Here is a 57671-nt window from a genome sequence, read left to right on the forward strand (position 1 = left end):
GGCGACCGCGGACTTGGGCAGATACGCGTTGTTCCAAGTGGCGCCGTTGTAGGTCAGGCTCTGCACGTAGGGCGATCCGTCGGCCGCGGCAGGCGCGTTGATCGTGATCTGGTTCGCCGCTCCCGGGTTCACGATCGCCTGCGTGAACAGCGGGCTGCCGAGCGCGAGGTCCGCGGTTCCCGGGGTCTCCGGGTACATGCCGAGCGCGGACCAGACGTACCAGGCGCTCATCGCGCCGAGGTCGTCGTTCCCGGCGAGGCCGCCGGCGGCGTTCGTCCAGAGCTGGTCCTGGATCTGGCGCACGTCGCGCTGCGTCTTGTAGGCCTGCGCGACGTAGTCGTACTCCCACGGCAGCTCGAAGCTCGGCTCGTTGCCCATGTTGGCTTGGAAGCCGGCCAGGCTGAGCAGTCCCGAGTAGCCGGACAGGACGTGGTCGAGGTAGCCGGCCAGCGCCGAGTTCCCGCCTTCGGCCGAGGCGAGCCCGGCCACGTTGAACGGGATCATGCCGGTGTAGATGAGCGAGTCGCCCTCGGCGAAGTCGTTGGTGTTGGTGCCGCCGGTGATCGGGTCGGCCACGAAGCCGTCCATCCAGCGTCCGTTGGAGTGCCGGGGCTGGATGTAGCCGCTGGAGGGGTTGTAGATGTTGCGCCAGTTCTGGGCGCGGTTCTGGAACTTGGTCTGATCGGCGGTGTCGCCCAGCGCTCCGGCGAACGCGGAGAGCGCGAAGTCCGCCGAGTCGTACTCCAGCTGTGTGGAGACGGTGGCGTATTCGTGGCAGCAGCCGTAGATGCTGTCGGTCGGCAGGTAGCCGAAGGTGTCGAGGTAGCCGACGCCGGGCCGGTCGTTGTTCGTCGTCGTGGCCTGGTTCACCATCGCCGAGAGCGCGCCGGCCGTGTCGAAGTTCCTGGCGCCGAAGGCGTAGTAGTCGGCGAGCACGATCGCGCCGGGGTCGCCGACCATGATGTAGGTCTCGCCGTTGTTCATGGCCCACTTGGGCAGGGTGCCGCCCTGCTTGTAGTCGTTGACCATGGACTGCGCCATGTCGCTCGCGACGGCCGGGTTGATCAGGGCCGTGAGTTGGGCCTGGTCGCGGTAGATGTCCCAGCCGGAGTAGTTCGCGTACTGCGCGTGGCCGGCCGCGACCGTGTGCACGGCTTGGTCGAAGCCCAGGTACGAGCCGTCCGCGTCGCTGAAGATGTTCGGGTGCAGCGACGCGTGGTAGAGCGCGCTGTAGAACACGGTCTGCTGGTCCGAGGCTCCGCCGGCGATCTCGATCTTGCCCAGCTGCGTGTCCCACGCCGCGTGTGCGGTCGCCTGCACCGTGGCGAAGCTGGTCGAGGCGGGGATTTCGGCGTCCCGGTTGGCCTGCGCCTCGCTGATCGAGGTGTAGGAGACCCCGACGCGCGCGAGCACGGCCTGGTTCGAGGTCGTATCGAAGGTGACGTATTCACCGGCCGGGCCGGTCGAGCTGGAGCCGTACGCTCCGCTGCCGGTGATCGCGTGGTCGAAGCTGATCGCGAAGTACAGCGTGAACGGGTTCGTCGCCTCGCAGAATCCGTCGCTGGTCACGGATCCGACGAGCTCGGTGCTGCTCAGGACGCTGACACTGGTGGCGCTCGACGGGGTCTGGCTGTCGGCGACCTTCAGGATCAGGTTCGCCTGCGTCGCGGCGGGGAAAGTGAACCGGCCGAGGCCGGCGCGCGCCGTGGTGGTCAGTTCGGTTTTCACGCCGTTGCCGAGCGTCACACCGTAATAGCCGGGGCTGGCGCTCTCGTCGGAGTGCGAGAAGGACTGGGAATCAGAGCCCGGAGAGCTGTCGATGGCGCCGACGGTGGGCAGGATCGGGACGTCTCCGGCGGCGTCGCATCCGGGTCCTGATATGTGCGTCAGGCTGAAGCCGGTGATGCTGGAATCGCCGTAGTCGTATCCGCCTCCCTTGGGCCGGGAGGAGGTGTCCGGGCTCCACTGGAGCATGCCGTAGGGCACGTCCGCGCCCGGGAAGTCGTGGCCGTCGCCGGTCGTGCCGATGAACGGGTTCACCAGCGCGGCCGGGTCACTGACCAGGTTCGCTGAGGTTAGGGCCGCCGTGGTCGCCGCACGCGCGGCCGCGCCCGCCCCGCCCACCGAAGTGAGGGCGGTGGCGAGCGCGGTGGCGAGAGCCGTGACGGCGACCTTGCGGGGCCGCGCGAGGACGCGGCGGGCAGAGGTCGTCATCGCGGTCAGCCTCGCGGAAGAACGTCGGGCAGGACGCTGTCGGCGGGAGCCGTGGTCCAGTCGGTGGACACGAACGAGACGCTGTCCGAGGCGAGCAGCGCCACGCGGGCCTGCGCGTCGGCGAGCGCGGGGTCGGTGCTGGAGAGCGCCGGGGCGACGTCGTAGGCGTCGGTCGCGACGACGAGGTAGTGGTTCGCGTTGTACCACTCGGTGTTGCCGTCGCTGACGTACGTGTTCGCGTCACCGTCGAAGACCACGAACCAGGGGCGGATCGTGGTGTCCGAGTAGCGGGTGCGCGGGTCGCCGCTCTGCGCCCCGAGGACGCTCGGGAAGATCTCCGCGTTGGAGATGGTGCCGGACGCCGCGAGGCCTTCGAGGTAGTCCGCGTACTCGACGTCGGTCCACAGGTGGTCGAAGGGGTTGCTCTGCTCGAAGGTGCCGGGGATCGCCTCGATGATCGCCTTGCCCTGCAACGCGGAGCGGCTCGGCCAGTTGCCCGCCTTCGCCGCGGTGTCCAGGTCGGGGTACAGGCTGCCGTCGGGCTTGGTGAGCAGGTCCACCGGCCGGTAGACCAGGTCGCCGAGGTGTGCCTTGATGTAGGAGTCCATGGCGGCGGGACCCATGCCGATCGTCTGGTCGAAGCCGGCCTTCATCTCCAGCTTGATCATGATCGGGTTGGCGGTCGGGTGCGCCTGCAGCCAGACGCGGATGTCGTCGAGGCAGCTGTCCAGGTTCTGGTTGCGGTTGCCGGTGTAGGCGCCGGCCAGCGTGCTGGTCTGGACGCAGTTGTTGCTGCTGCCGATCGGGTTGCTGTGGCTCACGTTCCACTTGTGCGTGAACGGGTTCACCCAGACGTCGAGCTCGATGAGGGTTGATCCGGCGTCGAGCGCCTGGTCGAGGTACGTGTAAGCGCTCTGATCGTACGTGTTGTGCACGCCGACCGAGGTGGCTGCGGCGAGGGAGAGGGAGCCGTCGTCGAGGGCCGAAGCGCTGCCCGGCTGCAGGGCCAGCGCTGCGGTCAGTGCGGTGACGGCGCCCATGGCCGCGGCGGCGCGGCGGGAGTGGGTGGGCATGCCAAACTCCTGATGGGTGCGGAAAGTGCGCGGTGCAGAACGGAGCTTCGGCGGAGCAGGTGAATGCGCGTGGTATCGCGCGTGGCGACGGAAAGGCCACCGAATGTGAACTTTGGTTCAGCTCTGATGGCGACGCAAGGGCCTGAATCGTGCTCTTAGGTAAGAAGTCTGCAAAGCCGCCCGGTTGCGGGGCCGGTTACGGAATCGAGCCGCCGGCGTTGATCGGGATGTAGCACGCGTACCAGCCGGCACCGACCGCAAGCGCGGCGAGCGCGAGGTACACCGCCGGCCGACGCTGGACCTTCGCCAGTGCGGAGGCGATGGGCAGCAGCAGCGGGAAGAGCGCGAGGAATTCGCGCGGCACGACCGTGTACACGTGGATCGACGCGTAGACGATCGCCGCGACGATGATCGTGTAGCAGATCAGCGGCCACGGCACGCGCTGCAGGATCAGCAGCACGATCAGCACGGGAACGATGAGCAGCGCTGCCGTGGTGATCAGCGTCGGATAGTTCTGGTAGCCGGGCGCGGTGCCGAGCATGCCTTCGTGGATGCGGTGCAGTACGAACTGCACGTTGCTGAACCCGGTGCCCCACTGCTTCTGCGCCTTGAGATAGCCGGTCAGGCTACCCATGCGGTGCGCGACGTAAGCGAGGTAAGCGATCATGCCGAGCGGCGGGACCACCAGCGCGAACCAGGGGCGCCAGGCGGCGCCGCCGGAGGCGTCGTCACGCAGGTGGCCGCGGCGCTTGATCAGCTCGATGAGCGCGGCTAGGCACACCGTGGCGACGAGCGCGTTCGCGGTCGGCCTGGTCAGCCCGGCGAAGAAGGCGAGGATCCCGGCGGCGATCCACCAGCGGCGCAGCAACGCGTAGAGCGCCCAGGCCGACAGGCCGATGGCGAGGGTGTCGGCGTAGGAGGCGCCCTCGATGACCGCGGAGGGCAGTAGCGCCCAGAGCGCGGCGAAGATCACGCCGGTACGCGCGTCGCGGACCAGCCGGCCGATCTCGAAAAGCGCCCAGGCGCAGGCAGCGGCGGCGATCCAGGTGATGATGACGCCCACGACGTCCACGCTCAGACCGGTGACGTCGTGGCCCAGCCGCATCAGCCCCGGATACAGCGGGAAGAAGGGGAACGGCGAGCCGAACTTGGCGATGTGCGTGTCGTAACCGTGCTCGGCGATCAGCCGGTACCAGCCGGAGTCGACGAACACGAACAGGCCGCGCTGAGCGTATCCGTGCCCTGCGGAAAGGATCGCGAAGACCGCGGTGCTGACCAGCCGGATGGCGAGGTAGAGACCGACCGCGGGCCACGCGCGGGTCGCGGACCTGCGGGCCCGCCGCGCCGCGGAGCGCGGCCAGGACGCGTTGGCCGGCGCGGGGCCGCCGGGCGAAGCTTGGTCGTCCGTCGCCACCACGGTGCCGCTCACGCTCAGCCGTCCCTTCGCCCTGCCCCCTGGCGCTTCCGCCTCGTCAACCGGCGGATCATAGCAGCGTACCCCGCTCGACCCGCGAGCCGGTCAGCGCTCGGGGCCGGTCGCGGAGGCGGCCTCGGGCGCCCGGCGGCGACCGACGGTCAGGCTCAGCACGGTCGTGACGGCGAGGGTGAAGACGATGACGCCGAGCGAGAACGGGATGGACACGGTCGGCAGCGCGATCGGGCCCAGGTGCTCGATCCCGGAGCCGTGCAGCGCCTCGACGATCATCTTCAAGCCGATGAAGCCGAGCACTACGGACAGGCCGGTGGACAGGTACACCAGCCGGTCGAGCAGGCCGCCGATCAGGAAGTACAGCTGCCGCAGGCCGAGCAGCGCGAAGGCGTTGGCCGTGAACACGATGTAAGGCTGCTGAGTCAATCCGAAGACCGCGGGGATCGAGTCGAGCGCGAACAGCACGTCGGTCGCGCCGATCGCGAGGATCACCAGGGCCATCGGGGTCAGCGCGCGGCGGGAGCGGGTGGCGGCGGCGGCGTTCTTGCGGCCGTCTGCGGCGATGCGCGTGGTCAGCGCGGTGCCGTGGTAGTCCTCGACCGTCGGGTAGAAGCGGCGCACGAGTCGCACCAGGCGGCTTTCCCGTGGCGCGGCGGGCTTTCCGGCGTCAGTGGACGTTCCCACGGCGGCGCCCTTCGCGGCGCCTTCCTGCGCCGGGCCGCTCTCGTGCCCGGCGGCCAGCTTGACCGCGGTGTAGATGAGGAATGCGCCGAAGACGTAGAACACCCAGTCGAAGGTCGAGACGATCGCTGAGCCGAGTCCGATGAAGACGCCGCGCAGTCCCAGCGCGACCAGGACGCCGATCAGCAGCACCCGGTGCTGGAACTCCCGCGGCACCTTGAAGCGGGCCATGATGATCACGAAGACGAAGAGGTTGTCCACCGACAGGCTGTACTCGGTGATCCAGCCGGCGAGGAACTGGCCGCCGTAGGTCGGTCCGGCCAGGTGGCTCAGCCCGATCCCGAAGCTGACCGCGAGCGCGGCCATCAGGGCGACCCAGGTCCCCGCCTCGCGCAGCGATACGGCGTGTGGTTTGCGGCCGATGACGAACAGGTCCAGGGCGAGCACGGCCAGCAGGCCGATCAGGGTGGCTCCCCAGACCCACAGGGAAACGGACATTGCGCATACCTCCGGCGGACTTGGACGTCAGTCGTCACCGGAGGTCTCCTCCACCCCGCCGCTGCGGGGCCGGTGACACCGGATCGAGGCCGCGGCCGCCGCTTGCGACGCCCGCGACGCCGGTCGTGTTGACGGACGTCACCGCTGAGGTCAGGGAGTACTCCCCTCCTTGCAGATCCATTCTCGCACAGGTGCGCGAGGGGCGGCCCTTCATCCGCCCGGGTGAAGAAATCGGCCATTCGGCGTACGCGGAGCAACCGGCCGCCTACTCTTGGCTGCGGACGCGCGGCGGCGGACCGCAGGAGGACGCCGGATCGGATCGCGGCTGCGGCGTCCCGGGACTGTGCGATATGCGCGGGCCGGGAACTGTACCGGGCAAGCACGGCCGCGGGCCCGGAGCACGTCGGCGAACCCGTCCGGCGGCGCGACGAAGACCGGGCGGAGGCAGGTGGGCGTGAACGGCATGGAGAGCACGGTTCGGACGGCTTTGGCAGCCGGGCGGCTCGACCGCGCGACGCCGCCCGAGGTCGGCGCGACCAGGGCCGGACCGAGTGGCCGTGGCGGATCGAGGGCCACGGAGCGCGACGCGGCCGGGTCCGGCCGACGGGCCGGAAGCGCGGCGCGAGGACGCGGCGAAGGCCAGCAGTCCCACGACGTGGCCGCGCAGTCACCAGGCGATGCGGCTGGCGTGGGAAACGTTGCCATCGAGGACCGAGCCGGTATCGAGACGCCGGTGACGGCCAGTCAGACCGCGCTGAGCGACGCCGGAGGCGAATCCCCGGGCCCTCGCAGGACGCAGGCCGCGTTTCACCGCGACCGGTTCGCGCACGAGGCGGCCGAGCGGGACGATATCCCCGGTTCCTTGAGCGAGCGGGCCGGCCGGGGTCGCGGGGGCTGGGATCCGCTCGACGAACTCGCGGTGCGGGTGGGCTCGACGCTGGATCCGGCGATCACCGCCCAAGAGGTCGTGGACTTGGTCGTGCCCGGGTTCGCCGACCACGCCTCGATCCTGCTGCGCGAGAGCGTGCTGAGCGGCGCCGGGGCCGCCGAGCCGCGCGACGGGCCGGTCCGGCTGGTCCGGCTCGCGTTCAGCGCCTGGGACGCCGCACTGGCCGAGCGGCTGCGCACGGCCTGGCCGGTCGGACGGGTCACCGTGGTGCCGGAGCATTCGCCCTGCGTGAAGGCGATGCGGTCGCATGAAGTGATCATCGACACGATGCACTCCCTCCCGTCGAGCGCCGACGGCTCGGACGTCGACCAGCTGCTCGCCGGGCGTCCCGCGGTCTACGCCCCGCTTCTCGTCGGCGGCCGGGTGCTCGGGGTGATGCTGTTCTCCCGCAATCCGGCACGCGGCGGATTCTGCCCGGCGGAGATCGCCTCGATCGAGCGGGTGGCGGCGCGCGCGTCGATCTGGATGGACAACGCGCGGCTGCACGACCAACTGCGTCACACGGCGATCAGCATGCAGAAGGCGATGCTGCCGACGAAGCTGTCCGCCCCGGCCGGCCTTGAGATCGCGCACCGCTACCTTCCGGGCAGCGACATGGCAGTGGTCGGCGGCGACTGGTTCGACGTGATCGCCCTGTCCGGCGGCCGGGTCGCGCTGGTGGTCGGCGATGTGATGGGCCACGGCATCCAGGCGGCCAGCGCGATGGGCCAGCTGCGCACGGCGGTCCGGACCCTCGCGGCGGTGGACCTGCCGCCCGCCGAGGTGCTGGCGCACCTGGACGACCTGATGCCAGACATCGACGACTCGCTGTTCGCCACCTGTGTCTACGCGGTCTACGATCCGGCGACGCAGCAGTGTTCGATCTCCCGGGCCGGGCATGTGCCGCCGCTGGTGGTGCGCCCGGACGGCAAGACCGAGGTGCTCCACCAGGTCGCCCCCGGCCTGCCGCTCGGCCTCGGCGGCGCGATGGGCACCTTCGGCACGCTCGACATCGAGCTGCCGGACGACTCGCTGTTCGTGCTGTGCACGGACGGGCTGCTGGAGAACAAGGCCCGTGACATCGACTCCGGGCTCAACCTGCTGCGCGCGAATCTGGCCGACCCGGGCCGGCCGCTGCAGGAGATCTGCGACCAGGTGGTCAAGGAACTGGACCTGACCAAGGACCGGGACGACATCGCGCTGCTGATCAGCCGGGTGCATCCGCTGCCGCCCGACCGGTCGGCCGCGTGGCGGCTGCCCGGGGAGCCCAGGCAGGTCGCGCACTGCCGCCGCCTGGTGCGCGACACCCTGGCCTCCTGGTCGCTTACCGCCTTCACCGAGACGGTCGAGCTGCTGGTCAGCGAGCTGGTGACGAACGCGATCCAGCACGCGGGCGGCGAGATCAGGCTGCGCCTGCAGCGGGACGAGGACGCGCTGCTGTGCGAGGTCTGCGACCAGACCCGCAATCCGCCCGAGTTGCAGGAGCTGTCCGCGACGGCCGAACGCGGCCGGGGCATCCTGCTGGTCAACGAGCTGTCCGGCAGGTGGGGCCATCGGCGCACCGCGTCAGGCAAGATCGTCTGGTTCACGCTCCCGATCGGGTAATCGCGCGAACAGCCGAAGCGCGTTGGGAAACTCAGGCGCGTCGCAGGGCTGGTATTTCGTAGCCTGTCGCGATGGACAGACTGCTGAAGGTCATGGCGTACATCGTGCGCGAAGATCGACTGCTCGTGTTCACCCATGCCGACGACGCGACGCCGTTCGAGTCCGGACTTCAGGTCCCGGCGGGTTCCGTGCGGCCGGGTGAGCCGCCCGAAGCCGCCGTGCTGCGCGAGGCGCAGGAGGAGACCGGCCTGAGCGGCTTGCGCATCGAGCGCTTCCTCGGCGTGGCCGAGTACGACGCGCGGCCCTACGCCGATGCCGTGTACGTCAGGTTCTTCTTTCAGTTGTCGGTGGACGCCTCGGAACTGCCCGAGCGCTGGACCGGCTGGGAGCGGGGCGACGGCAAGGGAGAGCCGATCCGCTTCGAGCTGTTCTGGATTCCGCTGCGCAAGGCACATGTCCTGGCGGCCGGGCAGAGCGCGCTGCTCGGCCGCCTCTTCGACTAGGGCCGCGCCAGGGTCTTGTCCGGCACCGCCTATCCACTTCGTCGGACCAGCGCCGGACCGGGTCGGGATCCGGCGCCCACCTGAGTCCGCGTCAGACTCCCGCGGCGCGCATGCCGCGCAGCTCCTTCTTCAGTTCGCCGATCTCGTCGCGGAAGCGCGCGGCCAGCTCGAAGCGCAGCTCGGCCGCCGCCGCGTGCATCTGGGCGCTGAGGTCCTCGATCAGCGCCTCCAGCTCCTCGGCCGGCTTTCCGACGAAGTCCAGCGTCGACACCCCGCCCTTGGACCCGACGCCGGGGACCGGCGCCTTGCCGGAGCCCCCTCTTCCCATACCGCGCTGGCGTGCCGTGCCGCCGAGCAGTTCCCTGGTGTCGGCGTCCTCGCGGGCCAGCGAGTCGGTGATGTCCGCGATGCGCTTGCGCAGCGGGGTGGGGTCGATGCCGTGTTCCTCGTTGTACGCGATCTGCTTCGCTCGCCGCCGGTTCGTCTCGTCGATGGCTTTGGCCATGCCGGGGGTGATCTTGTCGGCGTACATGTGGACCTGGCCGGACACGTTTCGCGCGGCGCGGCCGATGGTCTGGATCAGCGAGGTGCCGCTGCGCAGGAAGCCCTCCTTGTCCGCGTCCAGGATCGCGACCAGCGAGACCTCCGGCAGGTCCAGGCCCTCGCGCAGCAGGTTGATGCCGATCAGCACGTCGAAGACGCCGAGGCGCAGCTCGCGCAGCAGCTCGACCCGGCGCAGCGTGTCGATGTCCGAGTGCAGATAGCGGACCTTGACGCCCAGCTCGAGCAGATAGTCCGTCAGGTCCTCGGCCATCTTCTTGGTCAGCGTGGTGACCAGCACCCGCTCGTCCCGATCGGCCCGGGTGCGGATCTCGTGTACCAGGTCGTCGATCTGACCCTGCGTCGGCTTGACGATGACCTCGGGGTCGATCAGGCCGGTCGGCCGGATGACCTGCTCGACCACGCCGCTGGCTTGGGACAGCTCGTAGGGTCCCGGGGTTGCGGACAGGTAGACGGTCTGTCCGATGCGCTCGACGAACTCTTCCCAGCGCAGGGGACGGTTGTCGACGGCGGAGGGGAGGCGGAACCCGTGGTCGACCAGCACCCGCTTGCGCGAGGCGTCGCCCTCGTACATCGCGCCGATCTGCGGGACCGTCTGGTGCGACTCGTCGATCACCAGCAGGAAGTCCTCGGGGAAGAAGTCCAGCAGGGTGTTGGGGGCGCTGCCTGGCTCGCGGCCGTCGATGTGCCGGGAGTAGTTCTCGATGCCGTTGCAGAACCCGACCTCGCGCATCATCTCCAGGTCGTAGGTGGTGCGCATGCGCAGCCGCTGCGCCTCGAGCAGCTTGCCCTGCCGCTCCAGCTCGGCCAGCCGGTCGGCCAGTTCGGCCTCGATGCCCTCGATCGCGCGGGCCATCCGCTCGGGGCCGGCCACGTAGTGCGTGGCCGGGAAGATGTAGAGCTCCGCGTCGTCGGTCAGCACCTCGCCGGTGACCGGGTGCAGGGTCATCAGCCGCTCGACCTCGTCGCCGAACAGCTCGATGCGCACGGGGTGCTCTTCGTAGACCGGGAACACCTCGACCGTGTCCCCGCGCACCCGGAAGGTGCCTCGGGTGAAGGCCAGGTCGTTGCGCGAGTACTGGATGGAGACCAGCTTGCGCAGCAGCCGGTCGAGCCCGTACTCCTCGCCGACCTTGAGCCGGATCATCCGGTCCACGTACTCCTGCGGCGTGCCCAGGCCGTAGATGCAGGACACCGAGGCGACCACGACCACGTCCCGCCGGGTGAGCAGCGAGCTGGTGGCCGAGTGCCGCAGCCGCTCGACCTCCTCGTTGACGGAGGAGTCCTTCTCGATGTACGTGTCCGTCTGCGCGATGTACGCCTCGGGCTGGTAGTAGTCGTAGTACGAGACGAAGTACTCGACGGCGTTGTTCGGCAGCAGCTCGCGGAACTCGTTGGCCAGCTGGGCGGCCAGCGTCTTGTTCGGCGCCATCACCAGGGTCGGGCGTTGCAGCCGCTCGATCAGCCAGGCCGTGGTCGCGGACTTACCCGTGCCGGTCGCGCCGAGCAGCACGACGTCCTTCTCGCCGGCGCGCACCCGCCGCTCCAGCTCGGCGATCGCCTGCGGCTGGTCCCCGGAGGGCTGGTATTCGCTGACGACCTCGAAGGGCGCCACTTTTCGCTCAAGGTCGGTCAACGGTCGAGTCATGACTACAACGGTAGACGGACCCGCCGACAACGGGCGAGGACCCGGGACGGTGCTGGTCGGCGGCGAACCGCAGGACCGGGCTCAGCGCTGGGCGGCCTTGCGGAAGACGGGGCGCGGCAGGTGCCGCAGTCCGGACATGACGTAGCGCAGCGCGGCCGGGACCCAGACGATCTCGGCGCCGCGGCGCAGCCCGGAGATGATGGCGTCGGCGACCGCGTCCGGGGTGGTGGACAGCGGGGCCTTCTCCATGCCCGCGGTCATCTTCGTCTCGACGAAGCCGGGGCGTACCACCATGACGTGCACGCCGCTGCCGTGCAGCGAGTCGCCGAGGCCCTGCGCGAACGCGTCGAGCCCCGCCTTGGTCGAGCCGTAGATGAAGTTGGCCTTGCGGGCGCGCTCGCCGGCGACCGAGGAGAGCACCACCAGCGAGCCGTGGCCCTGCTTCTTGAGGGCGTTGGCGCACACCAGGCCGGAGGACATCGCGCCGACGTAGTTGGTCTGCGCGACCTTCGCGGCGGCCACCGGGTCCTGCTCGTCGCTGGCCTGATCGCCCAGCACGCCGAAGGCGAGCAGCACGACGTCCACGTCCCCGGCGGCGAAGACCGCGCCGAGCGTCTTCTCGTGCTCCTCGACCTGCGCCGCGTCGAAGGCGACGGTCTCCACCTCGGCGCCGTACGCGCGCAGGTCCTCGGCCGCCGCGTCGAGGCGCTCGGAGGGGCGGGCGGCCAGCACGATCCGCTTGGTCTTGCCCGCGGCCATCCGGCGGGCGGTGGCCAGCGCGATGTCCGAGGTGCCGCCCAGGATCAGCAGGGACTGGGCGGAACCGAGCGCGTCCTTCATGGTCTGTCAGCTTCCTTAGAGAGCGAGCCGGCGGGACTGGTCCGAGACGAACACCCCGTGCGGGTCCACCTTGGCACGTACCTCGCGGAAGTCGTCGAGGCGCGCGTACATGGCGGGCAGATGAGCGGGCGCCAGGCGTGCGTCCTTGGCGAGGTAAACGCGGCCGCCCTCGGACAGCACCTGCTCGTCGAGCCAGTTGAGCAGCCGGTCGAGGCCGGGCGTGCCGGTCGGGAAGTCCAGCGCCAGCGTCCAGCCCTCCGCGGGGAAGGAGAGGTAGCCGGGCGAGCCCTTGCCGAAGCGCTTGAGCACGGAGACGAACGACGGTGCCTGCACGCGGCTGATCCGCTCGACCATCCGACGGAACGTCACATCCGCGCTGAACGGGACGACGAACTGGTATTGGACGAAGCCTGCCTTGCCGTAGACCCGGTTCCAGTCGCGGATGCCGTCGAGGGGGTGGAAGAACCCGCCGATGGTGGCCAGGTGGTGGTGCGTGGACGGGGTCTTGCGGTACCAGACCTCGTTGGCGATCGCGATGGTGCGGCGGTTGAGCAGGCCGGAGGGGAACAGGTCGGGCGTGGAGGCCATCGGCTTGGCGGAGAACGCCAGCGGTTCGCCGCGGTGCTTGGCCGGGAGCTGGTCCAGGGCGGCGAAGTTGCCGCAGTCCAGCAGCGCGCGGCCGAGCTTCGGCCCCTTGGCCAGGCAGTCCATCCAGGCCACGGTGTAGCGGTAGTCGGCGTCGGTGCCCGACAGCTTCTCCATCAGCGCGTCGAGGTTCGGCAGCTTGAAGGTGTCGACCGCGAGGCGCGAGGTCTCGATCGGGACCATGCGGATCGTCGCGGACAGCACGATGCCGGTCAGGCCCATGCCGCCGGCGGTGGCCCAGAAAAGCTCCGGGTCGGACTCGGGGGTCACGGTGCGGACGGAGCCGTCGGCGAGTAGCAGGTCGAGCGAGGTGACGTGCTGCGCGAAGGAGCCGTCGGCGTGGTGGTTCTTGCCGTGGATGTCGCTGCCGATCGCGCCGCCGACGGTGACGTACCGCGTCCCGGGCGTGACCGGCACGAAGTAGCCGAAGGGCACGAGTGCGCGCATCAGGGCGTGCAGCGAAACGCCGCCCTCTGCGGTAACGAGCCCGGTCTCTAGGTCAACCGAGAGGATGCGGTTGAGGCCGGTGAGGTCGAGCACGCGACCGCCGGCGTTCTGGGCGGGGTCGCCGTAGGAACGGCCCAGTCCGCGGGCGATGACGCCGCGCGGTCCGGCGGTGGCGACGGCCTCGGCGACCTCTTCCCGCGTGCGCGGGCGCAGGACCTCGGCGACCGTGGGCGAGGTGCGGCCCCAGCCACTGAGCAGCCGCGGGCCTTCCTCGGAGTCCGCGGCCGCGTCTGCCGCGCCCGGCCGGGCGAGCAGCGCTCCCTGCCCGGCGCCGGTGGACCACTGCTCAGCTGGCATAGAACACTCCCAATGCGAAGCAGGCGAGCCAGATCGCCGCGATGGCCATGATCACCCGGTCGCCGAGCAGGACGTCCTCGGGTTCTCCGGCGCTGCCCGCGTCGACGAACATGGCGTAGCGCAGGAAGAGGAAGGACCAGGGCACGATCGAGATCTCGTGCCAGTTCACCCCGGAGGTGTGCTGGCTCAGGTTGAAGGCCCACAGGGCGTAGGTGAGGATCGTGAGGCCCGCGGCCATCTGCCAGACGAAGCGCAGGTATGACTCGGAGTACGCGGCCAGGGACTTGCGGGTGGTGGCGGCGGCCTCGCCCATGAGGATCATCTCGGAGTGCCGCTTGCCGGCCACCATGAACAGCGAGCCGAAGGCCGTGGTCAGCAGGAACCACTGGGACAGCCCGATGCCGGCCGCGACGCCGCCGATCATCGCGCGCAGCAGGAAGCCGCCGGCGACCAGCGCGAGGTCCAGGACCAGGATGTGCTTGAACCAGGCGCTGTAGGACAGGTGCATGGCCAGATAGACCGCGATGACGGCGGCGGTGGCCGGGTTCGCGGCCAGCGCGACGCCGAGCGCCGCGACGGAGAGCACGACGACCATGCCCCAGGCCAGCGGGATGGGGATGAGGCCCGCGGCGATCGGCCGGTGCCGCTTCTTGGGGTGCATCCGGTCGGCCTCGACGTCGAGCGCGTCGTTGGCGTAGTACACGGCCGCGGCGGCGAGGCAGAACGCGGCGAACGCGATGCCGCTCGCGCTGAGCACCGCGGATTCGTTGATCCGGCCGGCCGCCAGCGGGGCGGTGAGCACCAGGAAGTTCTTGACCCACTGCTTGGGCCTGGCCTCGCGCACCAGCGCGCGCACCAGCTTCACGCCGCTGGCCGGCGCCGGGCCGGCGTGCTGGACGCCCAGCGGGACCGGAAGCAGTGCGGGTTCGGCCGGTCCGTCGTCCGCCGCGGACGCGGAGCCGGCGCCGGGGTCGGTCACCTGGACCGTGCCGCCCTCGTCGTCGTCCGGTTCGGCCGCGCCGTCGGAGGAGGCGGTCGCGGACCGGCTGCGCTGCCGCGCGGGAATCGTCACCACGTCACCCTCCCAAGATTGATCGGTCCGGCCGACGGCGGGAGCACCGCCGGGGGACCTCGGGGCGAAAACACAGTCTCGTCGGGTCTGACGCCGCGCCCCGGTCCGTCGGTTCGCGCGGTCCTGCCTGGACAGACGGCTACCGGAGGTTATCAGGATCGGGGCCGTCGGCCCCACTCGGCCGACTGGGCCGAGCCGGCGCCGCCGGGCTCTTTCCGCACGTCATCCGAGACCTGCCGGGGCGTGCCGCGTAATGTCACGATCCTGTCCCAGAGCGCGGCCACCTGATCGGCGAGTTGCTCGGGTGTTCCGTCGTTGTTGATAACCACGTCAGCGGCGGCCAGGCGGCGTTCACGAGGGGCTTGCGCGGCGATACGCGCGGACGCTTCCGCCTCAGTCATGCCGCGGTCGCGGACCAGTCGGGCGATGCGTACCGCGTCCGCCGCGTCGACGACGATGACGAGTTCGAACAGGCTGGTCAGCCCGGATTCGACCAGCAGCGGGATGTCTTGAACGACGACGGAACCCTCGGGAGCGGCCATGACCCGTTCGGCCATCCAGGCGCGTACCCGCGGGTGCACGATGCCGTTCAGTACCGCGCGCCGGCTCTGGTCGGCGAATACGACGTTGGCGAGAGCGGCGCGGTCTAGGGCGCCGTCCGGGGCAAGTACCGCATCGCCGAACTCCTTGACGATGGCTGCCAGGCCTTCGGTGCCCGGAGCGACTACCTCGCGAGCGGCGACGTCCGCGTCGAGGATCAACGCGCCGCGGTCGGCGAGCAGTCGGGCAACGGTGGATTTACCCGCACCGATGCCGCCGGTCAGTCCGACCAAGACGGTTCGTGCCTCACTCATGGGGCCTCACCTTACTGAACGCATCCCGGGAAGCGGTGGTCAGCGCGGTTCTGACGAGCCGCCAGAAGGGGCCGCGAGCGGCGCACCGCCCACGGAACGGCGACGGGCGCTTGAGGGAATCGCCAGGATTCCCTCAAGCGCCCGATTCAACGCTCAGTCAGCTACCGCGGTGCGGTGAGCCGTCCGTTCAGCTCTGGCCGCCGGCCAGCTTCTCGCGCAGCGCGGCCAGGGCCTCGTCCGAGGCCAGCGCGCCGGTGCTCTCGGCCGGGGCCGAGGAGGAGTAGCTGGACGGGGCGGCCTCGCCCGGAGCGGCGGCGCCGCCGGCCGCGGCGGCCTCCGCGTCGGCCTTGCGGGCCTCGGAGATCTGCCGCTGGTGCTGCTCGAAGCGGGCCTGCGCCTCGGCGTACTGGCGCTCCCACTCCTCGCGCTGGGCGTCGAAGCCCTCGAGCCACTCGCCGGTCTCCGGGTCGAAGCCCTCGGGGTAGACGTAGTTGCCCTCGGCGTCGTACGAGGCGGTCATGCCGTACAGCGTCGGGTCGAACTGGTCGACGTTCGCGTCGCCGGTCAGACCCTCGTTCGCCTGCTTGAGCGAGAGCGAGATGCGGCGGCGGTCCAGGTCGATGTCGATGACCTTGACGAAGATCTCGTCGCCGACCTGCACGACCTGCTCGGGGATCTCCACGTGCCGCTCGGCCAGCTCGGAGATGTGCACCAGGCCCTCGATGCCCTCGTCCACCCGGACGAACGCGCCGAACGGCACCAGCTTGGTGACCTTGCCGGGCACGACCTGCCCGATCTGGTGGGTGCGGGCGAACTGCTGCCACGGGTCTTCCTGGGTGGCCTTGAGCGAGAGCGAGACCCGCTCGCGGTCCATGTCCACGTCCAGGACCTCGACCGTGACCTCCTGGCCGACCTCGACGACCTCGGAGGGGTGGTCGATGTGCTTCCAGGACAGCTCGGAGACGTGCACCAGGCCGTCCACGCCGCCCAGGTCCACGAAGGCGCCGAAGTTGACGATGGAGGACACCACACCGTTGCGCACCTGGCCCTTGAGCAGGGTGGTGAGGAAGGTCTGGCGCACCTCGGACTGGGTCTGCTCGAGCCAGGCGCGGCGGGAAAGGACCACGTTGTTGCGGTTCTTGTCCAGCTCGATGATCTTGGCCTCGAGCTCCTTGCCGACGTAGGGCTGCAAGTCGCGCACCCGGCGCATCTCCACCAGCGAGGCGGGCAGGAAGCCGCGCAGGCCGATGTCGATGATCAGGCCGCCCTTGACCACCTCGATGACGGTGCCGGTGACGATCCCGTCCTCGTCCTTGATCTTCTCGATCGTGCCCCAGGCCCGCTCGTACTGAGCGCGCTTCTTGGACAGGATCAGCCGGCCTTCCTTGTCCTCCTTCTGGAGGACCAGGGCCTCGACGTGGTCGCCCACCGAGACGACCTCGTGCGGGTCCACGTCGTGCTTGATCGACAGCTCGCGGGACGGGATGACGCCCTCGGTCTTGTAGCCGATGTCGAGCAGGACCTCGTCCCGGTCGACCTTCACGATGGTGCCGTCGACGATGTCGCCGTCGTTGAAGTACTTGATGGTCTCGTCGATCGCGGCGAGGAAGGCCTCCTCCGAACCGATGTCGTTGATCGCGACTTGTGGGGTTCGGACGGTCTCGGTGCTGCTCGTCATGGGGGAAAGGGCTCCGGATACGGATATGTGGTCGGATGACACACGCGGCGGAGCCTGACTCGGGAACTGAGCGGTTCGAAAGTCGGTGCGGCCCCCTCGGTCCGAAGCCACACGGGTCCGCAGCGCAACAGCCAGGATACGGGCCGCACGCTTCCATGGTCAATCGAGCTTGGTGCGATCACACCGAACCGATACACGGCGGGGTGACACGTTATGAGCGTGCTGTGCGGACCACCGCAAGATAGCGTGTCGGGCTGTGCTTTTGGAAGGGCGGCGGCATGGGTGAGGCGAGCGAGGACCGGCGCGAGTTCGTGACTCGGCGTCAGGCGGGTGATTCGGAGACCGTTCGGGCTAATCGGCGGTGGTGGGACGGCGCGTCGGACTGGTATCAGGACGAGCATGGCGCGTTCCTCGGCGACGCGCGGTTCCTGTGGGGACCGGAGGGTTTATACGAGGACGATGCACGGCTGCTCGGCGCGGTATCCGGCAAACGGGTGCTCGAGGTCGGCTGCGGCGCGGCGCAGTGTTCTCGCTGGCTGGCGAAGCAGGGTGCGGACGTCGTGGCATTCGACCTGTCGTGGCGCCAACTGCAACACGCGAGGCGTATCGACGAGAGCCTTGGCGAGCCGCCGCTGCGCCTGGTGCAGGCTGACGCGACGGTCATCCCGTTTGCGGACGAGTCGTTTGATATCGCATGTTCGGCGTTCGGAGCCGTGCCGTTCGTCGCGGACTCGGCTTCCGTGATGCGTGAGGTCGCGCGGGTGCTGCGGCCGGGCGGCCGGTGGGTGTTCGCGGTAACGCATCCCTTCCGCTGGTGTCTGCCGGACGATGGCGGTGAGGGCGGCCTACGCATCCGCGACTCCTACTTCGATCGGCGCCCTTACGTGGAGCAGGACGAGGACGGCGTCGCGACGTACGTGGAGCACCATCGGACGCTCGGCGACCGGGTGCGTGAACTGACCGCCGCCGGCCTCGTACTGCTGGATCTCGTCGAGCCGGAGTATCCGGAGGACATGGACGACCGGTGGGGCGGCGGCTGGTCGAAGCTGCGCGGGCGGCTGGTCCCCGGCACCGCGATCTTCGTGACCGAGAAGCGTTAGCGGCCGCTGCCTTCCTCGTCGACTGCGCTGCGGTAAGCGCCGGGCGGCTGGTACCGGCGCAGCGGTGCGGATACAGTCCTGAGCCGACACTCGCGGGACCGGCAGGCACGAACCTCCCGCGACCGCTTTCCCGGAAGGGGCGCCGCCCATGGCCCGCCGCCACCTCGCCGACAACGCCCTCCTGGTCGCCGTCGGCACACTGGTCGGCAGCGTGCTGTCCTACGGCTTCAGCTTCGCGCTGGCCCACCTGCTCGACCAGACCGGTTACGGGCAGATCGGCTCGCTGCTGATGATCTCGCTGGTGGCCTCGATCCCGGCGACGGCGATCCAGGCGGTCACGGCGCGCCGGATCGCCAGCGCCGGGCCGCTCGACACCCCGGGGCTGCGCGCGCTGACCGGGCCGCTGGTGCGCTGGTCGCTGCTGGTCGGGCTGGGCACGACGGTGCTGCTCGCGGCGCTGGCCCCGGCGGTGTCCGCGCTGCTGCCCGCGGTGTCCACGGGCGAGGTCGCGTGGACCGCGCTGAGCCTCGTCCCGAACGCGTTGATCTTCTGCTACCTGGGCGTCGCGCAGGGCAGCTCGCGGTTCCGCGCCTTCTCGGTGCTGTTCGTTGGCTTCAACGGGGCGAAGCTGCTGGCTGGTGTCGTCGCGGGCGCGGCGGGCGCGCGACCGGGCCTGATCATGGGCGTCGTGGCCGCCTCCTGGTTCGCGACGGCGGCGGCAGCGCACTACGGGCTGGCTGACATTGTCGGCAAGCCGCATTTGGTCCGCGGCCTCGGATACGTACACGAGCTGGGCACCGCATCGTGGAGTCTCGGTGCGGTACTCGTCCTCTCGCTGCTCGACGGCCTGCTCGCCGCGCACTACTTCAACGGGGACGTGCTCGGCCGTTATCAGGCGGGCGCGCTGTTCACCCGTGCAGGCTATTTCGGTCCGCAGTTCGTCGGCGTGCTGGCGTATCCGAAGCTCGCCGTCCCGGAGACCCGGCGCAAGGCGCTCACGACCGCGGTGGTGCTTTCGGTCGGAATCGGGCTGTTCATCGTCGCGTGCACGCTCTTCGCCGCCAGTCCGATAATCCGCATCGCCTTCGGCGCCAAGTACCTCGGCGGCGCGGGCGCGCATTTCGACCTCGCCTCGGCGGCCTGGCTGTTCGCGCTGGCCGGAGCCACGCAAGCACTGGTACAGCTCGCGCTGCTGGACGCGGTCGCCCGGCGTTCGCACGTGATCGGCTGGCTGGTCTTCGGCGGGATCGTGATCGAGGCCGCGATCATCCTCAGTTTCGCGCATCACACCGCGACGCAGCTGATCGGGACTGCGGCGTGCTGCGGAACGGCCACCGCGGTGGCGAGTCTCACCGTGTCCACGCTCGCCCGGCACCACGCGGCGGCGCAGCACCCGGCGCAGCCGAACTCCGAGTACGTCACCGCAACCCCCTGATTTCTGATCCTGTCGCCTGCCGCCATCCGCGGTACGAAGTCGAACTCTGCGTTACCGCGTGCGGCGACGCCCTACAGGTTCCGGTCGGAGTATGTGGGGCGCCCACATGCGCGTGACCGCGGCGTGACCCTACGGTCGGGACCATGACGACGGTGGATCTGGCGCCCGAGACCGACAAGGTGGACCTGACCGGCCGCACCGCGCTGGTCACCGGCGCCGCGAGCGGGATCGGGCGGGCGTGCGCCGTGGCGTTCGCGGCGGCCGGAGCGCGGGTGCGCGCGGTGGACTTGGACGAGGCCGGGGCCGCCGAGGTGGCGGCGGCGATCGGCGGTGAGGGGCGGGGGGTCGATCTGGCCGAGCTGGACGCGCTGCCCGTCCTGGCTGCCGACGCGGACATCATCGTGAACAACGCCGGCTTCCAGGTGGTGCGGCCGGTCGAGCAGTTTCCGCCGGAAACCTTCCGGCGGATGCTGGCCGTGATGGTCGAGGCGCCGTTTCGGCTGGTGCGCGGCGCGCTGCCGGGGATGTACGAGCGCGGCTGGGGCCGGGTCGTGAACATCTCCTCGGTGCACGGGTTGCGCGCCTCGGCGTACAAGGCGGGCTATGTGACGGCGAAGCACGCGCTCGAAGGCTTCTCCAAGGTGGTGGCGGTCGAGGGCGGGCCGCGCGGGGTGACCTCGAACTGCATTAATCCCGGCTATGTCCGCACGCCGCTGGTCGAACGGCAGATCGCGGAACAGGCGGCCGCGCACGGCATACCGGAGGACCGGGTCATCGGCGAGGTGCTGCTGGCCAGGTCGGCGACGAAGCGGCTGATCGAGCCGGCCGAGGTCGCGCAGCTGGCCGTGTACCTGTGCTCCCCCGGTGCTTCCTTCATCAACGGCGCGTCGCTCGCCGTCGACGGGGCCTGGACCGCGCAGTAGCTCCCGACCACACTGGGTCGCGCGAGGGTGAATGGAAGACGGCAATGGACGTTAACGCCAAGAGGGACCTCACCGGCACGGCTACCGCGAACGCCGCAGCGGGCGCGGGAGCTTCGGGCGGGACAGCGGCCGATGCCGAGCTGCCGTTTCTCAGCCTCTTGGTCCAGGACGCCTCTGCCGTCGAGTACGACGCCCCGCTCGCCCGCGCACATGACGACGGCGCCGGCCCCGAGGCGATCGCCCGGTTGGAGCGAGCCCGGACGCTTGCCTTGCGCGTGCGTGCGACGCTGCGTGAACAGCGGCGCCGAGAGACGGAACTGGCCGCGCTGTTCGAGACCGCCAGCGACTTGGCGGGTCTACGCGACTTGGATTCGGTACTGCGTGCGATCGTCGTGAGGGCACGCAAGCTGTTGAATACCGACGTCGCGTACCTCACGCTGAACGACCCTGCCGCAGACGACACGTATATGCGGGTGACCGACGGCTCGGTCTCGGCGAAGTTTCAACAGGTGCGGCTCGGCATGGGCGAGGGGCTGGGTGGCCTCGTCGCGCAGACCGCCTCGCCTTACGTCACCGCGGACTACCTGAACGACGCCCAGTTCAACCACACGCGCTCGATCGACGCGGCAGTGCACGAAGAAGGCCTGGTCGCGATTCTCGGTGTGCCGCTGCTGTCCAACGGGCGCGTGATCGGCGTGCTGTTCGCCTCCGACCGGCGGGTTCGGCCGTTCAGCCGGGACGAGATCGCGCTGCTCAGTTCGCTGGCCACGCATGCGGCGATCGCGATCGAGTCAGCGAACCAACTGGCCGAGACCAAGGCGGCGCTCGCGGAGCTGGCCGAGGCGAGCCGCACCATTCAAGCGCACAGCGCTTCCGTAGAGCGCGCCGCGGAAGCCCATGAGGCGTTGACCGGTCTGCTGCTGCGTGGCGCCGGCCTCGGCGAGTTGGCAGCGTCCGTCGCCGAACTGCTCGGCGGCTCGGTCGCGATCGTGGATGACACCGGGCGCTGCCTGTGCGGGCTGCTTGAACCGGACGAACGCGACGCGGTTGACTCGGCCGCGGCGCAGTCGGCGAAGACCGGTCGCGCGCTGCCGGCCGGCCGGCTCTGGGTGGCGGCGGTGACCGCGGGCCAGGAGCGGTTGGGCGCGATGGTGCTGCGCGGGCGACCCGAGCTGGATCTGGAGGGCGCGGACCAGCGGATCTTGGAGCGCGCGGCGACGATGACGGCGCTGCGGCTGCTGATCGAGCGCTCGGTGCAGGAGGCGGAGCATCGGGTACGCGGCGAATTGGTGGCGGACCTGCTGGCCGCGTCCGACCGGGGTGAGCCGAGCCTGGAGTCGCTGCGGGAGCGGGCACGCAGGCTCGGCGCGGATCTCGACGTGCCTTACATCGCCGTCGCGGCGTACGCACAGGACGCCGACCGCCAACGCCTCGCCTCGGCGGCCGCGCACCTGGCGGCGACCAACCGCGGCCTGGCCGGCGAGCGTGGCGGCACCACGGTGTTGCTGCTGCCCGGCTCGGATGCGACCGGCGTGGCACGCGACGTGGTGCACCATCTGCATGGCGCGATTCAGCGGCCGGTCACGGCAGGCGCGGCGGGTCCGGTCCGCGGGCCGGCTGCCTTCGCCGCCGCGCATGCCGAGGCGGCTCGCTGCCTGGCCGCGCTTCAGGCTCTCGGCCGGATCGGCGACGCGGCGTCCACGCGTGACCTGGGTTTCGTCGGGCTGCTGCTCGGCGGCACGGAGCCGCGCAAGTCGGATGTTCCGGCGTTCGTACAGGCGACGCTCGGGCCTGTGCTCGACTATGACGCTCGGCGGTCGACTGAGTTGGTGCACACGCTGGATGCGTACTTCGGCTGCGGCGGGAATCTGATGCGGACTAAGGATGTCCTGCACGTCCACGTCAACACCGTGACGCAGCGTTTGGATCGGATCGCGCAGCTGCTTGGCGCGGATTGGAACTGCCCCGAGCGCGCCCTAGAGCTACAGCTGGCGTTGCGGTTGCACCAGTTGCTGTGACGCCTAGGACGCGCTCGGGCGTGTACGCGTGCTGCTACGGGCAGTGTGAGTCGGCGATCACGTAGTAGCCCGAGCTCGTCTCCTCCAGGGTGTGGACCGTGTAGATGTTCCACAGGCCCATGTTTTGGTTGGAGCCGTTGGCGTACGTGTACCCGCCGGACTGGTACGCGTGCCCGTCAACGGTTTGCTGATAGTTGTTCTCGGTAAAGCACTTCGGGCTCCACGTCGAGGACGGGCTCGATGACGGCGATGCGGACGCCGACGGCGTGGGTGAGGTAGACGGCGACGCTGTCGCGCTCGACGAGGACCCGGAGCCGGATCCGTTGAGGCCCCAGAAGAGTGCTGTGTAGTACGTCGAGCAGATGTAGTTGAGGAAGTACGCGCCGGTCGTACCGCACTGTGCGGTTGCTGAGCCGGGGTTAACTGCCAGGCCGTGGCCCATGCCGGAGATCATGTACATCTCGACTGCGGGCTTACCGCTCGCGTCGTTGTAAATGCTCTCGGTGGTACCGCCGGGCAGCGATGCGGTAGACGAAGCCGTCTGGCTGATGCCCCACACGCCGGTCCACTGGTCCATCAGATCGGTCGCGTTGGCGGGGTTGACGGTGTAGTCGCTCGTGCCCTGCCAGATGGCGACGCGCGGCCAGGGGCCGCTGTATCCGGGATCTGAGTTGGTCGCCAGCGCGGCCCACTGCGCGACGGTCTTGTTCACCGTGCCGGACTGGCAGGGAGAGGCGCTGGTGCTGCCGCCGGTGGCGCACTGGGCCGGAAGGCCGGAGTCGACCGAGCCGGCCGCGAACACGTCCGGGTAGTCGGCGAGCAGGTCGGCGGTCATCCCGCCGCCGGCGGACAGCCCGGTGACGTAGATCCGGGAGGCGTCGATCGAGTAGTGCGCCTGCATGTACTGGACCATTTGGATGATCGAGGCGGCTTCGCCGTTGCCGCGGGTGTCGTCCGAGGAGGTGAACCAGTCGAAGCACTCGAGGGAGTTGTTCGCGGAGGTCTGCTGCGGGAAGACCAGGTCGAAGCCCCACTGGTCGGCGTACTTGGGCCAGCCGGAGTCGTTGTAGTAGTCGGACGCCTGCTGGGTGCACCCGTGCAGGGCGACCACGAGCGGGGCGTTCGGCTGGGCGGAGGCGGGGATGTAGTCGTACATCTGGAGCGCGCCCGGGTTCGAGCCGAAGTTCGAGACCTGGGTCAGCGAGCCGGCGGCCTGGGCACGCTGGCCCGAGCCGGTGGCGACGAGGAACGCGGTGAGTGCGGCGAGCACGACGGCCAGCGCGAGGGAGGCGCGGGTCGGCGGGCGGCGCGCAAACGACTTTGGTTGCACGAAATGCCTTTCGCCGGTGGGTGTGGCCTTTCCAGGCCGTGACCTTAGGCGGGATTTCGCGCTTTCATCATGTGTTATGCCGCCACTTCAGGCGGCGCGGCAGTGTTGTTCGCGCGACCGCGTTGTTTGTGTTCGGCGTGCCGGATCAATTCGGCGGCCACCGTATCGGCGCCGACGCCGGGTCCGATGATCGTGTAGTGATTGGTGTCTGATATCAGCGTGGCGGTTACCCGAGCGCGGTCGATACCGGCCGCCGTGAGGATGTCGTGGTCGTAGAAGCCGTGCGGCTGGTTGAGAATGCCGCGCTCCGCGTAGAGGAGTGTCACCGGGCACGTCGCGGTGTTGATCGCCTCGCTGACGAAGTCGTCGGTGATCAACTGTCGTCCGTCTGCCCGTATCGCGTCCTCGATGCATGAGGAGATGACCTTGCCGTCGGGCAGCCAGAGGGTGTCGCGGCCCAGATATGCGACGAGTTGCGGGCTCCAATGGCCGATGAACGAGGGATGCTCCCGGTGGAAGTCCAGGTATGCCTCGCCGTCGGCGAAGGTCATGTGCAGCTTGCGGATCGCGGGGCCGACCGTGAATTCCAGCAGCTCGTCGGGATCGTCGATGCCGGAGACGAGCGGAAGCCTGGCGCCGCCGTCCACCGCGACGAGCGATTCCACGCGGTCGGGATGCCGCGCGGCGAGCGCGCAGACGATGAACGCGCCGAGGGAGTGCCCGACGAGCACTGCGCGGTCCAGGCCGGCGTGGTCGAGGACGGCGATGACGTCGTCCACGTCGGCATCGAGTCCCCAGGGCGCGGCTATGTCCCGGGAGTAGGCGCGGCCGCGCAGGTCGAGGGCGAGGAGGTTGACCCGGCGATCGACGGCTTCGGCGACCGCGGCCCAGGCCAGGGCGTTCGCGGTGATGCCGTGCACCAGTACGGCGGTCGGCGCGCCGGGCTCTGCCGCGGCCCAGCGCAGCAGATCCCCGCCCCTGACCGGTATCTGGTATTCCTCGAAATCGCGGAAGTCAGCCACGCGGCGCCACCTCTTCCCGGCTTTTCGCGTTCACGGCGTCGCGCTTTGCGCGGTGCCGCCTGGTTATCGGCATACCTCTCATGGGCATGGTCGAGGCGCGCAGGCGCGCAGGCAACGTGGCGAGTCCACCCGGGAGAAAAAACACCACCGCCACGAACGAAACTCCTAACAAAAAGAGTGGCTGCTGTAGCGGGCTGCGCAGAAGGCCGGGGAGCGAGGCCACGGAGGAGGAGCCGGAAAGCCGGGTGAGCGACTGATCGGCGTACGCGTACAGCACTCCCCCGGCGACTACGCCCCATCGGCGCCCCGCGCCGCCGAGCACCACCATGACCAGCAGGCCGAGCGTGAAGTCCGATCCGGACACGGTGGGCGTCGCGCCGCCGAGCAGCAACAGATAAATCACTCCCCCGCCGGTGGCCAGCACTCCGGCGATCACGAACGCGAGCAGCTTGAACAGGTACGGGTTCAGGCCCAGCACCTCGACGCGTTGCTGGTTCTCCTTCACCGCGCGCATCATCCGGCCGGGTATGGATGTGGTCAGCCACCAGACCACGGCCGCGCACAACGCCAGGTAGGCGAGGGCGAGCCAGTACAGGTTGGCGGTGTTGCGGATGCCGGAGAGCGCGGCCGGGACGGCGGCGGCGTTGAGCGTCTGGCCCTGCTCCCCTCCGGTCAGCGCGGGCGAGCCGGAGACCACCAGCAGCGAGACGGCCTGGCCGAAGGCGAGCGTGACCATGGCGAACCCGATGCCGTCCACGCGCAGCGCCACCGCGCCGAGCACGACCGCCGCGACCAGGCCGACGCCGAGTCCGGCGAGCGCGGATATCAGCAGGCTGTATCCGGCGTGGTCGACCAGGATGGTGGTGACGTACATGCCGCCGGTCACGAACAGGCCGTGGCCGAAGGACATGATGCCGGTGTGCCCGAACAGCAGGTCGTAGCTGAGTGCGAGCCCTGCGAAGACCAGGCACACGGCGAGCAGTTGCAGGGTGCCGGGCGAGTCGAGCGGTCCGTCGAAGACTCCGGGCAGCTGGACGGTCGAGTAAGGGATCGCATAGAGCAGCACCAGTGCGAGCACGACGAGCGCCGCGCGTCGGGCCGTCCCGCCGCTCGAAGCGATCGCGCTCGTCGCTCTCGCGGGAATCAGTGGTCTATTCGGGCTCATGCCGGCCTGCCCTTAAGGTCGCGCCGGCGCAGCAACAGGACCGCGGCCAGCAGGATGACGACGGACTCGTCGCCGAGGTTCGGCGAGAGGTAGTTGGCGAACTGCTGCACCAGCCCGACCGCAGCGGAGGCCACGGCGGTCCCGGTGAGCGAGCCCATCCGGCCGAGCACCACGACGACGAACGCGAAGATCAGCAGCGAGGTGCCGTCGCCGGGCGAGATCGATCCCTGGTACAGGCCGTCGAGCAGCCCGGCCAGGCCTGCGGCGGCTCCGCCGAGCGCGAAGACTCCGGTGAACGCGCGGTGCACGTCGATGCCGAGCGCCGCGACCATTTCCCGGTTCTCGACACCCGCACGCACGACCAGTCCCGCGCGGGTGCGAGCGAGCAGCAGCCGCAGGCCGCCGAGCAGCGCGAGCGCCGCGGCGATCAGCACGAAGCGCACCGTCGGGATGTGCGCGCCGAGGAGGTTGACGGTGCCGGCCAGCCACCCGGGCAGGGTCCAGGTGCGCGGGTCGGCGCCCCAGACCGCTTGCAGCAGCGCGGGAATCGCGAGCCCGAGGCCGACCGTCGCGAGCACCTGGTCGAGCGGCCGCGCATACAGGGGCCTGATGATGAAAAGCTCGGTGAGGGCGGCGAGCGCCGCGCCGCCGGCCACCGCGGCGATGAGAGCCAACCCGAGTCCGAAGCCGCCCGCGACGTGGTCGGCCACGGTCCAGGCCGCGTAGCCGCCGACCGCGACGAAGGCCCCGTGCGCGAAGTTGAGCACGTCCATCAGCCCGAAGATGAGCGAGAGGCCGGAGGCGACCAGGAAGTAGAGCGCGGCGAGGCCGAGGCCGGTCGCGGACAGCAGAATCAGGGTGCTCACCATGCACCTGCCTCGAGGTCGGCGGCCGGTGCGGCCGCCGGTGCGGGTTTCGCAGTCGTCGAATGCACCGGTGCCGCGGACACGCCGAGCAGCCGGTTGGTCAGGCTCGGGTCGGCGAGCAGGTCCCGGGCGTCGCCGGTGTGCACGACCCGTCCCATGTCGAGCACGACCGCGTCGCGCGCCATCCGCCGCACGACTGCGAGGTTCTGCTCGACGAGCAGGATCGGCACCTGCTGCGCGATGCGTCCAAGCGCGAGCGCGACCTGCCCGGCGTATTTCGGGGAGAGGCCCTTGGTCGGCTCGTCGATCAGCAGCAGCCGGGCCGGGCCGAGCAGGACCCGCCCGAGCGCGAGCATCTGCTGCTCGCCGCCGGAGAGCGTGCCGGCGGGCTGGCGGGCGCGCTCGCGCAGTACCGGGAAGAGTTCGTACACGAAGTCGTAGCGCGGCGCCGCGCGGGCCGGCTCGGCCAGCCGCAGGTTCTCCTCGACGGTGAGGCCGGCGAAGACCGCGCGGTCCTCGGGCACGTAACCGATGCCGAGCCGGGCGATCCGGTGCGTCGGCAGGGTGCTGAGATCCGTTCCGGCGAAGCTGACCACGCCGCCGATCGGGTGCAGCCCGAGGACCGACTTCACCGTCGTCGTCTTGCCGACGCCGTTGCGGCCAAGCAGCGCGGTGACTCCGGTAGCGGCCACGTCGAAGGTGACGCCGTGCAGGATGGCGCTGCCGCCCAGCGTCACGGTCAGACCGCTGACACGCAGAATCGGCTCGGTAGCCGTCGGCGCGCGGTCAGCCACAACCTGATCAACCGAACTCTGATATGTCACAGCGGCTCTCCCAGATACGCCTCGCGCACCGTCGGGTCGTCGACCACGACGGCCGGCCGGTCGCAGGCGAGCAGCGCGCCGTGGTGCAGCACCGCGACCCGCTGCGCCAGGCCGAGCACGACCTCCATGTGGTGTTCGACCATCAGGATCGTGGCCCCGTCCCGGTGCACCTCGCGAATCAGCTCGGTGAGCTCCGGGACCTCCTCCATCGCCATGCCGGCCATCGGCTCGTCGAGCAGCAGCACCGAGGGCCCGGCCGCGAGCAGGATCGCGAGTTCGAGCTTGCGTTTCTCGCCGTGCGAGAGCGAGCCGGCGCAGGCAAGGGCGCGGTGGCCGAGGCGGCAGCGCTCCAGCGCCTGCGCCGCGCGTTCCCGCGCCGGGCGGCCGATCCTGCGCCACACGGCCAGGCAGCCGAGCGGTCCGGCGAGCGCCACCTGCGCGGCGAGCTGCGCGTTCTCGGCGACGGTCAGGCCCGGGAAGACGCTGGAGGTCTGGAAGGTCCGGCCGAGGCCGTGGCGCACGCGGCGGTGTGTCGGCAGCCGCGTCACGTCGTGGCCGCCGAGCGCGATCCGGCCCTCGTCCGGGCGAAGCAGACCGCTGATGAGGTTGAACAGCGAGGTCTTGCCGGCCCCGTTCGGTCCGATGACGGCGAGCAGTTCGCCGGGCTCGGCCGCGAAGCCGACCCGGTCGACGATCGCGCGGCCGCCGACCCGCCAGGTCAGCTCCTCGATCGCGAGCGCGGGGACCGGCCGTTGCCCGGGCCCGGCCCAGCCGCGCTGTGCGTCACCGGGCCGGGCATCACGAGCGCGGGCGTCGTCGCCTTGAGCGCCGGGCGCGCCTTCGGCGGCCGGTGCGGCGGCCGCCGAGGGATTCTCCATCACCGACTCCATCAGGATCCTGACGTCGGCCAGGCCGGCGCCGCGGGCGGCGGCGGGGCGATGGCGGCCGGGTCCACGCTCTTGACCAGCTGCGCCGTCCAGGCGGTGCCCGCGCCGCTCAGCTTCGCCTGGAACTCCGGCTGCAGCAGCGCGTGGTCGGCGGCGCGGACCGTGTACTGCCCGGCGACGCCCTGGAAGCTCCAGCCCTCCAGCGCCTTGATCTGCTTGTCGACGCTCACCGGGTCGGCCTCGATGGCGTGCGCGAACATCTGGGCCGCGGTGAAGCCGTCCGGGGTGAACAGGTCCACGGTCCCGCCGGCCTTGCGCACGTTCGCGGTCATCGCCGCCTCGATCGGGTTGTTGCCGCCCGCCCCGGCGAAGTAGTGCGCCAGGAACTCGATCTTCGAGCCGGCCGGCCCGGTCGCCGGATAGGTGGCCGTGTTCGCCAGGCCGGTGACGACCTGCGTCGCGGAGAGCACGCCCTGCTGGTCGAGCGCCGTCCACAGCTGCGTGGCGTTGCTTCCCGCCCACGCCACGAACAGCAGGTCGGGGTGCGCCGCGAGCACCTGCTGGGTGAACGGGGTGAAGTCGGTCGCGGTCGGCGGCACCAGGACGCTGGAGACCGCGGCGCCCTTCGCGCCGAGCACCGCCTTGACGCCGGTGGCGTTCGCCGTGCCGAACTCGCTGTTCTGCGCGAGCACGACGACCTTCTTGCCGGTCAGATCGCCGACGAAGGTGCCGGCGGTGGCGATGTCCTGATACGACTCGCGGCCGGAGCGGAAGGTGTAGCGGTTGAGCCCGTCGAGCTTGTCCGTGGCCGCGGGCCCGGCGATGTCGAGCACCTTGTTCTGCGCGGCCACGGCGGCGACCTGCAGCGCGATCGCCGAGTCGACCGAGCCGCCGATCAGCGTCACGCCCTGGCCGATCAGGTCCTTGGCCTCGGAGACCGCCGTGGTCGGGTTGTCCGCGTCGTCCTCGACCGTCAGGTCGATCTTGTGCCCGGCGACCTTTCCGGTGCCGTGGGTGACGTAGTCGAGTCCGGCGGTGAGCCCGGCGAGGTACTCGGCGCCGTAGGACGCGAACGGGCCGGACTTCGCGGTGATGATCCCGATCTTGACGTCGGCGCTCGCGGCCGGGCCGCCGCCGCTGCCGCCGCCGCTCGCCGAGGTGGGTGAGGCACAGCCCGCGGCCGCGGCGGCCAGGGCGGCCGCGGCCAGCCCGGCGCCGAGGCGGCGAGGGGAAACAGAGCGCATCGTTGCTGCTCCTTCGAGAGGTCGGGTCCGGCTGTCGCGGTGGGCGGATTCAGTGCGCTGCCGGAACCCTAGGAACAGCGGCGATCCGCACCCATGGAGCGCGCCGCCATACTCGCGGCGGTCCGCATGTGCGCGTCCGCCATCCGATCGACCGGCGGCCCGGCCGAGACTCGCGACCGACAGCTCACTGGCTAGAGTCGTTCGCAGGAACTCGCCTCCCACAAGGACGTAGCGAGTCAGACGCAGCGGCTTCGCCGTCAACGAGGATTGGGCCGCTACAAGTTAGGGATGGGCTCGATGGACAAGGTGGTCACCGCGGCCGAGGCCGTGGCCGACATTGCGGACGGGGCGAGTATCGCCGTGGGGGGCTTCGGCCTCTGCGGCATCCCGTCCACCCTGATCGCCGCGCTGCTCACGCGGGGCGCGACGGATTTGCGGGTCGTGTCGAACAACTGCGGGGTGGACGGCTGGGGCCTTGGCCTGCTGCTGGAGGCGGGCCGGATCTCCCGGATGACCAGCTCCTACGTTGGGGAGAACAAGGAGTTCGCGCGGCAGTACCTGTCCGGCGAGCTGGAGGTGGAGCTCACGCCGCAGGGCACGCTGGCGGAGCGGCTGCGCGCGGGCGGCGCCGGAATCCCGGCGTTCTACACCGCGACCGGGGTCGGCACCCAGGTGGCCGAAGGCGGGCTGCCGTGGAAGTACGCCTCCGACGGCTCGGTGGCGGTCGCCTCGCCGCCCAAGGAGGTGCGCAGCTTCGGCGATCGCGAGTACATCCTGGAGCAGGCTATCGTCACGGACTTCTCGCTGGTGCGGGCCGCGGTGGCGGACTGGCACGGCAACGCGGTCTTCAACGGCTCGGCGATGAACTTCAACCCGCTCGCCGCGATGGCCGGACGGATCTGCGTGCTCGAGGCGGAGCGGATCGTCGAGCCCGGCGAGATCGCGCCGGCGAGCGTGCAGCTGCCGGGCGTGCACGTGCACCGGGTCGTCGAGGCGACCGTGACGGAGAAGCGGATCGAGCGGCGCACCGTGCGCCCGCGCCCGCAGCAGGCCGGCGCCTCCGCGACCGCAGCCCCCTCCAGCGAGAACGGGAACTGACATGGCCCTCGACCGCAACCAGATGGCCGCTCGCGCCGCGCTCGAACTGCGCGACGGGCAATACGTGAACCTCGGCATCGGCCTGCCGACGCTCATCCCGAACTACGTGCCCGAGGGCGTCACGGTCGTGCTCCAGTCGGAGAACGGCATTCTCGGTACCGGACCGTACCCGTACGAGGGCGATGAGGATCCTGATCTGATCAACGCGGGCAAGGAGACGGTGACCCTGCTGCCGGGCGCCTCGCTGTTCGACTCCGCCGCGTCCTTCGCGATGATCCGAGGCGGCAAGATCGATATCGCGGTGCTCGGCGCGATGCAGGTCAGCGAGCAGGGCGACCTGGCGAACTGGATGATCCCCGGCAAGATGGTCAAGGGGATGGGCGGGGCGATGGACCTGGTGCACGGGGCGAAGAGGGTGGTCGTCCTGATGGAGCACGTGGCCAAGGACGGCGGGCACAAGCTGGTCAAGGAGTGCTCGCTGCCGCTGACCGGCAAGCGGGTCGTCAACCGGGTGATCACCGACCTGGCCGTCATCGATGTCGAGGACGAGGGCCTGGTGCTGCGCGAGCTCGCTCCGGGCGTCACGGTCGAGGAGGTGGTCGCCGCCACCGGTCCGACGCTGCGCGTCCCGAGCGGCGAGGTTCCCACCATGCCAGTCGGTTGATTCAACACTGATCCAACCGCGATTCACCGTGGGGCCGGGCTCGTTCGCGTAGACCGGCCCCACTTGCGTCGCCGGCAGAGTATGCCGCTCCCACATCCCCTCGCCCGAGCCCGCACAGGACAGTACCCACACGCGCCACGCGCGGCGCGCTTACCCGTACCCCTGTGACAGGAGCTCGACGATGAGCACCACCACCGCATCAGAGACGGCCGCCGCAGGCGCCGACCGCGCGCAGTCCCCCTGGCGAGTCGTCGGAGCCTCGCTGGTCGGCACCACGCTGGAGTGGTACGACTTCTTCCTCTACGGCACCGCCGCCGCGGTCGTCTTCCCCAAGGTCTTCTTCGTCAAGGCCGATCCGCTGACCGGGACGCTGCTCTCCTTCCTCACCTACGCGCTCGGATTCGCGGCGCGGCCGCTGGGCGGGGTCTTCTTCGGCAACCTCGGCGACCGGATCGGCCGCAAGCGCGCGCTGTTCCTGACGCTGGTGGTCATGGGCGCCGCGACCACGCTCATCGCGGCAGTGCCCTCATACGCGTCGATCGGGGTCGCCGCCCCGATCCTGCTCACCACGCTGCGGATGATCCAGGGCTTCGCGCTCGGCGGCGAGTGGGGCGGCGCGGTCCTCATCGTCGCGGAACAGGATCGCGGACGCCGCGGATTCTGGGCGTCGTGGCCGCAGGCGGGCGCGCCGCTGGGCAATGTGCTCGGTACCGGGGTCATCCTGCTGCTGAGCCAGAACCTGAGCGAGTCGGCGTTCCTGTCCTGGGGCTGGCGGATCGGCTTCGCGCTCTCGGCGCTGCTGATGATCCTCGGCCTGTGGGTTCGCGCCTCGCTGCATGAGACCGAGGCGTTCCGCCAGTCGCTCGCCCGGCGTGAGGCGACCCGCGCGACGGCAAAGCCGCCGGTCGTCGAGGTGCTTCAGTCCTCGTGGAAGCAGCTGCTCACCGCGTTCGGCGCGCGCATGGCCGAGAACATCTCGTACTACGTGATCACCGCGTTCATCCTGGTGTACGTCGTCGACTTCCTGAAGCTGCCGAAGTCCTTCGGCCTCGACGCGGTCCTGATCGGCTCGGCGGTCGAGTTCGCGTTGATCCCGCTGTTCGGCATCCTGTCGGACCGGGTCGGCCGCCGACCGGTGTACCTGGCCGGGGCGATCGGCATCGGCGTGTGGACGCCGTTCTTCTTCGGCATGCTGAATTCGAGGTCGTACCCGCAGGCGGTCGCGGCCGTCACCATCGCGCTGGCGTTCCACGGCCTGATGTACGCGCCTCAGGCGGCCTTCTTCGCGGAGCTGTTCGCCACCAACGTGCGTTACTCCGGAGCGTCGATCGGCTACCAGGTCGCCTCGATTGCCGCGGGCGCGCCGGCCCCGCTCATCGCGGTGGCGGTGCTGCAGCACAACGGCGGCAAGACCCCGACGCTGCTCGCGATCTACCTTGGCGCGGCGGCCCTGCTCACGCTCATCGCGGTGCTCGCAGCGCGCGAGACCCGCGCGACCGACCTGGTCGCCGCCGTGAGCCCGGTGCAGGCGGCCGAGGCGCTGGCGGGTCCGCGCGCCGTGCCCGCCTCGTCCGGCGCTAGCATGCTCCAGTCCCCCGCCTCGGTGTCCTCGGCCGGCTCGAACTCGGCTGCGAGGCCCGAGCCCACCGCGTAACGCAGTAAGAGGTAGGTACGCACGTATGCAGGGCCGCGTCGAGGCAGGCGTTCTCCATCCCGGGGCGATGGGCGCCTCCCTCGGCGCGGCGCTGCGACGGAACTGCGAGGCGGTGCTCTGGGCGGCACAGGGCCGTTCCCCAGAAACGCATCACCGGGCGCAGCAGGCCGGACTTACCGAGGTCCCCGACTTGTCCACCCTCGCCTCCCGCGCGCAGGTGATCGTCTCAATCTGTCCGCCCCACGCCGCCGAGGACGTGGCGCGCGACGTCGCACGACATGCGAGCCCGGACTTACGGCTCTACATCGACGCCAATGCGGTTGCGCCCGCGACCGTCGAGCGCATCGCAGTGCTCTTCGATCAGGACCGCGTCGTCGACGCAGCCCTGGTCGGCCCGCCGGCGTGGCAGCCGGGCACGTTCCTCTGGCTCTCCGGGCCGCGAGCCGACGAGGCGGCCGAGCTGTTCGCGGACACGCCGCTCGACGTGCGCGTGCTCGGAGACCGCCTCGGCCAGGCGTCGATGGCGAAGGTCTGCTTCGCGCTGCAAAGCAAGGCGATGCCGACGATCTGGCTGGCCATGGCTGAGGCCGCAACGGCGTACGGCGTACTCGCGCCGGTCCGCGAGGTCCTGGCCGAAGACGGCATCGACTTGGACGCGCAGCTCGCGTCGATCGAGCGCCGCGCGCGCCCGAAAGCCTGGCGCTGGGCAGGCGAGATGGACGAGGCTGGGGCGGCCCTCGCCGCTCTCGGCCTGCCCGACGGCTGGTCCCGCGCCGCCGCCGAAATGTACCGCCGCGTAGCCAACGAATCCCGGGCCGACGCTGACCCGCGCGACTAGCGGTCCCTGGGCCGCCATTGCAGCCCCTAGCACTACGCAGTTAGGCGTGCCCTAGGCCGTTGCCGCCGTCACCACCGCTGTCCCCGGCCCCGGCATGAGATCGATGTCCGCGGCGTGCATCGGCTGCCCGCAGTGCTCGCACCGCAGGTCCACGCTGCCGATCTGGCCGCAGGCGTGGTGCCGGTAAAGCACCGGCGGCCCGGCCTCACCGGCGAGCCACTTGTCGCCCCAGCGGACCATCACCATCAGCACATCGACAAGCTCCGTCCCCTTTCCGGTGAGGACATATTCGTACCGCGGCCGGCGGTCGTAAGGCTGGCGCTCGATGATCCCGCGCTCAACGAGGTAGTTCAGCCGTTCGGTAAGCACCTTGCGCGAGATGCCGAGATCGGCCTGGATCTGTTCGAACCGGGAGATGCCGACCCAGATGTCGCGCAGGATCAAGGGCGACCACGGCTCGCCGATCACGTCGAGGGTCCGCGCGATGGAACAGGCCATCTCGCTGAAGTCGGTGCGCTGCATGACCGCAGTCTAGCAATTGGGGTTCCCTTAAGGAACTCGAAGCGCTACGGTGTCAGGGTCTCCCAAGGGAACTCTGAAAAGGAGAGCAACGATGCTCGACCCGACCGTACGCCGCGCGCTCGACGGCACCTCGCTGGCCCACCTCGCGACCGTTCTGCCGGACGGCTCGCCGCACACCGTGCCGCTCTGGATCGGAACCCACGACGATTACATCGTCTTCCTCACCGGCCCGAACTCGCGCAAGGCACGCAACCTGCGCCGCGACCCGCGGGTCGCCCTGTCCCTCACGTCGGCCGACAACCCTTTCGAGCCCGTCATCGTGCGCGGCCGGGTCATCGAATGGCTCGAGGGAGACCCGGCCTGGACGATCATCGACCAGTTGTCCACCAAGTACATCGGCCAGCCGTACTCGCGAGCCGAAGAGCGCGTCGTCGCGGTCATCGAGCCGGAACGGCAGTCGGTCGGCATCGGCTGAGCGGCGGCGCTCCTAGGGTCGCGCCCGGTTCCTAGCACCGCACAACGCCGTACGATGTGCACCCATCGGGCCAACTTCGGGCTCAGAGCACTGCGTTTCATAGCCGTGTGCCTCAGCGACCGACGCAGTCGACCAGGGAGGGCAAGCGGTGTTTGAGCGGTATACGGAAAACGCTCGACGAGTCGTCATTTTGGCCTCCGACAAAGCTCGCATGCTGCGCCACGATTACATAGGCGCTGAGCACCTCCTGCTCGCCCTGATCCACGACGAACAGAGCACCGCCGGACGGCTTCTGAGTGCCTTGGGGATCTCGCACGCGACCGTGCGGCGGGATGTCGAACAGGCGGTCCCGGCGGGAGTCGCGGAGACTCCCGACCATCTCCCGTTTCACCCGGCGGCCAAGCAGGTCCTGGAGCTCGGGTTGTTAGAGGCCGTGCGGCTCAACAGCCCGCGCATAGGTACCGGGCACCTGCTTCTCGGTCTGATCCGCGAGGGTGAGAGTCCTGGGGCGCAAGTGCTCAGCGCGCTCGGCGTTGACTTGGAAGGCGCTCGCCGCGCGGAACGTCTCGTGCGGGAGGGCGGCCAGCCGCAGGCGTGACGCGCAGCGAGGCGGCGGAGCGCGCGCACCCGGCGAGCACCGGTGCGGGTCAGTGGCCGGCGGCCTGCCAGTCGCGGCCGAAGCCGACCGAGACGTCGAGCGGCACCCGCAGCTCATAGGCGGAGCCCATCTCCCGGCGCACCAGCTGCTCGACCAGCTCGCGCTCCTCGTCGCAGACCTCGAGGACCAGTTCGTCGTGCACCTGCAGCAGCAGGCGCGACTTGAGCTGGTGCTCCCGCAGCGCGTCGTCCACCCGCAGCATGGCGACCTTGATGATGTCCGCCGCCGAGCCCTGGATCGGCGCGTTGAGGGCCATGCGCTCGGCCATCTGCCGCAGGTGCGGGTTGGTGGAGGTCAGGTCCGGCAGGTAGCGCCTTCTGCCGAGGACCGTCTGGGTGTAGCCGGTCTTGCGGGCCTCGTCGACGACCGCGCGCAGGTAGTCGCGGATGCCGCCGAAGCGCGCGAAGTAGTCCTCCATCATGTGGGTGGCCTCGGCGTTGCTCACACCGAGGTTCTGCGCGAGGCCGTACGCGGACTGCCCGTAGGCCAGGCCGTAGGAGACCGCCTTGACCTTGCGGCGCAGGTCTCCGGTGACCTCCCGGGGCGACACGTTCCACACCTTGGCCGCCACCGAGGAGTGCAGGTCCTCGCCCGAGTTGAACGCCTCGATCAGGCCCTCGTCGCCGGAGAGGTGCGCCATGATGCGCATCTCGATCTGGCTGTAGTCGGCCGTCATGAGGGTGTCGTATCCGGGGCCTGCGATGAAGGCCTTGCGAATGCGGCGGCCCTCCTCGGTGCGCACCGGGATGTTCTGCAGGTTCGGGTCCACCGAGGACAGCCGGCCGGTGGCGGCGACCATCTGATTGAACGTCGTATGGATGCGGCCGTCGTCCAGCACCGTCTTGACCAGGCCCTCGACCGTGGTGCGCAGCCGGTTCACGTCGCGGTGGCGCAGCAGGATGACCGGCAGCGGATGGTCGGTCTGGCCGGCCAGCCAGGTCAGCGCGTCGGCGTCGGTGGTGTAGCCGGTCTTGATCTTCTTCGTCTTCGGCAGCTTGAGCTGCTCGAACAGGATCTCCTGCAGCTGCTTGGGCGAGCCGAGGTTGAACTGGACGCCGGTGGCCGAGTGCGCTTCCTCCACCGCGTGTTTGACGTCCGCGGCGAAGCCGACTTCGAGATCGGACAGGTACTCACGGTCCGCGGCGATGCCGGCGCGCTCCATCCGGGCCAGCAGCAGGAGCAGCGGCAGTTCGACGTTACGCAGCAGGTTCTCGGCGGTCTGCTCGGACTCGGCGCGCCGGTCGAGTTCCTGCTCGAGGCGCGCGGACAGCTCGGTCAGTACGGAGGCGGCCCGCATCAGGCCGATCGGCGCCTCATCCTGCTCGCCGAGCACGTCGAGGGTCAGCTGGCCCTCCGGCTGGGCGCTGGTCAGCTCCCTGCCGAGGTACTGGCGGACCAGGTCGGCCAGCTCGGCGGTGCGCACGCCCGGCTGGACCAGGTACGCGGCCAGCGCGGTGTCCCCGCCGAGGCCCGCGAACGGGAAGCCGTGTTCGGCGAAGGCGAGGATCGGGCCCTTCGCGTCGTGCAGGATCTTGGGCTTGGCCGGGTCGGCGAGCAGCTTGCCGAGCGCGGCCTCGTCGGCGGGGTCGAGGCTGTCCGGGGTGAAGTAGGCGGCGTGCGCGTCGGCGGTGGCGAGGGCGATCGCGGTCAGCTGTCCGGCGCCGCGGCCCCAGCGGCCCTCGACCGCGATGCCGATCGGGTCGGCGCCGGCGGCGTGCTCGGCGAGCCAGGGGGCGAGCTCGCCGGTGAGCAGCACGGCGGTGTGCAGTTCGGGCTCGTCGTCGCGCGGGGCGCTCGTGTCGGGTTCCGGGGCGTCGAGGCCGAAGACGTCGTTCATCCGCGGGCGCAGGGCGCGAAACTCCAGCGTGGTGAACAGCTGGTCGACCGCGGCGGTGTCGGCGGCGGCACGGGCCAGGTCGGCGGGGCGCAGCTCGAGTTCGACGTGCCGGTCGAGCTCGGTGAGCAGCCGGTTGGTCTGCACCTGCTCAAGGTGCGCGCGCAGCGCCTCGCCGGCCTTGCCCTTGACCTCGTCGGCGCGCTCGGCCAGCTGCGCCAGGGATCCGAACTCGCGGATCCACTTGGCCGCGGTCTTCTCGCCGATGCCGGGGATCGAGGGCAGGTTGTCGGAGGGGTCGCCGCGCAGCGCCGCGAAGTCAGGGTACTGCTGCGGGGTGAGGCCGTACTTCTCCTCCACCGCCTCCGGGGTGAAGCGCACCAGGTCCGCCACCCCCTTGCGCGGGTAGAGCACGGTGATGTGGTCGGTCACCAGCTGCAGCGCGTCGCGGTCCCCGGTGACGATGGCGACGTCGAAGCCGTCGGCCGCGGCTTGGGTCGCCAGGGTCGCGATCAGGTCGTCCGCCTCCGAGCCGTCCTTGCGGAACACCGGGATATGCAGCGCGGTCAACAGTTCGCACAGCAGCTCGACCTGGCCGGCGAACTCCGGCGGAGCCGAAGCGCGCTGCGCCTTGTATGCCGGGAACAGCGTGGTGCGCTTGAGGGTCGCGCGGGAGACGTCGAAGGCCACGGCCAGGTGCGTCGGGGCCTCATCGCGCACCACGTTGATCAGCATCGAGGTGAAGCCGTAGATCGCGTTGGTGGACTGGCCGGTGGAGATGGTGAAGTTCTCCGCGGGCAGCGCGTAGAAGGCCCGGTAGGCCATGGAGTGGCCGTCGAGCAGGAGCAGCTTGCCACCCGCCGCGGACGCGCCCGCCGGGCCGGTGGTCGCCGTGCTCTGTCCGATCTCGCTCACTGCCGATACTCCCGTCTTCTCCACGGATGCGATCCTATGCGCTGGGTCCGACATCAACGGGCCCACGACGCGGAAAGGATGACCCGGCACATGGGCGAGGCGCGACTGCCTGAATACGAAGCGTTCCAGGACCTGGTACAGGATGTATACGCCACCGGTGGAACGCTGGGCGAGAAGCTGGGCATCCGCTTCACCGAGATCTCCGCGCAGCGGCTCGTGGCGACGATGCCGGTCGAGGGCAACACCCAGCCGGCCGGGCTGCTGCACGGCGGGGCCTCGGCGGCGCTGGCCGAGACGATGGGTTCCGTGGGAGCCGCGGTGCACGCGGGCCCCGGTTCGATGGTGGTCGGCGTGGAGATCAACGCGACGCACCACCGCTCCGCCCGCTCCGGCACCGTGACCGGCACGGCGACGCCGTTGTTCCTGGGCCGCTCGATGGCCACCTACGAGATCGTGATCACGGACGAGGACGGGCGCCGGATCTGCACGGCCCGGCTCAGCTGCCTCATTCGCAAACCGTGATTTCCGTTACCTTAGCGACGATTCGGGACGCTACTGGCGTTAACTCCCCGGCTGTCGCATGCTGTGACCGTGAGAGTATCACGAGAGCATAACGGATCAGCACCGAAGCTATATATCGAATTCGAGGACGACGAGGCGGCGAACGAGCCCGGCGAGGCGAAACTCGTCAGCGAGCGCGAGGTCATCGGCAGCCTCGCGCCCGGCCGCGCGAGGGTGTGGAGACCGCCACGCCGGGCTTGGACTTTGGCCGCGCTGCCGCCTCGTTACCGCAAGCTCGCCGTCGGCGCCGTCGTGCTGGCCGGCCTGACCGGGACCGTCAGCAACGCGCTGGTCGCGCAGGCGGCGCAGCGTCAGGCGGCGCGAGCAACGGTCACGGTCTTGGACGCGGCCTACTCACCGAGCGCGGACGACCAGAGCCTCAACTTGCTCATCGATCTCGCGGACACGGGCAACGGCGCCGTGACGGTCACTCAGCTCGAGGCGCGCCAGTCCGATCTGAGTTTGAGCTACATCGGAAGCCCGGTGAGCCTCAACCGCACCCAGCAGCTGGAGGTCACGCTCTCCGGCGCCTACGACTGCTCCGCGGGCACGCCGGACAGCGCCGCTTCGACCAAGCCGGACGCGCAGCCGGGCGTGCTGCACATGACCGTGCGCAGCGTCCAGGGCAACGTGACCTCGGCGGATGTTCCGCTCCCGGCGAACGCGCTGCTGCCCGACCACTGGCGGAGCGGCCGGGCAGCGTATTGCGCGATGCTGTGGGACAACTGACGAGGCGTCAGGTAATTGCCCCTTTTGAGGGGACCTGTACGTTAGGCGACCGGGTTCCAGTAGTCGCCCGCCATCACGATGTACACGAGCATCTTGATGGTCTGGCCGTAGTACCCGTCGCCGAACGGGTTGGTGGCCAGGTAGTTCCACAGCGTGTCGGTCCAGGCCTGGTCCCCCGCCGCCATCGCGGCCGGACCCACCGAGTCGCCGGCCTCCTCCGCCTGGTCGCTCGTCGAATAGGCCGTGCAGCCGAGTTTGATGTGCGGGTACACGTTCTGCGGGTTGCCGCCGGAGACCTTCTTCGCGCAGGCCGACCACTTCTTGGCGTCGTTGTAGGCCACTGACGCCGTCGACGCGCCATAGAGCAGCGCGTCGGTACCCATGTGCCACGGGACCCGGATGGAGTTGTAGCCGACGATGTTGTCCGGCTGGTCCTCCTGGTAGTTGGCGGGCGCGGGCTTCGGGCTGGTGGTGTTCGCGTTGACCACGAAGTCGGAGAGCAGGCCGTAGGTCGGCGAGTACGACGCGGTGAACTCGGAGACGATCGCCTCGGTGCGCGAGACCACCTTCGCCCAGTCGTGCGCGGTGTCGTACGCGGCGAACGCGCGCAGGTGATCGAGCATCATGTCGCTGGGCCGGGTGTCGGTGCTCGGGCCGTCGTCCTCGCACTTGAGGTGGCCGTCGGAGGTCACGTCGTGCGCGTAGATGTTGGCCAGCCAGGTCTTCGCGGCCGAGGTGTAGCCGCCCCACTGCTTGTCCGCGAGGATCAGGCCGTAGCCGACGTCGAGGTCGCCGTCGGTGGCGGCGTCGGGCGTGCCGCTGTCGGCGTACTTGCAGGTCTTGCCGTCCAGCTGCCACTGCATCAGGCCGTACTGATCCTCGTGGTCCTTGACCAGCTGCCACAGGCCGTTGAACTCGGTCTGCGCGTTGGCGTCGTACCCGGCCATCAGCGGCACGATGTTCATGCCGTAGCCCTGGCCTTCGGAGACCGGGCCGTTGTTAGGCGCGTCGCCGTCGCCCTTGGTCGACACGTAGTACTCGTTCGAGGCGCAGCCGTGTACCAGGTAGGTCGACTTCCAAGCGTTGTACGCGGCCTCGACCTTGGCGTCCTTCGTGGACTGAGACGCCGACGGCGTGACGCCGACCTTGTAGGTGACGTGTGTGGGGAAGGCGTGCGTGGGTGTAGCGGCTTGTGCGCCGGTCGCCGCGAGGCCGATCATGCATCCGGCAGCTGCGGTTACCGCGGTCGTCGCCGCGATGAACCGGTGCTGCGCGAGATACGCCATGGTGCGCGAAGCCATCTGCTCGCTCCTTGAGGGTATGCGCCCGGAATCGCGCCGCACGCCGGGCCGTCCAAGACTCAAGTTAGATAACTTTCCTAACTCGCTCGCTTAGCTTCGCGGCGGAGCGGAACTCTGTCAAGGGGCGTTCCACAGCAGCCGCTTACATCGGACACTGGACTGCATGAGGCGCAAGGCTGGCGGTCAGACGGCGGAACCGCGCGGCTTCGGCCGGACGAACCGCGGCGGTGAGCGAAGCGCTCGATCCGGGGCGGAAACCGGGTCCGGCTATGAGATCGCGGTGGATGACATCGAGCCGTACGGTCACGACCGCGACCGCATACAGGCACACGACGAGGACGCGCAGGGCGCACTGGAGATCGAGTTCGAGGACGACAACAGCCCAGCAACGCCCCTCTCCCCCGCCGGCCGCTCTCGTGACCTGCGTCCGGCCGCGATGACCACACTCGCCGTCGCGGTGCTCGGCGCGGCGCTATGGGCGACGCATGGCACGACGGCGCCCGCCCCGAACGTCCCGCTCCACCTCGCGACGATCGCCCCGCCGCCGGACTACGCCGCCTTCAGCGTCACCGTCGCATACCGCGACGCGTACATCGTCTCCGTGCCGCAGCGCAGGATCGACGTCAATCTGCGCGTCACGCCGGTGCGGGGCGCGAGCGTGCGGATCATCGCCTACTACGTGAGCGAGAACGGCGTGACGGCACGCGCCGACCCGCCGCCGTCTGTCGCGCCGCTGCCCCCGGCAGGCGCGAACGTGCGGCTGGAGCTCACCGTGACGAACTGCGCCACGGTCCCCATCGGCGAGTCGATGGGCTTCGTGGACGTGGTCGCGGACGGCCCGGCCGGCGTCATCGACCGGTTCACCATCCTCGGTGAGCGGTACTCCCTCGACCTGGCCGACTTGCTGCGGCAGGTGTGCCCCGGCCGCGCGAGCAGTCAGGCCCCGCACACGATCGGTGTGGTCGTGGCAGGGTCCTGACCGCTCGGCGCGGGGCCTGGCGACGGCGCGGGCTATTCCTCGCCGAGGTACGTCTTGCGCACCTGCTCGTCATGCAGCAGTTCCGAGCCGCGGCCGGACAGCGCGATGCGGCCGACCTCCAGCACGTGCCCCTCGTCCGCGAGCGAGAGCGCGGCCTGCGCGTTCTGCTCGACCAGCAGGATGGTCGTGCCGGCGGACTTGAGCTCCGCGATGGTGTCCATGATCTGCTTCATCATGATCGGCGAGAGGCCCATGGACGGCTCGTCGAGCATGAGCAGCCGCGGCTTGCACATCAGCGCCCTGGCCATGGCGAGCATCTGCTGCTCGCCGCCGGAGAGCGTGCCCGCGGCCTGGGACCGCCGCTCGCCGAGGATCGGGAACATCGTGTACGCCCTGGACACGTCGTCCGCGATGCCCGGCGCGTCCTTGCGCAGGTACGCACCGAGCAGCAGGTTCTCCTCGATGGTCATGCGCGGGAAGATGTGCCGCCCCTCCGGGGAGTGGGCGAGCCCGAGCTCGACGATCTGGTGCGCCGGGGTGTTCTGGATCGGCTTGCCCTCGAAGGTGATCGAGCCCGCCGAGGGCCGCAGCAGCCCGGAGATGGTGCGCAGGGTCGTGGTCTTGCCGGCGCCGTTCGTGCCGATCAGGGTGACGACCTGGCCCTGCTCCACGGAGAAGCTGATGCCCTTGACGGCCTCGATCTTGCCGTAGGCGACGTGCAGGTCGTGGACCTCCAACAGGGCCATCAGGAGGCCGTCCCTTCGTCCTCGCCGGCCGCGCGCACCGTGGCGCCGTCGCCGTCGCCGGCCGCGCCGCGGTCCGCGGCGTCATCCTCGTACGGCGTGCCGAGGTACGCCGCGATGACCCGCTCGTCCGCGCGGACCACCTCGGGCGTGCCCTCGACCAGCTTGCGGCCCTGCACCAGCACCGCGACCCGGTCGCAGAGGCCGAAGATGAACCGCATGTCGTGCTCGATCACCACCACGGCCAGGCCGCGCTCGCGGATCTTGAACACGACTTCCTGGGTGGCCCTGGTCTCCTGCGGGTTCATGCCCGCGGTCGGCTCGTCGAGCAGGATCAGGCCCGGGTCGCTGGCCATCGCCCGGGCGATCTCCAGCTTGCGCTGGTCGCCGTAGGGCAGGTTGCGGGCCAGCGAGTTCGCGTGCCTGCCGATGCCGAGGAAGTCCAGCAGCTCGCGGGCGTTGTCCCGGGACTCGCGCTCGGCCGACCGGTAGCGCGGGCCGCGCCCGATCGCCGAGAACAGCCCCTCCTTGGTGCGGCAGTGCCGGCCGACCATGACGTTCTCGAGCACGGTCATGTTCGCGAACAGCCGGATGTTCTGGAAGGTGCGCGCGATGCCCGCCTGGGTCACCCGGTAGGGCTTGGCGGGCAGCACCGCGCCCTTGTACCGCACCTCGCCAGAGGTGGGCACGTAGAGACCGGTCAGGCAGTTGAAGAAGGTGGTCTTGCCGGCGCCGTTCGGACCGATCAGACCGACGATCTCCCGGTCGCCGACGGTCAGGTCCACGCCGTCGACGGCGGTCAGCCCGCCGAACCGCATGGTCACGCCGCGCGCTTCGAGCACCGCGGTGCCGACTCGGTCGGCCGGCTCGGTGGTCGTCAGGGTGGTCATGCCACGGCCTCCGCTTCCGGCGCCTCGGATGCGACGACCTCATGGGCCTCCGCCTCGGCGACCTCCTCCGCGTGGAACTCCAGCTGCCTGCGCTTGTTGGGCACCAGGCCCTCCGGCCGGAAGCGCATCATCAGGATCAGCGCGAGGCCGAACAGCAGCAGCTGCTTGTTCTGGAAGAACTGGAACTTGGCCGGCACCAGGTAGAGCAGCGCCGCGCCGAGCAGCGGACCGCTGATCGTGCCCATGCCGCCGAGCACGACGGCCGCGAGCAGGAACGCGGAGTTCGGCGGGGCGGACGCGGAGAACAGGTACTGGTCCGGAGTCACCGTGTTGAGCAGGTGCGCGTTGATGGTGCCCGCGAACCCGGCCAGCGCGGCGCCGAGGCCGAAGGCCAGCAGCTTGAAACGGTAGCCGTGGATGCCCATCGCGCCGGCCGCCGTCTCGTCCTCGCGGATCGCGACCCAGGCGCGGCCGATGCGCGAGTCGTTGACCCGCGCGAAGATGAACACCACGATCGCCATCGCGACCAGCAGCAGCAGGTAGTAGTTGCCGAACTTGCCGAAGGTCACCCCGAAGAGCTGGTGATTCTTGCCGAAGTCGTAGCCGAACAGCTTCAGGTCCGGCACGCCGTAGACGCCCTCTGGCCCGTTGGTCAGGTCCGGCCCCGACTGGCCGTTGAGGTTGTTGACCACGATCCGGAAGATCTCGCCGAAGCCGAGGGTGACGATCGCCAGGTAGTCGCCGCGCAGCCGAAGCGTCGGGGCGCCGATGATGACGCCCGCGATGATCGAGACGCTCACGCCGATCAGGATCTGGCCCCAGAACGGCAGCACCGTGTGCGCGTACCGCGATGACAAGGCACCGGAGACCAGTGCCGCGCTGTATGCGCCGACGCCGAGGAACGCGACATATCCGAGGTCGAGCAGGCCGGCGAGACCCACCACGATGTTCAGGCCGAGAGCGACCGTCGCGAAGATCAGGATGTCGTCCGCGATGGTGTTGTACTGGTCAGAGGTCTGCAGGAACACGAACAGCAGCGCCGCGGCGAACGCGGCCACGGACGTCGCGATCCGGTTCCGCGCGGTCAGCTCGGTCAGCCGCGCCAGGACCCCGCTGGCGTTCAAGCCCCAGGCTGCGAATCCGACCGCCAGCGCGAAGCCGATGAACTCCTCGGTGAAGCCGGTGGTGATGCCGTAGTCGGCGATGAACATCGCGAGGATGATCGCGACGAGGATGATCGCCGACTGCGCCCAGAGCGGGATCGACCGCGCCGGGGGCGCGTCGCGCTGGTCGTCGGGCAGCAGGAAGGACCCGGCGACCGGCAACAGCGTGGCGATCGCGGCGACCCAGGACCCGGAGACCCAGTTCGCCAGGCCGTTGAGCTCGATGGCGATGGCCAGCAGGACGTACCAGGTCGAGACGGCGTTCGCCAGGGCCAGGCCGCGCAGCAGCCGCACGTAGCCGCGCGGCGCGAGCCAACGCAGGCCAGGCACGCCGTAGACGGGACCGAGCGCGAGGATCAGCAGCACGCTGACGACGAGCGTGATGACCTGGTTGCCGCCCGGATAGCCGGTGACCGACAGGTCGCCGGGGAAGGACGAGGTCCAGGTCCAGGCAAGGAATGTCGAGACCAGCGAGACGACGGCACCCACCGCGACGAGGGCCTTAGCGATGGCCGGGCTGACCGGGGAAGTGCCGTCCCTGCGCGCGGCGAGCGGGGTCTGCGGCGGCTGGGAGTCGGCACCCCACTGCGGTGCTTGTTCGGTCATGCCGCTCACGCCCTGTCCGCCACGCGTTCGCCGAGCAGACCTTGCGGTCTAACCAGCAGGACGACGATCAGCAGCAGGAACGCCCACACGTCCTGCCACGCGGTACCCCACTGCTGGGTCGCGTGGTAGCTCGCCAGGACACCGGTGGTCACCTGTTCCGCGATGCCGAGCACCAGGCCGCCGACCATCGCGCCGTAGATGTTGCCGATGCCGCCGAGCACGGCCGCGGTGAACGCCTTGAGTCCGGCAGAGAAGCCCATGTCGAAGGAGACCTGCCCGAAGCGCAGGCCGTAGGTGATCGCCGCCACCGCCGCGAACGCGGCGCCGAGGACGAACGCGACGACGATGACGCGATCGGTGTTGATGCCCATCAGCCGGGCAGTGTCAGGGTCTTGAGCGGTGGCTTGCATCGCGCGGCCGGTGCGGGTCTTCATGACGAAGTACGCGAGGTAGGCCATGCAGGCGAGGGCCACGATCACCGTCAGCAGGTCCGCGCGCTGGATCACCACGCCGCCGAGGTGCCACGGCTTGCTGCCGAAGGTCGGGAACTGAAGCGGCGCGGTGACACCGGTATGACCCGGCTGCGGGTACCAGAGGAAGACGAGCTGCTGCAGCAGGATCGACACGCCGATGGCGGTGATCAGCGGAGCCAGACGCGGTGCGTTACGCAGTGGCCGGTAGGCGAAGCGTTCCGCGAGGACGGCGATGATCACTGATGCGATCATGCCTCCGACCAGCATGATGGGCAGCGCGGCGAGCAGCGGCAGGTGCTGGACCGCGGGGATCCACAGATAGACCGCCAGCGCGCCGAAGCCGCCGAACATGAAGAACTCGCCGTGGGCGAAGTTAATCAGCTGGATGATGCCGTAGACCATGGTGTAGCCGACGGCGATCAGTCCGTACATCGCGCCCTGCGCGATGCCGTTGGTCACCAGCTGAAGGAAGACCGTGGTTGTCACGGGGCGTCCTTCCGGATCGGGACGGGGACGAAATCAAGGAAGCATCGCTGACGAGGTCAAGCATGGCCGCGCGGAGGGCGCTGTGGTAGCCGCCCTCCGCGCTTGAGACCGGATGCCTCGTGGAGCCTGCCGAGCGTCAGCCGCCGAACGTACCGACCTTGACGCCGTTGTCCCAGGCGCCGTTCTCGACCTTGTACATGGTCAGCTGCTTGTTCCCGGTGTCACCGAACTGGTCGAAGGACACGTGGCCGGTGACCCCGTCGAAGGAGACGTTCTGCTCGGCCGCCTCGACCTTCTGCCGGAAGTCGGAGGAGCTGCTGGGCACCTTGCCGCCGTTGGCCGCCACGACCGCCTTGACCGCCTCGATGATCGACCAGGCCGCGTCGTAGGAGTAACCGCCGTAGACCGCGTACGGAGCCGAGTAGCCGGCCGCGTTGTAGTTCGAGATGAACGTCTTCGCGGAGGCCAGTGTCGAGATCGGCGCGCCGGGCACGGTGGCGTAGTCACCGTTGGCCGCCGCGGCGCCCGCCAGCTTGATGTAGGTCGGGTCCTGGATACCGTCGCCGCCCATCAGCGGGATGTTGACGCCGCCGCCCTTGAGCTGCTTGGAAAGGGGACCGGCGACCGGGTACTCACCGCCGTAGTACAGCAGCTGCGCGCCCGAGCTCTTGACCGCGCTGACCACCGCCGCGAAGTCGGTGCTGGTGTCGGAGACCGTCTGGTTCACCACGACCGTGCCGCCGAGCTTCTTGAACTCCTGGCTGAAGGTCCCGGCCAGGCCGGCGCCGTAGGTCTTTCCGTCGTTGACCACGGCCACCTTGGTGATCTTCAGGTCGCTGTAGACGTAGTCCGCGGCGAACGGACCCTGGACCTTGTCCGTGGTCACCACGCGGAAGTATGACTTGTACGGCCGCACCGGACTGGTCTGCCAGTTCGGGCCCTGTGTCAGCGACGGGTTGGTGTTGGCCGGCGAGACCTCGGTGACGTTCGCCTGGTCGAACACCTGCTGCATCGACTGCGCGACGCTGGAGTTGAGCGGGCCGACCACGCCGACCACGGCGCTGTCCGCGACCAGCGCGGTGGCGTTCTGCTGGCCGATCGTCGGGTTCGCCTGGTCGTCCTTGGCCACCAGCTTGAAGGTGACGCCCGGCACCTCGTTGTTCTTGTTCGCGGTCTTGAGCGCCAGGTCGGTCGAGTTCTGGATGCCCAGACCCAGCGCGGCCAGCGAGCCGGTCAGCGGGGCGTCGACCCCGATCTCCACCACCGTGCCGCCGCTGCTGCCGCCGGTGCTGCTGCCGCTCGACGGGCTCCCCCCTCGGGAGCCGCATCCGGCCAGGGTCAGAGCACCGACGGCGATGACCGCGCTCATCTTGTAGAGCGAAGTGCTTCGCATAAACGTCTCTCCCTCGTAGTGGCAGGGCACCGGAGGCGGGGGCGTGGTGGCGCCCGCTTCTTCCGACCAAGCCTCGTAGGCGAATCCGCATGGATTGCGGGAGAGAGTAGTGCGCGGCCTGCTGACTGGGCAGGGGTTTGCTCTACACTTGATCGTCTCGTTATGTGAAATCCACGTGTCCCGCCGCACGTAGATCGGTGTATTCGGCGATCACCTGCGATCTTGGCCGAGCCCGCGGCCGCGCGCGAGCCCGGTTCACCCCGTCGGCGTACGGCCGTTCGGGTGCGCCCGCAGAAGCCGGCGCGGCGCCGGGCACGGCGGGTGACCAACCGGCGACAAAGGCGGCATAGCCCGCGAGAGATCACGAAACGGATAACATCGCCGCGCGCGCCTCGATCAGGCGGCGTCTCAGGCAACAAGATGAACACGGTTCTTCCGGTTGCAATATCCAAGTGAAACCATGCGGCGCAGCAGCCCCTACGCCACGAACGAAGGAAGCGGATCTCTTCATGCCACAGCTCATCGGGCACCGCGCCGTCGCGGGCGGCGCAATCCTCGCCGCCGCCGCACTGCTCGCCGCAGGCTGCGCGAGCAACCCGGCCACCTCCGCCGGCTCCGGATCGGGGTCGAGCGCGTCGGCGAGCGCCGGGACCGACCCGAAGTCGCTGGTCCCGGCGGACGTCAAGGCCAAGGGCACGCTCATCGTGGCCGCCGACGCCTCGTACGCGCCGAACGAGTTCTTCGCCAGCGACGGTAAGACGATCATCGGCATGGACGCGGACCTGGCCCAGGCGCTCGGCCAGGAGCTGGGCCTGAAGGTGACCGTGCAGAACGTGACCTTCGACAGCATTCTCGCCGGCATCAGCGCGGGCAAGTACGACCTGGGCATGTCCTCCTTCACGGACACCAAGGAGCGCGAGGGCGCGGTCGACTTCGTGACCTACTTCTCCGCGGGCAGCTCCCTGATGGTCAAGGCGGGCAACCCTGAGGGCCTCAAGCCGAACGACCTGTCGCTGTGCGGTAAGACGCTCGCGGTAGAGAAGGGCACCGTGCAGGAGAGCACGGACATCCCGGCGGACACCAAGACGTGCACCAGCGCCGGAAAGCCGGCGGTCAAGGGCCTGTCCTTCGACGACCAGAACGGGGCCAACCTCGCGCTCTCCAGCGGCCGCGCGGACGGCGTGCTCGCCGACTCGCCGGTGGCGGCCTACGCGGCGAAGCAGTCCGACGGCAAGTTCGTCATCTCCGGCCAGCCGTACGGCACCGCGCCCTACGGCATCGCGATGCCCAAGGGCACCGGGATGTCCAACGCGGTCCTCGCCGCGCTCAAGGTGCTGATCTCCAACGGGACCTACACCCAGATCCTCACCAAGTGGGGCATCCAGGACGGCGCGATCACCAACCCCGTGATCAACGGCGCCACGAGCTGAGTGCTGCGTGAGTGAGCAAGTGAGCGAACAAGCCACGACCGCCGAGGCGGCGCAGCGAGCACGGCCCGAGACCATACGGGCCGTGCCGGTGCGCCACCCCGGCCGGTGGGTGGCGGCGGCGGTCATCGCGGTGCTGCTGGCGATGTTGCTGAACAACCTCGCCACCAACGTGCGCTGGCAGGGCTGGATCATCGGCCAGTACCTGTTCAACAGCCAGGTGCTGCACGGGGTGGCCGCCACCCTCTGGCTGACCGTCATCGCGATGATCGTCGGCGTGGTCGGCGGCGTGATCCTGGCCGTGATGCGACTGTCGGACAACCCGATCGTCTCCTCGGCGGCCTGGGTCTACATCTGGTTCTTCCGCGGCACCCCGCTGCTGGTCCAGCTGTTCTTCTGGTACAACATCGCGGCGCTGTTCCCGACCATCTCCGTCGGCATCCCGTTCGGCCCCGGCTTCCACACCTGGTCGACCGTCACCCTGGTCACCCCGTTCGCCGCGTCGATCCTCGGCCTCGGCCTCAACGAGGCGGCGTACATGTCGGAGATCGTGCGCGCGGGCATCATCGCGGTGGACGAGGGCCAGACGGAGGCGGCCTGCGCGCTCGGCATGCGCAGGCTGCTGATCATGCGGCGGATCGTGCTGCCGCAGGCGATGCGGGTGATCATCCCGCCCACCGGCAACGAGACCATCTCGATGCTGAAGAACACCTCGCTGGTCTCCGTCGTCGCCGGCTTCGACCTGCTGGTCTCGGTACAGCGGATCTACAACGCCAACTACAAGATCATCCCGCTGCTGGTGGTCGCCTCGATCTGGTATCTGGTGATGACCTCGATCCTGACGGTGGGTCAGTACTACGTGGAGCGCCACTACGCCCGCGGCTCGGTGCGCAACCTGCCGCCGACGCCGCCGCAGAAGCTGCGCGAGTTCTTCGTGCGCAACTTCTTCCCACGCCACGCGGTGCCTGCCTCGGCGCCGGCCCGGGGAGGTGACGCGTGACCACCGTGCCCACTCCCGAGGACGGCGCCCTGCCCGAGGCGCAGACACAGACGCAGAACGCTGACGTGGCCCCCGCCTCGGCGACGCGCGCGACCACGGCCACCACGACGCCGGTCACGCCGATGGTCGAGGCCCTGGACGTGCACAAGTCCTACGGCCGCGTCGAGGTGCTCAAGGGCATCACGCTCAAGGTCATGCCGCGCGAGGTGATGTGCCTGATCGGCCCGTCCGGATCCGGCAAGTCGACCTTCCTGCGGTGCATCAACCACCTGGAGAAGATCAACGCCGGGCGGCTGAGCGTGGACGGCGAGCTGGTCGGCTACCAGCAGCGCGGCTCGCGCCTGCACGAGCTGCACGAGCGCGAGGTGGCCCGGCAGCGCACCGAGATCGGCATGGTGTTCCAGCGGTTCAACCTGTTCCCGCACATGACGGCGATCGAGAACATCGTCGAGGCGCCGATCCGGGTCAAGGGCGAGCCGAAGGACGCCGCGCGGGCGCACGCCCGCGAACTGCTGGAGAAGGTAGGGCTCGGCGACCGGGCGACCGCGTACCCGAACCAGCTGTCCGGCGGTCAGCAGCAGCGGGTCGCGATCGCGCGGGCGCTGGCGATGCGACCGAAGCTGATGCTGTTCGACGAGCCGACCTCGGCGCTGGACCCTGAGCTTGTCGGCGACGTGCTCGCGGTCATGCGCCAGCTCGCCGACGACGGCATGACCATGATCGTGGTCACCCACGAGATGGGCTTCGCTCGGGAGGTCGGCGACTCGCTGGTGTTCATGGACGGCGGCGTCGTGGTCGAGCGCGGCAATCCGCGCGAGGTACTGGCCAACCCGCAGCACGAGCGCACTCGCTCGTTCCTGTCCAAGGTGCTGTGACGGGCGGCTAAGCTCGCGAACCGAAAGGGCGGACACCAGGCGGGTCCGCCCTTTCGTCTGCCTGCGTTCTTACGCCGCGCGGCCGTGCCGCTCAGCTAGACACAGCCGCCGCACCTACCCGCCGGCGAGGCTCAACCCTCGCTCTTCACCTCGGCCTCGCCGCCCTCAGCCTTCGGCGCACCGGTTCCGTCGATGACCGCCTGTGCGACCTCACGCATCGTCAGCCGCCGGTCCATCGACGTCTTCTGAATCCAGCGGAACGCCTCCGGCTCGGTCATCCCGAGCTGCACCTGCAGCAGGCCCTTCGCGCGGTCCACCAGCTTGCGGGTCTCGAACCGCGCGGCGAGGTCGGCGACCTCGTTCTCCAGCGCGCGCAGCTCCTCGTAGCGGGTGGTGGCCATCTCGATCGCCGGCACCAGGTCCGCCTTCGAGAACGGCTTGACCAGGTAGGCCATCGCCCCGGCGTCGCGGGCCCGCTCGACCAGCTCGCGCTGGGAGAAGGCGGTCAGCATCAGCACCGGCGCGATCTTCTCGGCGCCGATCCGCTCGGCCGCCGAGATCCCGTCGAGCACCGGCATCTTCACGTCGAGTATCACCAGGTCGGGCCGGTGCTCGGCGGCCAGCTTCACCGCGTCCTCACCGTTGCCGGCCTGCCCGACGACCTCGTAGCCCTCTTCCTGCAGCATCTCGGCGAGGTCCATCCGGATCAGGGCCTCGTCCTCGGCGATCACCACACGCTTGCGCGCCTGGCCCTTGTCGTCGGCGGTCATGTCGGCTGCCCCTCGTCGTCTTAACCCTGCACTGCTCGTCTGCCGCCAAGCTTAGTGGACGGGCAACCGGGAGGCCGGGGCTCTCCACCATCCGGTATGCTGCGACTCGCGCCCTGGTATTCCAATCGGCAGAGAAAGCGGTCTCAAACACCGTATAGTGTGGGTTCGAGTCCCACCCAGGGCACTTATACAGTCTGAGCTCGGGAGCCGGCGAAATCCCGGGAAACACAACGGGCCGGTCCGAATTACTCGGACCGGCCCGCGGCGTTGAAGCCCGTGGGCTTACCGGTCGGTCTGCCGGTAGGCGGGGGCCACGCCGGTGACCGCGTCGCCGATGCGGTGGACGCGCACCGCATTGGTGGAGCCCGGAATGCCGGGCGGGGAGCCGGCCGTGATGATGATCAGTTCGCCGGGCTGGCAGCGGCCGAGCTTGAGCAGGGCCTGGTCCACCTGGACCACCATCTCGTCGGTGCTGCCGACCTCGTCGCCGATGAAGGTCTCCACGCCCCAGCTCAGGGCCAGCTGGGAGCGGACGATCGGCTCGGGCGTGAAGGCCAGGATCGGGATCGGCGAGCGGTAGCGGCTGAGCCTGCGCGCGGTGTCGCCGCTCTTGGTGAACGCGACCAGATAGCTGGCGCTCAGATAATCGCCCAGCTCCGCGGCCGCGCGGGCGACCGCGCCGCCCTTGGTGCGGGGCTTGGAGATCGACGGCGGCAGGCCCTTGGCCAGGACCTGCTCCTCGACCGCGCAGATGATCTTGGCCATGGTCTGCACGGTCTCGACCGGGTAGTCGCCGACCGAGGTCTCCGCCGAGAGCATGACCGCGTCGGCGCCGTCGAAGATCGCGTTGGCCACGTCGCTGGCCTCGGCCCGGGTGGGGCGGGAGGCGCTGATCATCGAGTCGAGCATCTGGGTCGCCACGATGACCGGCTTGGCGTTGCGCCGGCACATGGTGATCAGCTTCTTCTGTACCAGCGGGACCTGCTCGAGCGGCATCTCCACGCCGAGGTCGCCGCGGGCCACCATGATCGCGTCGAAGGCGTCGACGACCTCGTCGAGGTTCTCCACCGCCTGCGGCTTCTCGACCTTGGCGATGACCGGCAGGTGCACGCCCAACTCGTCCATCACCGCGTGCACGTCGTCGACGTCCTTGGCGCTGCGCACGAAGGAGAGCGCGATCATGTCGGCGCGCAGGCCGACCTCGTTCTCGCCGAGCGCCCAGCGCAGGTCCGCCACGTCCTTCTCGGACAGCGCCGGGACGGAGACCGCGACGCCGGGCAGGTTGATGCCCTTGTTGTTGGAGACCTTGCCGCCCTCGACGGTGGTGCAGATCACCCGGGGGCCGTCCACCTCGACCACGTCGAGCGCGACCCGGCCGTCGTCGATCAGGATCCGGTCGCCCGGGTTGCAGTCGCCCGCCAGGCCCTTGTAGGTGGTGGAGCAGATGTTCTGGTCGCCGGGTACGTCCTCGGTGGTGATGATGAAGCGGTCGCCGCGCTGCAGCTTGATCGGGCCCTCGGCGAAGGTGCCGAGACGGATCTTCGGGCCCTGCAGGTCGACCAGGATGCCGACCGCCTTGCCCGCCTCGTCGGCGGCCTTGCGCAGGTTGAAGTAGCGGACCTCGTGCTCGGCGTAGGAGCCGTGCGACAGGTTGAGCCGGCCGATGTCGAGGCCGGCGGCGACCAGGGCCTTCAGCTGCTCCGGGGTTTCGGCCGAGGGGCCGAGAGTACAGACGATTTTCGCGCGACGCATGAAAGCGACCCTATCCCTTACCCAGCGGTAACTAGTCCCGAACGGGCTCATTCGTAACGGAATCACCGGATGCGCGCACCAACCGGCGAAGTGGTCTGCCGGCCATCGTACCCAGGCCGGGTGAACACGGGTCGGCCGCCCACCAAGGCTTGGTGGGCGGCCGGTGGAGCGTTAGTAATTCCGGCGATCCGGCGCCCGCGGGTCAGACGGTCAGCGGGCGCACGGTCGGGGCGATCGCGCTGGGCAGCGCGGAGACCCCGGCCAGGTACTTGTCGACCGCGGCGGCGGCGGAGCGGCCCTCGGCGATCGCCCAGACGATGAGCGACTGGCCGCGTCCGGCGTCTCCGGCGACGAACACGTTGTCGACGTTGGTGCGGTAGTCGCCGTCGCGCTTGATGTTGCCGCGCTCGTCGAGGTCCAGGCCGAGCTGGCCGACCAGTCCGTTGTCCTGCTCCGGGCCGGTGAAGCCCATGGCGAGGAGAACGAGCTGGGCGGGGATTTCGCGCTCGGTGCCGGGGACCGGGGTGAACCGGCCGTTCTCGAGGACGACCTCGGTGAGCTTGAGGGCGCGCACGTTGCCGTTCTCGTCGCCGAGGAACTCGGTGGTGTTGACGGCGTAGACGCGTTCACCGTTCTCCTCGTGTGCCGAGGAGACTCGGTAGATCATCGGGTAGGTCGGCCACGGCTGGTTGTTCGGGCGCGTCTCGGTCGGCCGCGGCATGATCTCCAGCTGAGTCACGCTGGCCGCGCCCTGGCGGGTGGCGGTGCCGAGGCAGTCCGCGCCGGTGTCGCCGCCGCCGATGATGACGACGTGCTTGCCCTGCGCGGTGATCGGCGGGGTCACGTAGTCGCCCTCGACGACCTTGTTGGACAGCGGCAGGTACTCCATCGCCTGGTGGATGCCGCCGAGTTCGCGGCCGGGGATCGGCAGGTCGCGGGCCTTGGTGGCGCCGACCGCGAGCACGATCGCGTCGTAGCGGTCGCGCAGCGCGGAGGCGAGGATGTCCTGGCCGATGGCCACGCCGGTGCGGAACTTGGTGCCCTCGGCGCGCATCTGCTCGATGCGGCGGTTGAGGTGCCGCTTTTCCATCTTGAACTCGGGGATGCCGTAGCGCAGCAGGCCGCCGATGCGGTCGGCGCGCTCGTACACCGCGACGGTGTGGCCGGCCCGGGTCAGCTGCTGGGCGGCGGCCAGGCCCGCGGGGCCGGAGCCGACGACCGCGACCGTCTTGCCGGAGTGCCGCTCCGGGGCCTGCGGGGTGACCAGGCCGTCGTCCCAGGCCTTGTCGATGATGGAGACCTCGACGTTCTTGATGGTCACCGCGGGCTGGTTGATGCCGAGCACGCAGGCCGTCTCGCACGGGGCGGGGCACAGCCGGCCGGTGAACTCGGGGAAGTTGTTGGTCGCGTGCAGCCGCTCGATGGCGGAGGCCCAGTCGCCGCGCCAGACCAGGTCGTTCCACTCGGGGATGATGTTGCCGAGCGGGCAGCCGTTGTGGCAGAACGGGATGCCGCAGTCCATGCAGCGCCCGGCCTGCTTCTGGATGATCGGCAGCAGGGCCCGCTCGGGGTAGACCTCCTTCCAGTCGCCGATGCGCTCGGCGACCGGACGGCGGACGGGGTGCTCGACGCCCGTCGTGAGGAAACCACGCGGGTCAGCCATGTGCGGCCTCCATGATCTTGTCGAGGGTCTCCTGCTCGGAGAGCCCGGACCGCTCGGCGGCAGCGGCGGCGCCCAGCACTCGCTTGTAGTCGGTCGGCATGATCTTCGCGAAGCGGGCGATCGAGCCCGCCCAGTCGGCCAGCAGCACCGCGGCGGCCTGCGAGCCGGTCTCCTCGAAGTGCCGCTTGACGGTGTCCTGCAGGAAGGCCCGGTCGGTGGCGTCCAGTGCCTCGACCGCGACCATGTCGGGGTTGACCCGGGCGACCTTGAGGTCGAGGACGTAGGCCACTCCCCCGGACATGCCGGCCGCGAGGTTGCGGCCGTGCTCGCCGAGGATGACCACGCGGCCGCCGGTCATGTATTCGAGGGCGTGGTCGCCGACGCCCTCGACGACGAAGGTGGCTCCGGAGTTGCGCACCGCGAAGCGCTCGCCGACCACGCCGGAGATGAACACCTCTCCGCTGGTCGCGCCGTAGCCGATGACGTTGCCCGCGATGATGTTCTTCGCGGCGTCGAAGGTGGCGGCGCGGTTGGGCCGCACGATGATGCGGCCGCCGGACAGGCCCTTGCCGACGTAGTCGTTGGCGTCGCCTTCGAGGCGCAGCGTGATGCCGCGCGGGACGAAGGCGCCGAAGGACTGGCCCGCGGAGCCGGTGAGCGTGACGTCGATGGTCTCGTCGGGCAGGCCGTTGCCGCCGTACCGCTTGGTGACCTCGTGGCCGAGCATCGTGCCGACGGTGCGGTTCACGTTGCGAATCGGCAGCGTGATGCGCACCGGCGTTGCGTCCTCGAGCGCGTCGTGCGCGAGCGCGATCAGCTCGTTGTCCAGCGCCTTGGCCAGGCCGTGGTCCTGGTTGGCGGTGCGGTGCAGGCTGGCGCCCTCGGGCAGGAACGGCTGGTAGAGCACCGGGGTGAGGTCGAGCCCTGAGGCCTTCCAGTGCTCGACGGCCTTGTGCGTGTCGATCAGCTCGACGTGGCCGACGGCCTCTTCCAGGGTGCGGAAGCCGAGCGCGGCCAGGTACTCGCGGACCTCCTCGGCGATGAACTCGAAGAAGTTGACCACGAACTCGGGCTTGCCGGTGAACCGGGCCCGCAGCTCGGGGTTCTGCGTCGCGACGCCGACCGGGCAGGTGTCCAGGTGGCACACGCGCATCATCACGCAGCCGGAGACGACCAGCGGCGCGGTGGCGAAGCCGAACTCCTCGGCGCCGAGCAGCGCGGCGATGACGACGTCGCGGCCGGTCTTGAGCTGTCCGTCGGTCTGCACCACGATGCGGTCGCGCAGACCGTTGAGCAGCAGGGTCTGCTGGGTCTCGGCCAGGCCGAGCTCCCACGGCGCGCCGGCGTGCTTGAGCGAGGTGAGCGGGGCGGCGCCGGTGCCGCCGTCGTGCCCTGAGATCAGCACCACGTCGGCGTGCGCCTTGGACACGCCCGCCGCGACCGTCCCGACGCCGACCTCGGAGACCAGCTTGACGTGCACGCGGGCCGAGGGGTTGGCGTTCTTCAGGTCGTGGATCAGCTGCGCCAGGTCCTCGATCGAGTAGATGTCGTGGTGCGGCGGCGGGGAGATCAGGCCGACGCCGGGGGTGGAGTGCCGGGTCTTGGCGATCCACGGGTACACCTTGGTGCCGGGCAGCTGGCCGCCCTCGCCGGGCTTGGCGCCCTGGGCCATCTTGATCTGCAGGTCGTCCGCGTTGGTCAGGTACTCCGAGGTCACCCCGAAGCGGCCGGAAGCGACCTGCTTGATCGCGGAGCGGCGCTCGGGGTCGTACAGGCGCTCGGGATCCTCGCCGCCCTCGCCGGTGTTGGACTTCGCGCCCAGCCGGTTCATCGCGATCGCAAGAGTCTGATGCGCTTCCAGGGAGATGGAGCCGTAGCTCATCGCGCCGGTGGAGAAGCGCTTGACGATCTCGGAGACCGGCTCGACCTCGTCGATCGGGATCGGCGCCCGCTCGCCCTCCTTGAGCTTGAACAGGCCGCGCAGCGTCATCAGCCGCTGGGACTGCTCGTTCACGCGCGCCGTGTACTGCTTGAAGATGTCGTAGCGGCGCTCGCGGGTGGAGTGCTGGAGCCGGAAGACGGTCTCCGGGTCGAACAGGTGCGGCTCGCCCTCGCGCCGCCACTGGTACTCGCCGCCGATCTCAAGGCGGCGGTGCGCGGGACGCGTGGTGGAGCGCGGGTAGGCGCGCAGGTGCCGCTGGGCGACCTCCTCGGCGATCTCGTCGAGGCCGATGCCGCCGAGCTTGCTGACGGTGCCGGTGAAGTACTCGTCGATCAGCTCCTGGGCCAGGCCCACGGCCTCGAAGACCTGGGCGCCGCGGTAGGAGGCGACGGTGGAGATGCCCATCTTGGACA

At 69.8% G+C, this 57671-nt stretch carries 47 protein-coding genes and 1 tRNA gene (1 of these 48 running past the window's edge); 19 read left to right on the top strand and 29 right to left on the bottom strand.

Annotated elements, in window-relative coordinates:
* The 4 genes from VFA06_RS00765 to VFA06_RS00780 all read right to left on the bottom strand — a co-directional run.
* The coding region (locus VFA06_RS00765) for a GH92 family glycosyl hydrolase (RefSeq protein WP_324838365.1) at positions 1–2214 on the bottom strand (2214 nt) is incomplete at its 3' end.
* Between the two features lie 5 nt (positions 2215–2219).
* Positions 2220–3287: a phosphatidylinositol-specific phospholipase C domain-containing protein gene (locus VFA06_RS00770; RefSeq protein ID WP_324838366.1), complete on the bottom strand. Its 1068-nt coding sequence runs from the start codon at positions 3285–3287 to the stop codon at positions 2220–2222.
* Between the two features lie 196 nt (positions 3288–3483).
* Positions 3484–4716 carry a hypothetical protein gene (locus tag VFA06_RS00775; RefSeq protein WP_324838367.1) on the bottom strand — a complete coding sequence of 411 codons (1233 nt, stop codon included), beginning with the start codon at positions 4714–4716 and terminating at the stop codon, positions 3484–3486.
* A 90-nt stretch (positions 4717–4806) separates the two neighbouring features.
* Positions 4807–5895, bottom strand: coding sequence for a TerC family protein (locus tag VFA06_RS00780; RefSeq protein ID WP_324838368.1), 1089 nt, complete (start codon positions 5893–5895; stop codon positions 4807–4809).
* A 688-nt stretch (positions 5896–6583) separates the two neighbouring features.
* Here VFA06_RS00780 and VFA06_RS00785 point away from each other — a divergent pair.
* Together VFA06_RS00785 and VFA06_RS00790 are read left to right on the top strand one after the other, a co-directional pair.
* Positions 6584–8428 (top strand): SpoIIE family protein phosphatase, encoded by a 1845-nt coding sequence (locus VFA06_RS00785; protein ID WP_324838369.1) that lies wholly within the window; start codon positions 6584–6586, stop codon positions 8426–8428.
* 71 nt (positions 8429–8499) lie between these two features.
* A complete protein-coding gene (locus tag VFA06_RS00790) occupies positions 8500–8931 on the top strand; it encodes an NUDIX hydrolase (protein ID WP_324838370.1) in 432 nt (143 codons plus the stop codon).
* 91 nt (positions 8932–9022) lie between these two features.
* Here VFA06_RS00790 and uvrB read toward each other — a convergent pair whose 3' ends face one another.
* The 6 genes from uvrB to rpsA form a co-directional block, all read right to left on the bottom strand.
* On the bottom strand, positions 9023–11140 hold the full coding sequence (uvrB, locus tag VFA06_RS00795; RefSeq protein ID WP_324838371.1) for an excinuclease ABC subunit UvrB: 2118 nt from the start codon (positions 11138–11140) through the stop codon (positions 9023–9025).
* 81 nt (positions 11141–11221) lie between these two features.
* Complete coding sequence (locus tag VFA06_RS00800; protein WP_324838372.1) at positions 11222–11980, bottom strand: decaprenylphospho-beta-D-erythro-pentofuranosid-2-ulose 2-reductase; 759 nt, start codon at positions 11978–11980, stop codon at positions 11222–11224.
* A gap of 15 nt (positions 11981–11995) precedes the next feature.
* Positions 11996–13429, bottom strand: coding sequence for an FAD-binding oxidoreductase (locus tag VFA06_RS00805; protein ID WP_324838373.1), 1434 nt, complete (start codon positions 13427–13429; stop codon positions 11996–11998).
* Positions 13419–14333, bottom strand: coding sequence for a decaprenyl-phosphate phosphoribosyltransferase (locus tag VFA06_RS00810; protein ID WP_414639796.1), 915 nt, complete (start codon positions 14331–14333; stop codon positions 13419–13421). Before VFA06_RS00810 ends, VFA06_RS00805 begins: the two co-directional genes overlap by 11 nt.
* Before the next feature lie 320 nt (positions 14334–14653).
* A complete protein-coding gene (coaE, locus tag VFA06_RS00815; protein ID WP_324838375.1) occupies positions 14654–15355 on the bottom strand; it encodes a dephospho-CoA kinase in 702 nt (233 codons plus the stop codon).
* A gap of 187 nt (positions 15356–15542) precedes the next feature.
* Positions 15543–17033, bottom strand: a complete 1491-nt coding sequence (rpsA, locus tag VFA06_RS00820; protein ID WP_324838376.1) for a 30S ribosomal protein S1 — start codon at positions 17031–17033, stop codon at positions 15543–15545.
* Between the two features lie 278 nt (positions 17034–17311).
* On the opposite strand from rpsA, the gene VFA06_RS00825 reads away from it, so the two are divergent.
* The 4 genes from VFA06_RS00825 (at position 17312) to VFA06_RS00840 (ending at position 22509) form a co-directional block, all read left to right on the top strand.
* Positions 17312–18133 (top strand): class I SAM-dependent methyltransferase, encoded by an 822-nt coding sequence (locus VFA06_RS00825; protein WP_324838377.1) that lies wholly within the window; start codon positions 17312–17314, stop codon positions 18131–18133.
* Between the two features lie 148 nt (positions 18134–18281).
* Positions 18282–19568, top strand: a complete 1287-nt coding sequence (locus VFA06_RS00830) for a hypothetical protein (protein WP_324838378.1) — start codon at positions 18282–18284, stop codon at positions 19566–19568.
* A gap of 143 nt (positions 19569–19711) precedes the next feature.
* Positions 19712–20491: a 3-hydroxybutyrate dehydrogenase gene (locus VFA06_RS00835; RefSeq protein WP_324838379.1), complete on the top strand. Its 780-nt coding sequence runs from the start codon at positions 19712–19714 to the stop codon at positions 20489–20491.
* Between the two features lie 44 nt (positions 20492–20535).
* On the top strand, positions 20536–22509 hold the full coding sequence (locus VFA06_RS00840) for a helix-turn-helix domain-containing protein (RefSeq protein WP_324838380.1): 1974 nt from the start codon (positions 20536–20538) through the stop codon (positions 22507–22509).
* Positions 22510–22543: 34 nt separating this feature from the next.
* On the opposite strand, the gene VFA06_RS00845 is transcribed toward VFA06_RS00840, so the two are convergent.
* From VFA06_RS00845 to VFA06_RS00875, 7 genes are all read right to left on the bottom strand, one after another.
* Positions 22544–23839, bottom strand: coding sequence for an alpha/beta hydrolase family esterase (locus VFA06_RS00845; protein ID WP_324838381.1), 1296 nt, complete (start codon positions 23837–23839; stop codon positions 22544–22546).
* Between the two features lie 74 nt (positions 23840–23913).
* Positions 23914–24861 (bottom strand): alpha/beta hydrolase, encoded by a 948-nt coding sequence (locus tag VFA06_RS00850; RefSeq protein WP_324838382.1) that lies wholly within the window; start codon positions 24859–24861, stop codon positions 23914–23916.
* Positions 24854–26026, bottom strand: a complete 1173-nt coding sequence (locus VFA06_RS00855) for a branched-chain amino acid ABC transporter permease (RefSeq protein ID WP_324838383.1) — start codon at positions 26024–26026, stop codon at positions 24854–24856. The genes VFA06_RS00850 and VFA06_RS00855 overlap by 8 nt, the downstream gene beginning before the upstream one ends.
* Complete coding sequence (locus tag VFA06_RS00860; RefSeq protein WP_324838384.1) at positions 26023–26892, bottom strand: branched-chain amino acid ABC transporter permease; 870 nt, start codon at positions 26890–26892, stop codon at positions 26023–26025. Before VFA06_RS00860 ends, VFA06_RS00855 begins: the two co-directional genes overlap by 4 nt.
* Positions 26889–27686 carry an ABC transporter ATP-binding protein gene (locus VFA06_RS00865; RefSeq protein ID WP_324838385.1) on the bottom strand — a complete coding sequence of 266 codons (798 nt, stop codon included), beginning with the start codon at positions 27684–27686 and terminating at the stop codon, positions 26889–26891. Before VFA06_RS00865 ends, VFA06_RS00860 begins: the two co-directional genes overlap by 4 nt.
* Before the next feature lie 26 nt (positions 27687–27712).
* Positions 27713–28594: an ABC transporter ATP-binding protein gene (locus tag VFA06_RS00870; protein ID WP_324838386.1), complete on the bottom strand. Its 882-nt coding sequence runs from the start codon at positions 28592–28594 to the stop codon at positions 27713–27715.
* A gap of 11 nt (positions 28595–28605) precedes the next feature.
* Positions 28606–29847, bottom strand: a complete 1242-nt coding sequence (locus VFA06_RS00875) for a substrate-binding domain-containing protein (protein WP_324838387.1) — start codon at positions 29845–29847, stop codon at positions 28606–28608.
* 297 nt (positions 29848–30144) lie between these two features.
* Between VFA06_RS00875 and VFA06_RS00880 the strand changes: the two genes are divergently transcribed.
* From VFA06_RS00880 to VFA06_RS00895, 4 genes are all read left to right on the top strand, one after another.
* Positions 30145–30945: a CoA transferase subunit A gene (locus VFA06_RS00880; protein ID WP_324838388.1), complete on the top strand. Its 801-nt coding sequence runs from the start codon at positions 30145–30147 to the stop codon at positions 30943–30945.
* Position 30946: 1 nt separating this feature from the next.
* Positions 30947–31609 (top strand): CoA transferase subunit B, encoded by a 663-nt coding sequence (locus VFA06_RS00885; RefSeq protein WP_324838389.1) that lies wholly within the window; start codon positions 30947–30949, stop codon positions 31607–31609.
* A gap of 181 nt (positions 31610–31790) precedes the next feature.
* Entirely contained in the window at positions 31791–33263 is a 1473-nt protein-coding gene (locus tag VFA06_RS00890) for an MFS transporter (RefSeq protein ID WP_324838390.1), read from the top strand.
* Positions 33264–33288: 25 nt separating this feature from the next.
* Positions 33289–34101 carry a DUF1932 domain-containing protein gene (locus tag VFA06_RS00895; RefSeq protein WP_324838391.1) on the top strand — a complete coding sequence of 271 codons (813 nt, stop codon included), beginning with the start codon at positions 33289–33291 and terminating at the stop codon, positions 34099–34101.
* Between the two features lie 51 nt (positions 34102–34152).
* Here VFA06_RS00895 and VFA06_RS00900 read toward each other — a convergent pair whose 3' ends face one another.
* A complete protein-coding gene (locus tag VFA06_RS00900; protein ID WP_324838392.1) occupies positions 34153–34623 on the bottom strand; it encodes a helix-turn-helix domain-containing protein in 471 nt (156 codons plus the stop codon).
* A gap of 91 nt (positions 34624–34714) precedes the next feature.
* Here VFA06_RS00900 and VFA06_RS00905 point away from each other — a divergent pair, with 91 nt between their 5' ends.
* The gene (locus VFA06_RS00905) at positions 34715–35098 is read left to right on the top strand and encodes a PPOX class F420-dependent oxidoreductase (protein ID WP_324838393.1); all 384 of its coding nucleotides are present in this window, start codon (positions 34715–34717) and stop codon (positions 35096–35098) included.
* Between the two features lie 148 nt (positions 35099–35246).
* A complete protein-coding gene (locus VFA06_RS00910; protein ID WP_414639795.1) occupies positions 35247–35696 on the top strand; it encodes a Clp protease N-terminal domain-containing protein in 450 nt (149 codons plus the stop codon).
* 49 nt (positions 35697–35745) lie between these two features.
* Here VFA06_RS00910 and polA read toward each other — a convergent pair whose 3' ends face one another.
* Complete coding sequence (gene polA / locus VFA06_RS00915) at positions 35746–38505, bottom strand: DNA polymerase I (RefSeq protein WP_324838395.1); 2760 nt, start codon at positions 38503–38505, stop codon at positions 35746–35748.
* 90 nt (positions 38506–38595) lie between these two features.
* Between polA and VFA06_RS00920 the strand changes: the two genes are divergently transcribed.
* Both VFA06_RS00920 and VFA06_RS00925 read left to right on the top strand, forming a co-directional pair.
* On the top strand, positions 38596–39027 hold the full coding sequence (locus VFA06_RS00920) for a hotdog fold thioesterase (RefSeq protein WP_324838396.1): 432 nt from the start codon (positions 38596–38598) through the stop codon (positions 39025–39027).
* A gap of 69 nt (positions 39028–39096) precedes the next feature.
* Positions 39097–39795 (top strand): hypothetical protein, encoded by a 699-nt coding sequence (locus VFA06_RS00925; RefSeq protein WP_324838397.1) that lies wholly within the window; start codon positions 39097–39099, stop codon positions 39793–39795.
* Between the two features lie 41 nt (positions 39796–39836).
* On the opposite strand, the gene VFA06_RS00930 is transcribed toward VFA06_RS00925, so the two are convergent.
* Positions 39837–41096, bottom strand: a complete 1260-nt coding sequence (locus VFA06_RS00930) for a glycosyl hydrolase family 8 (protein WP_324838398.1) — start codon at positions 41094–41096, stop codon at positions 39837–39839.
* Positions 41097–41376: 280 nt separating this feature from the next.
* Between VFA06_RS00930 and VFA06_RS00935 the strand changes: the two genes are divergently transcribed.
* Positions 41377–42075: a hypothetical protein gene (locus tag VFA06_RS00935; RefSeq protein WP_324838399.1), complete on the top strand. Its 699-nt coding sequence runs from the start codon at positions 41377–41379 to the stop codon at positions 42073–42075.
* 32 nt (positions 42076–42107) lie between these two features.
* Here VFA06_RS00935 and VFA06_RS00940 read toward each other — a convergent pair whose 3' ends face one another.
* The 5 genes from VFA06_RS00940 to VFA06_RS00960 all read right to left on the bottom strand — a co-directional run bounded on the left by VFA06_RS00940 (position 42108) and on the right by VFA06_RS00960 (position 47829).
* Positions 42108–42824: an ABC transporter ATP-binding protein gene (locus tag VFA06_RS00940; protein ID WP_324838424.1), complete on the bottom strand. Its 717-nt coding sequence runs from the start codon at positions 42822–42824 to the stop codon at positions 42108–42110.
* A complete protein-coding gene (locus VFA06_RS00945; RefSeq protein WP_324838400.1) occupies positions 42821–43708 on the bottom strand; it encodes an ABC transporter ATP-binding protein in 888 nt (295 codons plus the stop codon). The genes VFA06_RS00940 and VFA06_RS00945 overlap by 4 nt, the downstream gene beginning before the upstream one ends.
* Positions 43705–45477, bottom strand: a complete 1773-nt coding sequence (locus VFA06_RS00950) for a branched-chain amino acid ABC transporter permease (RefSeq protein WP_324838401.1) — start codon at positions 45475–45477, stop codon at positions 43705–43707. Before VFA06_RS00950 ends, VFA06_RS00945 begins: the two co-directional genes overlap by 4 nt.
* Positions 45478–45482: 5 nt before the next feature.
* Positions 45483–46436: a branched-chain amino acid ABC transporter permease gene (locus tag VFA06_RS00955; RefSeq protein ID WP_324838402.1), complete on the bottom strand. Its 954-nt coding sequence runs from the start codon at positions 46434–46436 to the stop codon at positions 45483–45485.
* A 136-nt stretch (positions 46437–46572) separates the two neighbouring features.
* Complete coding sequence (locus VFA06_RS00960; RefSeq protein WP_324838403.1) at positions 46573–47829, bottom strand: branched-chain amino acid ABC transporter substrate-binding protein; 1257 nt, start codon at positions 47827–47829, stop codon at positions 46573–46575.
* Positions 47830–48338: 509 nt separating this feature from the next.
* Between VFA06_RS00960 and VFA06_RS00965 the strand changes: the two genes are divergently transcribed.
* The 3 genes from VFA06_RS00965 (at position 48339) to VFA06_RS00975 (ending at position 51131) form a co-directional block, all read left to right on the top strand.
* Positions 48339–49259 (top strand): ABC transporter substrate-binding protein, encoded by a 921-nt coding sequence (locus VFA06_RS00965; protein ID WP_324838404.1) that lies wholly within the window; start codon positions 48339–48341, stop codon positions 49257–49259.
* Between the two features lie 7 nt (positions 49260–49266).
* Positions 49267–50256: an amino acid ABC transporter permease gene (locus VFA06_RS00970; protein ID WP_324838405.1), complete on the top strand. Its 990-nt coding sequence runs from the start codon at positions 49267–49269 to the stop codon at positions 50254–50256.
* Positions 50257–50378: 122 nt separating this feature from the next.
* Complete coding sequence (locus VFA06_RS00975; RefSeq protein WP_324838425.1) at positions 50379–51131, top strand: amino acid ABC transporter ATP-binding protein; 753 nt, start codon at positions 50379–50381, stop codon at positions 51129–51131.
* Between the two features lie 131 nt (positions 51132–51262).
* Here VFA06_RS00975 and VFA06_RS00980 read toward each other — a convergent pair whose 3' ends face one another.
* Positions 51263–51901 carry an ANTAR domain-containing response regulator gene (locus VFA06_RS00980; RefSeq protein WP_324838406.1) on the bottom strand — a complete coding sequence of 213 codons (639 nt, stop codon included), beginning with the start codon at positions 51899–51901 and terminating at the stop codon, positions 51263–51265.
* 110 nt (positions 51902–52011) lie between these two features.
* Here VFA06_RS00980 and VFA06_RS00985 point away from each other — a divergent pair.
* Positions 52012–52085 (top strand) — tRNA-Leu (locus VFA06_RS00985).
* Between the two features lie 98 nt (positions 52086–52183).
* Here VFA06_RS00985 and pyk read toward each other — a convergent pair.
* The 3 genes from pyk to gltB all read right to left on the bottom strand — a co-directional run.
* Positions 52184–53653, bottom strand: a complete 1470-nt coding sequence (gene pyk / locus VFA06_RS00990; RefSeq protein ID WP_324838407.1) for a pyruvate kinase — start codon at positions 53651–53653, stop codon at positions 52184–52186.
* Between the two features lie 202 nt (positions 53654–53855).
* Entirely contained in the window at positions 53856–55316 is a 1461-nt protein-coding gene (locus tag VFA06_RS00995; protein ID WP_324838408.1) for a glutamate synthase subunit beta, read from the bottom strand.
* Positions 55309–57671, bottom strand: partial view of a glutamate synthase large subunit gene (gene gltB, locus VFA06_RS01000; RefSeq protein WP_324838409.1) — the 3' portion only. 2206 nt of this gene lie beyond the right edge of the window; only the last 2363 of its 4569 coding nucleotides appear in the window; the start codon falls outside the window, past its right edge; it ends in the stop codon at positions 55309–55311. Before gltB ends, VFA06_RS00995 begins: the two co-directional genes overlap by 8 nt.

The organism is Actinocrinis sp. (assembly GCF_035653575.1).
Lineage (GTDB): Bacteria > Actinomycetota > Actinomycetes > Streptomycetales > Catenulisporaceae > Actinocrinis.

Coding starts and splice junctions, on each gene's coding strand:
- VFA06_RS00770 (WP_324838366.1), bottom strand. CDS start 3,287: ATGCCCACCCACTCCCGCCGCGCCGCCGCGGCCATGGGCGCCGTCACC.
- VFA06_RS00800 (WP_324838372.1), bottom strand. CDS start 11,980: ATGAAGGACGCGCTCGGTTCCGCCCAGTCCCTGCTGATCCTGGGCGGC.
- VFA06_RS00980 (WP_324838406.1), bottom strand. CDS start 51,901: ATGACCGCCGACGACAAGGGCCAGGCGCGCAAGCGTGTGGTGATCGCC.
- VFA06_RS00790 (WP_324838370.1), top strand. CDS start 8,500: ATGGACAGACTGCTGAAGGTCATGGCGTACATCGTGCGCGAAGATCGA.
- VFA06_RS00830 (WP_324838378.1), top strand. CDS start 18,282: ATGGCCCGCCGCCACCTCGCCGACAACGCCCTCCTGGTCGCCGTCGGC.
- VFA06_RS00950 (WP_324838401.1), bottom strand. CDS start 45,477: ATGACCGAACAAGCACCGCAGTGGGGTGCCGACTCCCAGCCGCCGCAG.
- VFA06_RS00975 (WP_324838425.1), top strand. CDS start 50,379: ATGGTCGAGGCCCTGGACGTGCACAAGTCCTACGGCCGCGTCGAGGTG.
- VFA06_RS00890 (WP_324838390.1), top strand. CDS start 31,791: ATGAGCACCACCACCGCATCAGAGACGGCCGCCGCAGGCGCCGACCGC.
- VFA06_RS00825 (WP_324838377.1), top strand. CDS start 17,312: ATGGGTGAGGCGAGCGAGGACCGGCGCGAGTTCGTGACTCGGCGTCAG.
- VFA06_RS00965 (WP_324838404.1), top strand. CDS start 48,339: ATGCCACAGCTCATCGGGCACCGCGCCGTCGCGGGCGGCGCAATCCTC.
- VFA06_RS00960 (WP_324838403.1), bottom strand. CDS start 47,829: ATGCGAAGCACTTCGCTCTACAAGATGAGCGCGGTCATCGCCGTCGGT.
- VFA06_RS00855 (WP_324838383.1), bottom strand. CDS start 26,026: ATGAGCCCGAATAGACCACTGATTCCCGCGAGAGCGACGAGCGCGATC.
- VFA06_RS00885 (WP_324838389.1), top strand. CDS start 30,947: ATGGCCCTCGACCGCAACCAGATGGCCGCTCGCGCCGCGCTCGAACTG.
- VFA06_RS00895 (WP_324838391.1), top strand. CDS start 33,289: ATGCAGGGCCGCGTCGAGGCAGGCGTTCTCCATCCCGGGGCGATGGGC.
- pyk (WP_324838407.1), bottom strand. CDS start 53,653: ATGCGTCGCGCGAAAATCGTCTGTACTCTCGGCCCCTCGGCCGAAACC.
- VFA06_RS00805 (WP_324838373.1), bottom strand. CDS start 13,429: ATGCCAGCTGAGCAGTGGTCCACCGGCGCCGGGCAGGGAGCGCTGCTC.
- VFA06_RS00920 (WP_324838396.1), top strand. CDS start 38,596: ATGGGCGAGGCGCGACTGCCTGAATACGAAGCGTTCCAGGACCTGGTA.
- VFA06_RS00945 (WP_324838400.1), bottom strand. CDS start 43,708: ATGACCACCCTGACGACCACCGAGCCGGCCGACCGAGTCGGCACCGCG.
- VFA06_RS00840 (WP_324838380.1), top strand. CDS start 20,536: ATGGACGTTAACGCCAAGAGGGACCTCACCGGCACGGCTACCGCGAAC.
- VFA06_RS00875 (WP_324838387.1), bottom strand. CDS start 29,847: ATGCGCTCTGTTTCCCCTCGCCGCCTCGGCGCCGGGCTGGCCGCGGCC.
- VFA06_RS00905 (WP_324838393.1), top strand. CDS start 34,715: ATGCTCGACCCGACCGTACGCCGCGCGCTCGACGGCACCTCGCTGGCC.
- rpsA (WP_324838376.1), bottom strand. CDS start 17,033: ATGACGAGCAGCACCGAGACCGTCCGAACCCCACAAGTCGCGATCAAC.
- VFA06_RS00880 (WP_324838388.1), top strand. CDS start 30,145: ATGGACAAGGTGGTCACCGCGGCCGAGGCCGTGGCCGACATTGCGGAC.
- VFA06_RS00870 (WP_324838386.1), bottom strand. CDS start 28,594: ATGGAGAATCCCTCGGCGGCCGCCGCACCGGCCGCCGAAGGCGCGCCC.
- coaE (WP_324838375.1), bottom strand. CDS start 15,355: ATGAGTGAGGCACGAACCGTCTTGGTCGGACTGACCGGCGGCATCGGT.
- VFA06_RS00995 (WP_324838408.1), bottom strand. CDS start 55,316: ATGGCTGACCCGCGTGGTTTCCTCACGACGGGCGTCGAGCACCCCGTC.
- VFA06_RS00900 (WP_324838392.1), bottom strand. CDS start 34,623: ATGCAGCGCACCGACTTCAGCGAGATGGCCTGTTCCATCGCGCGGACC.
- uvrB (WP_324838371.1), bottom strand. CDS start 11,140: ATGACTCGACCGTTGACCGACCTTGAGCGAAAAGTGGCGCCCTTCGAG.
- VFA06_RS00780 (WP_324838368.1), bottom strand. CDS start 5,895: ATGTCCGTTTCCCTGTGGGTCTGGGGAGCCACCCTGATCGGCCTGCTG.
- VFA06_RS00930 (WP_324838398.1), bottom strand. CDS start 41,096: ATGGCTTCGCGCACCATGGCGTATCTCGCGCAGCACCGGTTCATCGCG.
- VFA06_RS00835 (WP_324838379.1), top strand. CDS start 19,712: ATGACGACGGTGGATCTGGCGCCCGAGACCGACAAGGTGGACCTGACC.